47 protein-coding genes and 4 pseudogenes (2 of these 51 only partly in view) are annotated in these 57671 nt (G+C 33.6%); 44 read left to right on the forward strand and 7 right to left on the reverse strand.

What is annotated here, in order from left to right; all coding sequences use genetic code 11:
- From IPM51_11305 to IPM51_11335, 7 genes are all read left to right on the forward strand, one after another.
- Positions 1–565 carry the 3' portion of a hypothetical protein gene (locus tag IPM51_11305; GenBank protein ID MBK9284886.1) on the forward strand. 104 nt of this gene lie to the left of the window's left edge, so the window shows 565 of its 669 coding nt (coding positions 105–669); its start codon lies off the left edge, out of view; it ends in the stop codon at positions 563–565.
- Between the two features lie 115 nt (positions 566–680).
- Positions 681–6368: a hypothetical protein gene (locus IPM51_11310; GenBank protein MBK9284887.1), complete on the forward strand. Its 5688-nt coding sequence runs from the start codon at positions 681–683 to the stop codon at positions 6366–6368.
- A 54-nt stretch (positions 6369–6422) separates the two neighbouring features.
- The gene (gene pbpC / locus IPM51_11315) at positions 6423–8774 is read left to right on the forward strand and encodes a penicillin-binding protein 1C (protein MBK9284888.1); all 2352 of its coding nucleotides are present in this window, start codon (positions 6423–6425) and stop codon (positions 8772–8774) included.
- Positions 8775–8867: 93 nt separating this feature from the next.
- Positions 8868–11060: a T9SS type A sorting domain-containing protein gene (locus IPM51_11320; GenBank protein ID MBK9284889.1), complete on the forward strand. Its 2193-nt coding sequence runs from the start codon at positions 8868–8870 to the stop codon at positions 11058–11060.
- Positions 11061–11267: 207 nt separating this feature from the next.
- Positions 11268–13556, forward strand: a complete 2289-nt coding sequence (locus tag IPM51_11325) for a gliding motility-associated C-terminal domain-containing protein (protein MBK9284890.1) — start codon at positions 11268–11270, stop codon at positions 13554–13556.
- 186 nt (positions 13557–13742) lie between these two features.
- Positions 13743–15101 carry a redoxin domain-containing protein gene (locus IPM51_11330; GenBank protein ID MBK9284891.1) on the forward strand — a complete coding sequence of 453 codons (1359 nt, stop codon included), beginning with the start codon at positions 13743–13745 and terminating at the stop codon, positions 15099–15101.
- Between the two features lie 30 nt (positions 15102–15131).
- Positions 15132–15818, forward strand: a complete 687-nt coding sequence (locus tag IPM51_11335; GenBank protein MBK9284892.1) for an RNA pseudouridine synthase — start codon at positions 15132–15134, stop codon at positions 15816–15818.
- A 34-nt stretch (positions 15819–15852) separates the two neighbouring features.
- On the opposite strand, the gene IPM51_11340 is transcribed toward IPM51_11335, so the two are convergent.
- On the reverse strand, positions 15853–17931 hold the full coding sequence (locus IPM51_11340; GenBank protein ID MBK9284893.1) for an OmpA family protein: 2079 nt from the start codon (positions 17929–17931) through the stop codon (positions 15853–15855).
- Positions 17932–18083: 152 nt separating this feature from the next.
- Here IPM51_11340 and hemW point away from each other — a divergent pair.
- Positions 18084–19218 (forward strand): annotated as a pseudogene (gene hemW, locus IPM51_11345) (radical SAM family heme chaperone HemW).
- On the opposite strand, the gene hemL reads toward hemW, so the two are convergent.
- Positions 19207–20490 (reverse strand): glutamate-1-semialdehyde 2,1-aminomutase, encoded by a 1284-nt coding sequence (gene hemL / locus IPM51_11350; protein MBK9284894.1) that lies wholly within the window; start codon positions 20488–20490, stop codon positions 19207–19209. The pseudogene hemW and the gene hemL overlap by 12 nt on opposite strands.
- A gap of 78 nt (positions 20491–20568) precedes the next feature.
- Between hemL and IPM51_11355 the strand changes: the two genes are divergently transcribed.
- From IPM51_11355 to IPM51_11375, 5 genes are read left to right on the forward strand one after another with little or no spacing between them, the layout of a single operon-like run.
- The gene (locus IPM51_11355) at positions 20569–21765 is read left to right on the forward strand and encodes a phosphoglycerate kinase (GenBank protein ID MBK9284895.1); all 1197 of its coding nucleotides are present in this window, start codon (positions 20569–20571) and stop codon (positions 21763–21765) included.
- 2 nt (positions 21766–21767) lie between these two features.
- Entirely contained in the window at positions 21768–21965 is a 198-nt protein-coding gene (locus IPM51_11360; protein ID MBK9284896.1) for a hypothetical protein, read from the forward strand.
- Between the two features lie 23 nt (positions 21966–21988).
- Positions 21989–22732, forward strand: a complete 744-nt coding sequence (locus IPM51_11365) for a CPBP family intramembrane metalloprotease (GenBank protein ID MBK9284897.1) — start codon at positions 21989–21991, stop codon at positions 22730–22732.
- 3 nt (positions 22733–22735) lie between these two features.
- A complete protein-coding gene (locus IPM51_11370; protein ID MBK9284898.1) occupies positions 22736–23554 on the forward strand; it encodes an SDR family oxidoreductase in 819 nt (272 codons plus the stop codon).
- Between the two features lie 5 nt (positions 23555–23559).
- Complete coding sequence (locus IPM51_11375; protein MBK9284899.1) at positions 23560–24264, forward strand: hypothetical protein; 705 nt, start codon at positions 23560–23562, stop codon at positions 24262–24264.
- Positions 24265–24272: 8 nt separating this feature from the next.
- Here IPM51_11375 and IPM51_11380 read toward each other — a convergent pair whose 3' ends face one another.
- Positions 24273–25637, reverse strand: coding sequence for a 1-acyl-sn-glycerol-3-phosphate acyltransferase (locus IPM51_11380; protein MBK9284900.1), 1365 nt, complete (start codon positions 25635–25637; stop codon positions 24273–24275).
- Positions 25638–25734: 97 nt separating this feature from the next.
- Here IPM51_11380 and IPM51_11385 point away from each other — a divergent pair, with 97 nt between their 5' ends.
- Together IPM51_11385 and IPM51_11390 are read left to right on the forward strand one after the other, a co-directional pair.
- Complete coding sequence (locus IPM51_11385) at positions 25735–26217, forward strand: 2-C-methyl-D-erythritol 2,4-cyclodiphosphate synthase (protein ID MBK9284901.1); 483 nt, start codon at positions 25735–25737, stop codon at positions 26215–26217.
- 77 nt (positions 26218–26294) lie between these two features.
- Positions 26295–27701 carry a T9SS type A sorting domain-containing protein gene (locus IPM51_11390; protein ID MBK9284902.1) on the forward strand — a complete coding sequence of 469 codons (1407 nt, stop codon included), beginning with the start codon at positions 26295–26297 and terminating at the stop codon, positions 27699–27701.
- Position 27702: 1 nt separating this feature from the next.
- Here IPM51_11390 and IPM51_11395 read toward each other — a convergent pair whose 3' ends face one another.
- A complete protein-coding gene (locus tag IPM51_11395) occupies positions 27703–28650 on the reverse strand; it encodes a threonylcarbamoyl-AMP synthase (GenBank protein MBK9284903.1) in 948 nt (315 codons plus the stop codon).
- Here IPM51_11395 and hpt point away from each other — a divergent pair, their 5' ends adjacent.
- From hpt to IPM51_11410, 3 genes and pseudogenes are all read left to right on the forward strand, one after another.
- Entirely contained in the window at positions 28651–29223 is a 573-nt protein-coding gene (gene hpt, locus IPM51_11400; GenBank protein MBK9284904.1) for a hypoxanthine phosphoribosyltransferase, read from the forward strand.
- Positions 29224–29244: 21 nt separating this feature from the next.
- Positions 29245–29805 (forward strand): annotated as a pseudogene (locus tag IPM51_11405) (adenylate kinase).
- Positions 29806–30294: 489 nt separating this feature from the next.
- Positions 30295–31008, forward strand: a complete 714-nt coding sequence (locus IPM51_11410; protein MBK9284905.1) for a DNA alkylation repair protein — start codon at positions 30295–30297, stop codon at positions 31006–31008.
- Positions 31009–31013: 5 nt separating this feature from the next.
- Here IPM51_11410 and IPM51_11415 read toward each other — a convergent pair whose 3' ends face one another.
- The gene (locus IPM51_11415; protein MBK9284906.1) at positions 31014–32387 is read right to left on the reverse strand and encodes a GIY-YIG nuclease family protein; all 1374 of its coding nucleotides are present in this window, start codon (positions 32385–32387) and stop codon (positions 31014–31016) included.
- A 12-nt stretch (positions 32388–32399) separates the two neighbouring features.
- On the opposite strand from IPM51_11415, the gene IPM51_11420 reads away from it, so the two are divergent.
- Complete coding sequence (locus tag IPM51_11420) at positions 32400–33962, forward strand: tetratricopeptide repeat protein (protein ID MBK9284907.1); 1563 nt, start codon at positions 32400–32402, stop codon at positions 33960–33962.
- A 1039-nt stretch (positions 33963–35001) separates the two neighbouring features.
- Here IPM51_11420 and IPM51_11425 read toward each other — a convergent pair.
- Both IPM51_11425 and IPM51_11430 read right to left on the reverse strand, forming a co-directional pair.
- Entirely contained in the window at positions 35002–35427 is a 426-nt protein-coding gene (locus IPM51_11425) for a hypothetical protein (protein ID MBK9284908.1), read from the reverse strand.
- Between the two features lie 57 nt (positions 35428–35484).
- The gene (locus tag IPM51_11430; protein MBK9284909.1) at positions 35485–36927 is read right to left on the reverse strand and encodes a tetratricopeptide repeat protein; all 1443 of its coding nucleotides are present in this window, start codon (positions 36925–36927) and stop codon (positions 35485–35487) included.
- Positions 36928–37517: 590 nt separating this feature from the next.
- Here IPM51_11430 and IPM51_11435 point away from each other — a divergent pair.
- The 25 genes and pseudogenes from IPM51_11435 to IPM51_11555 all read left to right on the forward strand — a co-directional run.
- The gene (locus IPM51_11435; GenBank protein ID MBK9284910.1) at positions 37518–37829 is read left to right on the forward strand and encodes a hypothetical protein; all 312 of its coding nucleotides are present in this window, start codon (positions 37518–37520) and stop codon (positions 37827–37829) included.
- An 8-nt stretch (positions 37830–37837) separates the two neighbouring features.
- Positions 37838–38404, forward strand: coding sequence for a nucleotidyl transferase AbiEii/AbiGii toxin family protein (locus IPM51_11440; protein ID MBK9284911.1), 567 nt, complete (start codon positions 37838–37840; stop codon positions 38402–38404).
- Between the two features lie 26 nt (positions 38405–38430).
- Positions 38431–39034, forward strand: a pseudogene (gene hisH, locus IPM51_11445) (imidazole glycerol phosphate synthase subunit HisH).
- 2 nt (positions 39035–39036) lie between these two features.
- On the forward strand, positions 39037–39255 hold the full coding sequence (locus IPM51_11450; protein MBK9284912.1) for a hypothetical protein: 219 nt from the start codon (positions 39037–39039) through the stop codon (positions 39253–39255).
- A pseudogene (locus IPM51_11455) lies at positions 39230–40458 on the forward strand (class I SAM-dependent methyltransferase). The gene IPM51_11450 and the pseudogene IPM51_11455 overlap by 26 nt, the downstream one beginning before the upstream one ends.
- Before the next feature lie 32 nt (positions 40459–40490).
- Complete coding sequence (locus tag IPM51_11460; GenBank protein MBK9284913.1) at positions 40491–41366, forward strand: GDP-mannose 4,6-dehydratase; 876 nt, start codon at positions 40491–40493, stop codon at positions 41364–41366.
- An 11-nt stretch (positions 41367–41377) separates the two neighbouring features.
- Positions 41378–41521, forward strand: a complete 144-nt coding sequence (locus IPM51_11465) for a hypothetical protein (protein ID MBK9284914.1) — start codon at positions 41378–41380, stop codon at positions 41519–41521.
- Positions 41505–41885 (forward strand): hypothetical protein, encoded by a 381-nt coding sequence (locus tag IPM51_11470; GenBank protein ID MBK9284915.1) that lies wholly within the window; start codon positions 41505–41507, stop codon positions 41883–41885. The genes IPM51_11465 and IPM51_11470 overlap by 17 nt, the downstream gene beginning before the upstream one ends.
- Positions 41886–41917: 32 nt before the next feature.
- Positions 41918–42268, forward strand: a complete 351-nt coding sequence (hisH, locus tag IPM51_11475) for an imidazole glycerol phosphate synthase subunit HisH (GenBank protein ID MBK9284916.1) — start codon at positions 41918–41920, stop codon at positions 42266–42268.
- Positions 42269–42270: 2 nt separating this feature from the next.
- Entirely contained in the window at positions 42271–43026 is a 756-nt protein-coding gene (gene hisF, locus IPM51_11480; protein MBK9284917.1) for an imidazole glycerol phosphate synthase subunit HisF, read from the forward strand.
- An 86-nt stretch (positions 43027–43112) separates the two neighbouring features.
- Positions 43113–44453 carry an oligosaccharide flippase family protein gene (locus IPM51_11485; protein ID MBK9284918.1) on the forward strand — a complete coding sequence of 447 codons (1341 nt, stop codon included), beginning with the start codon at positions 43113–43115 and terminating at the stop codon, positions 44451–44453.
- The gene (locus IPM51_11490; GenBank protein MBK9284919.1) at positions 44428–45384 is read left to right on the forward strand and encodes an NAD(P)-dependent oxidoreductase; all 957 of its coding nucleotides are present in this window, start codon (positions 44428–44430) and stop codon (positions 45382–45384) included. The genes IPM51_11485 and IPM51_11490 overlap by 26 nt, the downstream gene beginning before the upstream one ends.
- The gene (locus IPM51_11495) at positions 45368–46297 is read left to right on the forward strand and encodes an NAD(P)-dependent oxidoreductase (protein ID MBK9284920.1); all 930 of its coding nucleotides are present in this window, start codon (positions 45368–45370) and stop codon (positions 46295–46297) included. The genes IPM51_11490 and IPM51_11495 overlap by 17 nt, the downstream gene beginning before the upstream one ends.
- Positions 46294–47334 carry an alkene reductase gene (locus IPM51_11500; GenBank protein ID MBK9284921.1) on the forward strand — a complete coding sequence of 347 codons (1041 nt, stop codon included), beginning with the start codon at positions 46294–46296 and terminating at the stop codon, positions 47332–47334. The genes IPM51_11495 and IPM51_11500 overlap by 4 nt, the downstream gene beginning before the upstream one ends.
- 1 nt (position 47335) lies before the next feature.
- Entirely contained in the window at positions 47336–48346 is a 1011-nt protein-coding gene (locus tag IPM51_11505; protein MBK9284922.1) for a glycosyltransferase family 2 protein, read from the forward strand.
- Positions 48339–49064, forward strand: coding sequence for an FkbM family methyltransferase (locus IPM51_11510; GenBank protein MBK9284923.1), 726 nt, complete (start codon positions 48339–48341; stop codon positions 49062–49064). The genes IPM51_11505 and IPM51_11510 overlap by 8 nt, the downstream gene beginning before the upstream one ends.
- Positions 49061–50350 carry an O-antigen ligase family protein gene (locus IPM51_11515; GenBank protein ID MBK9284924.1) on the forward strand — a complete coding sequence of 430 codons (1290 nt, stop codon included), beginning with the start codon at positions 49061–49063 and terminating at the stop codon, positions 50348–50350. Before IPM51_11510 ends, IPM51_11515 begins: the two co-directional genes overlap by 4 nt.
- On the forward strand, positions 50340–51137 hold the full coding sequence (locus IPM51_11520; protein ID MBK9284925.1) for a methyltransferase domain-containing protein: 798 nt from the start codon (positions 50340–50342) through the stop codon (positions 51135–51137). Before IPM51_11515 ends, IPM51_11520 begins: the two co-directional genes overlap by 11 nt.
- Positions 51138–52010, forward strand: a complete 873-nt coding sequence (locus IPM51_11525) for a glycosyltransferase family 2 protein (GenBank protein ID MBK9284926.1) — start codon at positions 51138–51140, stop codon at positions 52008–52010.
- A gap of 4 nt (positions 52011–52014) precedes the next feature.
- Positions 52015–53862, forward strand: a complete 1848-nt coding sequence (gene asnB, locus IPM51_11530) for an asparagine synthase (glutamine-hydrolyzing) (GenBank protein MBK9284927.1) — start codon at positions 52015–52017, stop codon at positions 53860–53862.
- 8 nt (positions 53863–53870) lie between these two features.
- The gene (locus tag IPM51_11535; GenBank protein ID MBK9284928.1) at positions 53871–54758 is read left to right on the forward strand and encodes a glycosyltransferase family 2 protein; all 888 of its coding nucleotides are present in this window, start codon (positions 53871–53873) and stop codon (positions 54756–54758) included.
- The gene (locus IPM51_11540; protein ID MBK9284929.1) at positions 54748–55893 is read left to right on the forward strand and encodes a glycosyltransferase; all 1146 of its coding nucleotides are present in this window, start codon (positions 54748–54750) and stop codon (positions 55891–55893) included. Before IPM51_11535 ends, IPM51_11540 begins: the two co-directional genes overlap by 11 nt.
- Complete coding sequence (locus IPM51_11545; GenBank protein ID MBK9284930.1) at positions 55865–56890, forward strand: glycosyltransferase family 2 protein; 1026 nt, start codon at positions 55865–55867, stop codon at positions 56888–56890. Before IPM51_11540 ends, IPM51_11545 begins: the two co-directional genes overlap by 29 nt.
- 3 nt (positions 56891–56893) lie before the next feature.
- Positions 56894–57631 carry an FkbM family methyltransferase gene (locus IPM51_11550; GenBank protein MBK9284931.1) on the forward strand — a complete coding sequence of 246 codons (738 nt, stop codon included), beginning with the start codon at positions 56894–56896 and terminating at the stop codon, positions 57629–57631.
- 1 nt (position 57632) lies between these two features.
- On the forward strand, positions 57633–57671 hold the beginning of the coding sequence (locus tag IPM51_11555; GenBank protein MBK9284932.1) for a WecB/TagA/CpsF family glycosyltransferase. It continues 714 nt past the right edge of the window; the window shows 39 of its 753 coding nt (coding positions 1–39); it begins with the start codon at positions 57633–57635; its stop codon lies off the right edge, out of view.

A 57671-nucleotide genomic window follows, 5' to 3' on the forward strand; every position in this document is an offset into this window, starting at 1 on the left:
CGGGTATACTTTAGCAGAAAATCAAAAATATAAAGAAGAAATACTTCAACATCATCAATTAGACGTAAACAATAAAGCCTCAATTATTTTACAAGAAATTGAACGCTCCAGACAAAATTCAAGAAACATATTGAGTACCATAATTACTGAAAATGGCCCAAACTCTATTGAGGCTAAATCCTATTTTGATCAATTTTTAGAATTAGAAAATAAAAATCTGGAAGTAGTCTGTCAATTAATTGATCAACATGGCTGGTTAGGCCCCGACAGAATTGGGGCGCAAAATAATTACACTTTATTTACTACTATCCAGAATTCTGATTTAACAACGCAAAACAAATACTTAAGCATCATGGAAGATGCAGTTAAAAAGGGGAATTTAAACGCTGAACTTTATGCTATTTTAGTAGATAGAAAGTCCATTATTGAACATGGAGTACAAATATTCGGAACACTCTCATCCGTTGATTTGATTAATAAAGCACGTACTATTTCTACTGTAGTCGATAAAATAAATATAAATCAGCGCAGGGTTGAAATCGGGCTCTCACCCATTGAAATATAAAAAACCAAGAATTTAATTCACATTAAATTAATCCATCTGTTTTCTAAAAAATTGTGAAGAAAGTTTTCTTGCATTAAAACTTCAAAATGGTATATTTAATGTAAATTCTTTATCAATGATTTTACAAAAATTAAAATGGATGGCTGTTGGTGTGGCCATGACAGCAACAGGTGTTTTTATTTATAATAATCGAGATTCCATCAAAGAACTCACAGGCTCCAATAAAAATTCGGCACTGGTAAATAAAATAAATCCCGAGTTTGCGTCTTACATATCTGCATTCACAACCGGTTACATCTCTTCCGGTTCAACCATTAAAATAAAATTCGCTAATGAATTTGCCGGTAATACACAACTTAACAAGGCATTAGAAGAAATATACATATCCTTTAGCCCAAGCATTGATGGTGAAATATACTGGAAAGACGCGCAGACCTTGGAATTTAAACCAAAAGAAAGATTAGAGGCCGGACAATTATACAAGGCCACTTTCCATCTTGACAAAATCACAGAAGTAAAAGATGAACTCGAAGAATTCGAATTCAATTTTCAGGTTATCAAGCAATCCGTTCAATTTGATTGCGGCGAATTAAAATCCTATCACAGTAATGACTATAGTTATTACAGCTTAAGTGGTGCACTTTCTTCAGCCGATTTTATTGAACCCACTGAAGCAGAAAAAATAATTTCAGGAGTATTAAACAGTAAAAATGTAACCCTAAAATGGAGTCATAATGAAAAAGGAACCATACATAAATTTTTGATTGATAGTTTAGCAAGAAATTCCGGAAGTCAGAAACTGGAAATAAAATGCGATGCCTCTAATATTAATCTATCGGTAAAATCATCCAGCATATACCCTATCCCTTCAGAGTCCGAATTTAAATTATTAAATGCAAAAATTGCACAAGATAATGAGCAGTTTATTGTAGTCTGCTTCTCCAATCCATTGGATCAAAACCAAAGCATGGAAGGTTTAATCACCTTAACTAAACCGGATAATCGTCAGCAATTAAATAGTTACGATAACGAAAACAATCAAAACGATTTAAAGTATATTATTTCCAACAATCAGGTTTTAATTTACCCAAACAATATTAAATCCGGTTCGTATCTATTAACGATCGGTGAATCCATTCGCGATTCAAAAGGAAATCGATTAGGTGAAGAATCTAAACACAATATAGTTTTCAGTGAGGTGAAACCGGCCATCCGTTTTGTGGGTGAAGGCAATATTTTACCTTCTTCCAATGGATTATCCATGCCGTTTGAAACCGTTAATTTACGAGCAGTAGATGTAAAAGTGATTCGCATTTATGAAAATAATGTACTTCAGTTTTTACAAAATAATGATTTAGATGGAAATGGACAATTGGCCCAAGTCGGAAAAAAAGTTGTTGAAAAAAGAATAAACTTGGGCATCACAAATCCCGGCGAATTTGGAACCTGGAAAAAATTCTCCTTGAACCTGGAAGATTTAATTAAAGCAGAACCCGGAGCGATTTACAAAGTATATCTAAGTATGCAAAAAGCTTATTCCACTTACCCTTGCCTGGGCAATAGCGATCATGAGCGATTTGAAATGGAAGAAATAAAAGAACCCAAAGAAGAGGAAGTTTCTTTTTATGGATATTATTATGACGAAGGTTATTCTGATTATTATGGTGAGTATGGAGATGGTGAATATGAAGATTACAATTGGAGAGATAGAGATAACCCTTGTAAAGCCTACTATTACAAACAATACGAAAGAACAATTTCAAAAAGCATATTAGCAACCGATATTGGTTTAACATTCAAAAAAGGAAATGACGGATCTTTTTTGGCGGTAACAAATAATATTGTAACTACAGATCCTATAGCCGATGTTAATGTGCAGTTATTCGACTACCAACAACAATTAATAACCGAAGGAAAAACCAATAAAGACGGCCAAGTTTATCTAAATCCACCCAACAAACCTTATTTTGTTATAGCATCTAAAGATAAAGAACGTTCTTATTTGCGGCTGGATGATGGCACTACGCTTGCATTGAGTATGTATGAAGTGGGCGGTGAATCAATTCGCAAGGGAATTAAAGGATTTATTTATGGAGAAAGAGGAGTTTGGCGACCAGGTGATAGTCTTTTTCTAAGTTTTATATTGGAAGATAAACTGCAAAACATTCCTGATAATCATCCTGTAGTTTTTGAATTAACCAACCCACAAGGGCAAATTTACAAACGATTAATCAGCAGTAAGCCGGTTAATGGCTTCTATAATTTTTCTACTGTAACAGATAAAAATGTACCAACCGGAAACTGGAGTGCTACGGTAAAAGTAGGTTCTGTGAGTTTTTATAAAAATTTACGGATTGAAACCATCATGCCTAATCGACTGAAAATTGAAGTGAATATGGGCGACAATAAACTTATACTCGGAACAAAACCGGTAAAATTAAATTTACATACGCAATGGTTAACAGGCGCTATTGCCAGAGGTCTGGCTACAAATATCACTGCCAATTTTAATTCAATACATACCAAATTCCACAATTTTAAAGATTACCATTTTGATGATAATACCAAAAGATTTGAAGCACAAAACATCAATATCTTTGATGGAAATGTAAATGACAATGGTGATTTAAGTACAAATTTAAATGTAGATATAAATGATAATGCACCGGGAATGCTTCGCGCATCATTTACTACACGTGTGTTTGAAACCGGTGGTGCATTTAGTATTGATCGCTTCAGTATCGATTACTCTCCATACAATTATTATTGCGGAATAAAACTTCCGGAAGGCGAAAAAAATAGCGGAATACTTTATACCGGCAAAGATCACGTTATCGAAATAGCAAGCGTTGATCATAAAGGAAACCAGGTTAACAGAAATAATTTAAAGTTTGAAATGTACAAACTAGAATGGCGTTGGTGGTGGGATCAATACCGCTCCGATGCGGCTTCTTATGTGAATGATGAATATCACAAACCGGTACACTCCGAAGTAGTTTCAACCTCAAACGGAAAAGCCAAAGTGAAAATAAATTTAGATGAAACTAAATGGGGAAGATATTTAATTCGCGTTACAGATACAGAAGGTGGACATGTAAGTTCAATAATCACGTATTTCGATTGGGCTAATTGGATGGAAAGAGATGGCGGCTCGTCTAACAAAATTGTTGCAAACATGCTAAAATTCACAACGGATAAATCTTCCTATAAAACCGGAGAAGAAGTTTCGGTGAGTATTCCTTCTCCACAACAGGGCCGGGCTTTAGTTACGATTGAAAGTGGCAGCAGGGTTTTAGAAGCACATTGGTTACAAACTGAAAAAGGAAGTACGGTTTTTAAATTTAATGTAACGCCCGAAATGGCTCCTAACGTTTATGTACATGTTTCATTACTTCAACCTCATCAAAGAGAAAATGATTTACCTATAAGATTATATGGAGTAGTTCCAATTAATATTGATAATCCGGAAACACATTTACGTCCCGTAATCAAAATGGCTGCAACGCTTGTTCCGGAAAAAACAGCCGAAATTGAAATACAAGAAGAAAACGGACACGAAATGGCATTCACACTGGCCATGGTAGATGAAGGATTGTTGGATATTACCAGATTTAAAACCCCCGATCCTTGGAATAACTTTTATTCTAAAGAAGCACTAGGCGTAAAAACCTGGGATTTATATGATAAAGTGATTGGCGCATTTGGTACCGAACTCGAACGTGTATTAAGTGTTGGAGGTGACGGAAACGAATCCGGTAATGATGATGGCGCCAAGGCTAATCGATTTAAACCCATGGTAAGATTCTTTGGTCCTTTTCATTTGAAAAAAGGAGATAAAAAGAAAATAACTTTTCAAATGCCTTCCTATGTTGGCTCTGTTCGCACCATGGTCATTGCAGGAAATAATGGCGCGTATGGCATGGCGGAAAAAACCACACCGGTAAAAGCACCGCTTATGATTTTAGGAACATTACCACGAGTTTTAAGCATAACAGAAGAAGTTAAATTACCGGTTAGTATTTTTGGAGGTGAAAAAAATGTAGGAAGCACAACCGTAAAAATTGAGAGCAATGATTTACTGCAAGTTGTAGGAGGAAATTCCAAAACCATCAACGTAAAAGCCAATGATGAGCAAATTGTTGTTTATAATTTGAAAGTAAAAAGTAAACCCGGTATCGGAAAAGTAAAAATTACAGCTACCGGTGGCGGCCATACGGCTACGTATGAAATTGAGTTGGATGTGAGAAATCCAAATCCATATCAAACATCAACAAAGGATTTTTTTGTTGATGCAGGTAAAGAATTAAAGGAAAATTATTCAGCTTCCGGTGTAGCAGGAAGTAATTCCGGCGTAATAGAATTATCCACTATTCCACCCATCAACCTCGACGATAGATTACATTATTTGATTACCTATCCGCATGGTTGTGTTGAACAAACTACCTCTCAAAGTTTTGCTCAATTATATTTAACAGATATATTAAACTTATCCCCTGAAAGAAAAACAGAAATTGATGCAAATATTAAAAAGGGAATTGCTGAACTACACAAGTTTCAAATAGCAGATGGAGGAATGAGTTATTGGCAAGGCATGAATGAATCTAATGATTGGGGCACCACCTACGCCGGCCACTTTTTAATACTTGCTGAAAAGAAAGGATATTCATTACCAAATGGACTCAAGAAAAAATGGACGGACTATCAAAATAAAAAAGCACTCAATTTTCAGCTGAATAAAAATTCGACCTACAATAATGATTTCAATCAAGCTTACCGCCTTTTCGTTTTAGCATTAGCCGGACAACCATCCAAAAGTGCGATGAACAGATTAAGAGAATATTCATTACTCACCCAGCAAGCTCGCTGGATGTTGGCCGCATCGTATGCAACAATTGGTCAACTGGATGAAGCAGAAAAATTAATTGCAAATGAAACAACCGCTGTTAACCCATACAGAATAAATTATTATACTTATGGATCATCTGAACGCGACGAAGCTATGATACTGCAAGTACTTTGCTTAATGAATAAAAAAACACAAGCATTTACTCAGCTTAAAAAAATATCCGCTTCATTGTCTTCAAAAAGTTGGATGAGCACCCAATCTACAGCGTACGGTTTAGTAGCAGTTGCCGAGTTCATTAAAAAATACGGAGACGCTTCAGCAATGCAAGTGGAAGTTGAACTAAATGGTAAAGAGGTAAAAATTAAAGGGAATTCAGCCATCACCCAAATACCAATTGATTTCAAATCAAGTGAAAAAGGACAATTTAATATCGAAAATAAAGGTAAAGGTTTATTGTATGTTCGTTTGGTTCAAAGAGGTAAACCTGCTATAGGTACAGAAGCTGAAGGGAATGAAAACATCAGTTTAAATGTTATTTATAAAGACATTAATGGCTCCCCGATAAGTGTAAGTGAAATTCCACAGGGAAAAGATCTTATTATGGAAGTGAATGTTAGAAATTTAGGGCTTGTTGGCGAAATTCAGAATCTGGCTCTTTCAACTTATATACCATCAGGATGGGAAATACACAATAGCAGAATGGACGAAGGTGCTGTGAGTAATTACAACTTCACTTATCAGGACATCAAAGACGACAGAGTTTTAACTTATTTTGATTTAAGAACAACGGAAAGTAAAATATTTCAAATCCGATTAAATGCCGCCTATGAAGGGAAATATTATTTACCGGCCGTAAATGTAGAGGCCATGTATGATAATAGTGTGTACGCCCGAAATAAAGGAGAATGGACACAAGTGGTAAAAAGGATGAAGAATGAAGACGTTGCCGGAAAATAATTTACTGCACTACTTTTATTTATGCCATTGGAAAGAATAAAGTCTGAGAGCAGATTGTCAAAATATTTCCTGAATCATAAAATAAAATTAGCCTTCACAGCTATATTGCTTATTATTTATTGGGCCTGGTTACCCAAACAACTGATAAAACAGCCTATAAGCACGGTTTTATTGGATCAAAAGGGTGAATTATTATCTGCAAAAATTGCAACCGACGAACAATGGAGATTTCCAACCAGCGATAGCATTCCGTTCAAGTTTAAACATTGTATTTTACAATTTGAAGACGAATATTTTTACACGCATCCGGGGATAAATCCTGTTTCTATTTTTAAATCTTTAAAGAGAAATGCCGGCGCCGGAAAAATTAAAAGTGGTGGAAGTACCATTACCATGCAATTGGCGAGAATAATCAGAGGGAATCAATCTCGAACTTATCTTCAAAAATGCATAGAAATACTGCTTGCTATTCGTATTGAACTTTCGTACAAAAAAAATTCAATATTAAATTTATATTGCAGTAACGCGCCCTTTGGCAGTAACGTTATAGGATTGGAAGCAGCTTCCTGGCGTTATTTTGGAAGAAGTTCGGACAAACTCAGTTGGGCAGAAGCAGCGCTGCTGGCGGTTTTACCAAATGCCCCTTCATTAATTTATCCCGGTAAAAATCATAAACGTTTAATGGAAAAGCGAAATCGTTTATTAAAAAAATTATTGAATAAAAAAATTATTGACAGCAATACATATTCCCTGGCTTTGCTGGAAGAGTTACCGGAAAAACCTGAACCCCTTCCGCAATTGGCTCCTCATTTATTAAGCAGACTTATAGAAGAAAATGGCGAAGGAAAGATTTACCGAAGCACTTTGATAAAAAATATTCAAATCCGAGCCAATGAAATACTTAATAAACACATGAGCGTGTTAAGCGCCAATCAAATTCACAACGCTGCTTTATTAATCAGCGAAACACATTCCGGGAAAATAATTGCGTATATCGGCAATGCCTATTCATCAACTAATGCGCATGAAAATTATGTAGATATTATTAATCGACCCAGAAGTACAGGCAGTATTCTCAAACCTTTTTTATACGCATTTTTACTTAATGACAATTTGCTGCTCCCAAATGCACTTATAGAGGATGTCCCAATACAAATCGGCTCATACGGGCCCAAAAATTTTGATTTAAAATACGATGGTTTAGTGCCTGCAGGTAAAGCCATATCCAGATCATTAAATGTTCCCGCAGTGAATATGCTGAAGTTATATGGTACGGCTAAATTTCATCAACGGTTAAAACAATTGGGTTTTACTTCCTTTACAAAACCAACTGCTCATTACGGACTGTCTATTATTTTAGGAGGAGGAGAAGCCAGTTTATGGGAAATTTCTTCTGCTTATGCTTCTATGGGCAGATCATTATTGAATTATTCAAATTCAAAAAGCACTTATCAATCCAACAATTACAAACCTTTAACTGCAGTAAATCATATAGAAAACAAATCAAAAAATAAATTTCAAAAAAATGATTTGCTTAGCGCATCTTCTATTTGGTATACTTTTAATGCGATGACCGAACTGGTAAAACCACAGGATTATACCGGATGGATGCAATTTTCTTCCAAAACTAAAATTGCCTGGAAAACAGGAACAAGCTTTGGTTTCCGCGATGCCTGGGCTGTTGGTTTAAATCCAAAGTATACGGTTGCCGTTTGGGTTGGTAATGCGAGTGGAGAAGGCCGACCTGATTTAACTGGTACCGGTTGCGCAGCTCCCCTTCTCTTTGCTACCTTCAATATACTTCCAAAATCAAATTGGTTTACCGAACCTGTTAGTGATTTGGAGAAAATAAAAGTGTGCAAACAAAGCGGATTTAAAGCATCGAGTATTTGTCCGAACCCTGCCTATTCTTTTTTTCCTAAAGGTTCTTCCAAAACTGAAGCTTGTTCGTTTCACAAAACTATTTATTTAGATAAAACAGAAAGCTACCGTGTAAATGCTGATTGTTATGATGTAACTGAAATGATTGAAAAGCCTTGGTTTATTGCAAGCCCAATGCAGGAATATTTTTACAAACAGCACAATATTTACTATAAACCTCTACCGACTTTTTTACCGAACTGTAATCAAAATAATCAACAACAACTGGAAATTATTTATCCCAGAAATGAATTTAAAATATACATTCCCATTAACGAAAAAGGAGAACTAAGTCAGTGTATTTTTAAAGCTGCACATAAGGATCCGAAAGCAATTTTATATTGGTATTTGGATGGAAATTACATAGCTGCCACAGAAAAATTCCATCAAATAGCCACACAGCCCGTAAAAGGCAAACACACTTTGAGTATTACAGATAATTTAGGTGAAACAGCTACATGCAAATTTGAATTGCTAAAAAAATAAACCTTAATGGATTTAGATGAATTTTCAATTTTACATAAGCGGAAAATAGATTGGATGTATTTTACCTAATTTCGTTAAAATTTGAAAATTACTATGAGAAAAATTTACTTTTTACTGCTTTTATCTTTCGGAGTTCAAGTCTTGTCAGCTCAAAGTGTAACTGATGCTGCTGTTCCCCTTAATGCAGCGGTACAAGTTGCGCCTCCATCTATTACTTTAACTTGGTCTACCAATGCTACAACAACGCAGTATACTTTGTACCGAAAATTAAAAACCGATGTTTCATGGGGCTCTATTTTAGCCACATTAGCATCTTCGGTTACGCAATATGTAGATAATGCTGTTGCTGTTGGTACTTCATATGAATATAAAATCGTGAGAACAGGAACAAATTATACCGCCTACGGATTTATCAATTCAGGAATTCAAATTCCGGTAACAGAAAACAGAGGAATTATGATTTTGGTGGTGGATAGTACTTTTATAACATCTTTAGCACCTGAATTAAAAAGATTAGAAAATGATTTAGATGGAGATGGCTGGAGAGTGAAGCGCATTGATGTATTGCGTACCGGGAAAGTAACCAATGTAAAAAATAAAATATTAGGCGTATATAATCAAGATCAACCAAACACAAAAGCATTATTTATTTTCGGACACGTGCCTGTGCCTTATAGCGGAAACATGAATCCTGATGGACATCCAGACCATTTAGGAGCATGGCCAACTGATTCTTATTATGGAGAATTAAACGGAACCTGGACTGATGTTTCTGTAAACTCTACAACAGCTTCTCCGGCAAGAACACAAAACGTGCCGGGTGACGGAAAATTTGATCAAAGTATTTTACCAACATCTTTAGAATTAGAAGTGGGACGAGTAGATTTATACAACATGCCTACTTTTACTTTAACTGAGTTGCAATTAATGAAAAATTATTTAGATAAAGATCACGATTACCGCATGAAGAATTTTACGGTAGAAAAACGTGGAGTTGCAGATATAAATTTTGGATTTATGAATGGTGAAGCTTTTGGTGCAAGCGGATATAATAACATGGCTGCTTTAGTAGGAAGTACCAATGTAATAAACGCTGATTATTTTACAGCTATGACAGGCACAACAAGTTATCAATGGTCGTATGGATGCGGTGGTGGAAGTTTCTCCAGTTGTAGCGGAGTTGGCAACACAGCTAATTTTGCTGCGGCAAATTTACAAGGTGTATTTACGATGTTATTTGGCAGTTATTTTGGTGACTGGGATTCACAGAACAATTTTTTACGAGCTCCATTGGCACAAGGTAAAATGCTAATTAATTCGTGGTCAGGTCGACCTCATCATCAATATCACTGGATGGCACTAGGAGAAACCGCTGGATATTGCATGAAACAAACCATGAATTTACAAGCCGCACTTTACTATCCTAATTATTATGGAATTACTGCAAACTGGATTCATAATGGATTAATGGGAGATCCAAGTTTGCGGAATGATGTAATTGCTCCGGTTTCCAATGTGGTAGCTACTCGCATTGGAAATAACTGCAATATTTCGTGGTCTGCAAGTACAGAAACAAATATTATCGGATATAATATTTACATGAAAAATGACAGTAATGATGTTTACGTAAAATTGAATCCTTCCCCTCTTACAGGCTTAACTTATACTGACAATTGTTTGATGTACCAAGGCACTTATAAATACATGGTTAGAACTTTGAAACTGGAAAACACACCAAGCGGTACTTATTATAACTTAAGTCAAGGTATAGCAGATACAGCTTTAAACCCTGCATCACAAATTGTTTACGCCAATTTTTTACCTTCAGCCAACAGCAATACCGTAACTTTCATTAATCAAACGGCGAATGCATCTGTTTACTCCTGGACACTTGAGGCCGGAGCAACCAGTACAGTAAATACCCCGGTTTATTCTTATACAGCGAACGGAACTTACACCGTAAAATTAATTGCCTACAGCAATTGCGATTCGGATACTATTGAGAAAATCGTGAATATTACAGTAATTGGATTGGAAGACAGGATGAGCGAAAATAAAATAATTAAATTATATCCTAATCCGGCAAGCTCAAGTATTTTCGTAGAGTCACCGGATTGCCAAAAATGTAAGGTTGAATTAATTAGTTATGACGGACGCTTGATTTACGAATCCGAAACATTAAATAAATCTGAAAAAATATCACTTAATGGTGTTACCCCGGGCCTCTACCTCCTTAAAATAAGTGATCAAACAGGCAGTACAACAAAAAAATTAGTCATTGAATAAGCACTTTTTAAACAATAGAAAAGGGAGTTTGTTAACTCCCTTTTTTGTTAACAGCTTGGTCCTCCAATCCAATAAAAATTAACATTTATCAATTGCTAATAAGCATTCATCTAAAAATTTATTTACTTATTAAAAACTAATAACTACTGAGCTAAAAAATGAGGAGAATGATTACTTTTGTACTACACACAATAAGTAAACATTTTTATGTCAAAATTTAATTCGATTTTATTTGCACTGTTTTTTTTAATTGCATTTCAATTAAAAGCTCAGCCCCCTTGTGATTTTACCTTAACCCCACCAAACGGACCTTATTCCATTACCTGTACTAATACCATGGTGATTTTAAACGTTGCACCGGCTTCGCTCAGTTATACATGGACTAGTTTATCAGATCCACCACAGAACGGAACAACTGTTACATTTACCAACACCGGCAGCTATACTGTGTCTGCTTCCGGCACAGGATGTACATCCAATAGTCAAACCTTTGCTATCGTAATGAATACCATCGCGCCTACCACTACGGTAAGTCCGAATTCGCAAGCTATTACTTGTAATTCCACTTCAGCCGTAACTTTTAGCGGTACATGCAGCAACCCAACCATAAATATGCAACACGATTGGTTTAGTCCTATCAACCCTCCCCCATTCGGACCTCCTATTGCCACTTCTAATAACACACTCTCTATACTTTCAGGAGCTGTACCTCCGGGAGTATATACATTACAAACAACAAATTTGGTTACCGGATGTAAAACATCAAAAACTGTAACGGTAACTTCCCTATCTGCATTTCCTACTTTTGCCGTTGGTAGTACAACCGACTTTTCAATTGGTTGCGTGCCCTTAAACAGCACAACTATATCAATTATAAATGCACTTTCTACTCAAACTCCACCTGCTACTTGCAGTTATACATTTTTAGCACCAAGTTTTACCGGAGTGGTAACGCCAAGTGTAGTATTAGGAAATAATAATTCAACGGTTACAACTATTCCCGGAACATGGACCGTCATTGTTCAAGATAATTCTAATTTTTGTCGATCATACCTAAGCATTCCAATTCTGCAAAATACGGTTGCTCCTCATGTAGTAGCTAATATTCTAACTCAAACGCTAACATGTTATAATCCGACCTTACTTGCAACAGGTAGCTCAACCACACAATTCACTCAAGTAACATGGAATGTACCTTCTACTCCACCAACACTTTCTACTCCTACGGTTATTGTTGGTGATCCTGCAAATGGTCCAAATACCAGCACTACTTCATTAACCTACGCAAACTTTACAGTTGTAGCAACAAACACGAATAATGCTTGTCAATCGACTTCTGTCATGACCATTAATCAAAACTTTAAACCACCTATTTCAAGTCCAACAATTTCCATAGCTACCCCTACTGCAATTTATTGTAAAGTTTCTACGGCTCCGGTAATTTTAACAACTGGAAGCAGCACCACAACTTCTGGAGGCGGACCAAGCGCTTTCGTTGCGAATCCATGTTGGGATGGACCTTCGCCACAGACTACAATATGCGGTACATCTAACTACAGTTGTTATGTTCCTGGCGTGTATACCTTAAGCGTGATTGATAATTACAATGGCTGTCCGGGCTCAGGAACTGTTAATGTATTAGACCGAACACAGCCACCGGTTTTAACGAATCCCGTTTCAACAAGTACTTTAGATTGCGCTGCCAATCAAGCCACATTAAGTATGGCTATCACAGGAACCAATACAGGCGGAATGCGATATTTAATTACGAATTATCCAATAGGATCTTCATTTAGTCCAACAAATGCTATTACAATAACTTTAAATCCCGACTTAAGCGGAACTACATCGCCTAGCGTTGCAGTTTCCTTATTAGGAACTTATATTTTCGTAGCTACAAACACCTTAACGGGATGTAATGCAACGGGCACTGTTGTTGTTGGTGCAGGAGGATTAAATGCATCATTTGAAGCAAACCCATCAACAGGCTACGCACCTTTAACCGTTAATTTCTTTAATAATACCAGTAGTTCTTTTGGCACAACCAGTATCACAACGGTTTGGAGTTATGGTAATGGAAATGTAAAAACAGTTACAACAACCGCTCAAACCAGCGAAACCTATTTAGCACCGGGCTCATACACCGCTATGATAATTGCCACTAAGGGTTCTTGTGTGGATACCGCTTTTCAAGTTATTAAAGTAGATATTCCATCTAAAATGGAAGTTCCGAATGTATTCACTCCGAATGGAGATGGAAGTAATGATGTTTTCTTTTTGAAAGTGGCAAATTTAAAAGAAGTAACAGCTATTATTCATGATCGTTGGGGAAATAAAGTATATGAAACTACTAGCACAACCGGAAATATTGCCTGGGATGGTAAAAATTTTGCCGGCGCTGAATGTTCAAGTGGAGTTTACTTTTATACCATTAAAGCAACCGGCAAAGACGATAAAGAATATGAACAAAAGGGCAATGTGAGTTTGTTCAGATAAAATTCACTTAACATACTTTAAATCCCGTTACCGAAACGTATCGGGATTTTTATTGTATTTTTGAGTGTATACGAGAAACAATATTGTTACTTTTCTATTTTTTCGTATTATATATTAATGCAAGGCTATACGCGAATCATACTGCTGTTTTTACTACCTTTCTTTTGCAACTCGCAAAATATCTGGGTGCATGGAAAAGCTCACACCAGTTATGCAGGAAAATTAATTGAATTAATTTCAATTCAGGATTTTATTACAGGGGCGCGATTTAGAGAATCCCTTGACACTATCGATAAAGACGGTTCCTTTGACCTCCAAATGTATTCAAATCACACTCAACCCGTGTTTTTAATAATCAAAAATGTAAAAGCAAAGCTTTATGTTAGTCCGGATTTTGTGTATGAAGTGCGGATTCCCGAAACGGATGAAAGTGCCGATTTTAAAAACGATGCGGAATTAGAAATAAACTTAGGAGTTGTTGGAGCTGACAGCACAGAATTAAACGCTTTAATTTTTGATTTTCAAAACAAGTATAACGCGCAGTTTTTAACGGATAAAAAGCAATTTTTATCTCGCCCTGTCATTTTTCAGAAAGCTGACTCACTTCAGTTCATTTGCGAAAAAAGTTATAAAAATATTAAAAACAAGTACTTTCAATCTTTTTATAACTATTCCATCGCATCTTTAAACGCTTCTGTTTCCAGAGGAGAAAATTTTCTTATTTCCAAATATATTCTTAATAGCCCCATCCAATACCACCATGCTGAATACATGAGTTTTTTTAACGCCTGCTTTACTGGATATTTAAACAGTATAGCTTCTACCCGAAAAGGCGAAACACTTTATAACATAATTAATACTAAAGCCAGTTATGAATTGTTAGATGAATTTGTGAAACAAGAGAAATTTATGATTAATGATTCCTTGCGTGAATTAGTCATTTTAAAAAATCTTTGGGAATTATATTTCAATACTTCTTTTAACGCTCCGGCAATAAATAAAATTGTTTCCGAAATAAACCAGTCAACTAAAATTGAAAAGCACAGGCAAATTTCTGCCCATATGCTCAGTAATTTTAATCAGTTACAAAACGGCTCGCCAGCTCCTTTCTTTAGCGCCAGAGATAAAAAAGGCAATATGGCTGACTTAAACGAGATCAAAGGCAAATGGATTTATTTAAATTTTTTCTCAACAAAAAAAACAGAAAGTACTAAAGAACTTTATAAAATCGCTGCCCTAAAAAAGAAATTGGGTGACAAAATTATTTTTGTAAGTGTTTGTGTTGACGATAGTTTATCAACATACACATCCTTCATGAAAAACAATGCAAAACTGGATTGGAATATCTGGTATTACCAAGATAAAAGATTACAAAAAAACGCCAAAGAGTTATACCATTTAGTAGGTCATGAGGCCTATTACCTAATAAATAATGCAGGCTACTTAGCACAATCGCCTGCTCTTTCTCCCAGTGAAGGAATAGAGTACAAATTAAATTCGATTTTCAAACCCGTAAAAAAAAATATTAAAACCGGTATAAGATAAGTGAAAAAAGAATCTCCATTTTCAAGTTCAATACAAGATCGAATTGTTTACGAAGACAATCATATTTTGGTTATAAATAAACTACCTTCTGAAATTGTACAAGGGGATAAAACCGGTGATGTCCCACTCACTGAAAAAGTAAAGGAATTTATTAAAGTACGAGATCACAAACCGGGTAATGTTTTTTGCGGTTTGACACACAGACTAGACCGACCCGTTAGTGGCTTGATTATTTTTGCTAAAACCAGTAAAGCCCTCTCTCGTTTTAATGAGATTTTTAGAAATAAGGATATTAAGAAAAAATATTTAGCTGTTACAGCCAACAAACCGCCACTGCAAAGTGATAAACTCATCCATTGGTTAAAGAAAAACGAAAAATCAAATACAAGTATCGTTTACAGTAAAGAAACAACAGACGGTTTAAGAGCTGAATTGGATTATGAACACTTACATTCCTCCGATCATTACCATTTATTACTCATTTCGCTTCACACAGGAAGACATCACCAGATTAGGGCTCAGTTAGCCTCATTAAACTGTCCTATTAAAGGAGATGTGAAATATGGCGCTAAAAGAGGAAATGATGGAGGATTTATTCATCTGCATAGCTATGAATTAACTTTTATGCACCCCATTAAAAAAGAACCGATTCACCTAACTTGTTTACCGGCCTTTTCTGATCCGGTTTGGGATTTTTTTCATCAAAAAATGATATAAAAAAAATCCCCCTTTGCAGGGGGATTTTTAAATCTTATTCTTCATCCTCTTCTTCATCATCCGGATCTTTCGGCTTGGTATTACCTGTTCCGCCTTTTCCATCAGACTTGGTAGCATTAGGATCAACGAAATCAAAACTTAATACTTTAAATGTTGTACGACGATTCTTTTGGTGTAATGCTTCTTTTTCCTCCTTAGTTTTTGCCTTAGCAATTACCGCATCGGAAATTAATGGTTGAGTCATACCTAAACCTTTAAATGTTAAACGTGCTGCAGGAATTTCTTTTTCATTTACTAAATAATCCACACAAGACTTAGCACGAGCTGTAGATAAAGTCATGTTAGCGGCAGCCTTACCACGAGTATCGGTGTGTGAATTTAATTCAACAATAATACCAGGGTTGTCTTTTAAGATATTATATAAATAGTTTAATGAATCTTTAGAGTTAGGCAATAATTCAGCGCTTCCTAAAGCATACTGAATTTCAGGCATTCTTAAATTTGGAACAACCGGCTTTACAGCAAAATCGGCAACAAAATCTTTTGATTTATCTAAACCAACAGTGGTTACAACACGCTTATCTTGATTAGATAAGTATCCATCACGTCCAAACGTAGAAGACTTTGCCCCTTTTCCGGTTTCTGTTGAAACAGTATAAGTCGTTTTCTCTTTTAATTTAGTAAGGCTGTAAGCACCATCTTTTGCAGTGGTGAATTCATTAATACTACCGTCTGAACCAACAATTTTAACTTTAACACCTTCAACCGGCTCACCTTTTCCTTTTCCTAATTGATCACCTTCGCAAAGTACCATACCTCTTAAATTAAAGTTAATTGGAGGTAAGTTGAAGCTGTAGATATCATCATTTCCTTTTCCTCCTTCACGGTTACTGGTAAAGAATCCACGATTCTTTTTCCCTTCAAATACTATACTGTGATCATCATACGATGAATTGATTGGGTATTTTAAATTCTCAACCGGCTTAGTGAATTTTCCATCAGGTGATACGTCTGCCGAGAAAATATCTAATCCTCCCATTCCAGGATGATAATCAGAAGAAAAATATAATTTTTTTCCATCTGTAGAAATAGTTGGGAATGCTTCATTTCCGGAAGTATTAACTAGCGGACCAGCATTTACAGGTTGTCCCCAAATATTTTTCTTTTGATCAAAAGTACAGCTCCAAATATCTAAACCACCATATCCACCGCTCATGCTAGAAGCAAAATATAAATGTTTTGCATCAGATGATAAGGTAGGATGACGGAAAGAAACTGTATCAATACTAAAAGGTAAACGAACAGCTTCACCCCAAGTACTTCCTTGTTTTTTAGCCATGTAAATACCACACTTGTTTTGCTTTCCTTTGTCCTCAGGACAACGTGTAAAGAAAATCATATCTCCTTTTTTGCTTACCCAACCTTGTCCTTCGTTCACCGGAGAACTTACTGCAGGAGGTAATAATACAGGAGTTGACCATTTTCCGTTTTTATCAACTTTAGATTCATAAATATCTGAATGATTAACACCGGTTATATTATCAGCACCGCTGCCTAACGAACCTTCTCTATTAGATGTGAAAATAATAGTTTTGTATTTTTTATCACTATATGATGGAGAATAATCTCTGTCTTTTGTATTTATTAAAGACATGTTTTCAACTTTATATCGTAAAGGATTGTCTTTCCATTGTTGAGCTAATTCACACGATTTTATACCTAGGTCCGCTTTTTTAGCATCTCCACCTTTTGCTTTGTAGTTTTTGTATTCAGTCATGGCTTCAGCATATTTAAACTGAACTTTTAACACTTCTGCTAAACGGTAATAAACCGATGGATCATCAATGTTTGTTGCAATGGCTTTTTGAAAATAGGTTTCTGCACCTTTATAATCGTTAATTTCTTGGCTAGCAATTCCGGTTCTGTACAAAACAAGAGCTTTCTTGTCCTTTGGAACAGATTGATATACCTGCTTATATAAAGTAACAGCGCTAAAATACTGATGCGCTTCAAAAGCTGCGTCTGCTTTTTTTAAGGCTTTTTGTGAAAATGCCGAAGTTGTTAGAACACAAGTAGCTGCGGCTATTAAAGTAAGGCGAGTGAAGTTTTTCATACTTTAGGTTAAAGTTAATAAGGTGCTAATATAGCTATTTTTTAAATGAAAGTTAAAAAAAAACAAAATTTTGTATGAAATGAGTAATATTGAAGTATTCACAGGACTTGTTCCTGATTTAAAATAAAATACTGATAATCAATAATTTAAATTTGAATTCGATTTATATACATATTCCCTATTGCAAACAAAAATGTACTTATTGCGATTTCCATTTCAGCGTTCAACTCAAAAATAAAAGTCGCTTAGTGGATGCCATTTGTAAAGAAATTAATCAAAGAAGTTCAGATTTAAATAATAACAACATTCATAGTATTTACTTTGGCGGGGGTACACCAAGTTTATTGAATCAGGCAGAACTGGATCAAATTTTTAATGCAATAAATCAAACTTTTAAAATTGACGCTGCATCGGAAATAACTTTAGAAGCAAATCCAGACGATATCCACAAAAAAAACCTAAGTATTTGGGAAAAATCAGGTATAAACAGATTGAGTATCGGACTGCAATCTTTCAACGATGAAGAACTCAAATGGATGAACAGAACCCACCAAGCAAACCAGGGCATTGCCTCTGTATTATTGGCGCAGGATTCGGGTTTTACTAATTTAACCATTGATTTAATTTACGGTAGCAAATTTCAAGACCTGTTGAGTTGGGAAAAAACATTACAAAAAGCTATTCAACTGAATACACCACATATTTCAGCTTATCATTTAACTATTGAAGAAAAAACAGCACTTGGTATTAATTTTAAGAAAAAAATTGAACCGGCAGTTTCAGATGAATTGGGAGAATCACAGTTTTTAATGCTATCCGACATTTTAAGTAAAAATGGATTCAAACATTATGAAATTTCCAATTTTGCCAAAAACGGTTTTGAAGCTGTACACAATTCCAATTACTGGAAAAGAAATTCTTACTTAGGCTTTGGTCCTTCTGCTCATTCTTATAACGGCAAACAAAGACAATGGAATATTTCAAATAATGAAATCTATATTCAAAAAATAGAATCGGGTGAACAATTTTTTTGAAACGGAGGAATTAAGTACAAATAATCTTTACAATGAATACATCATGACCGGATTGCGTTCACATTTCGGTTGTAATTTAAATGAAATTGAAAACTTATTTGGTGAGTCTTTTAAAACTCATTTTTCTAAATCAATTATACCCTATTCAAATTATTTCATTGTAACAAACAAGCAATATCAATTAAATTTACAAGGCTGGCTTATTGCTGATAAAATTGCTTCTGAATTATTTCTAGTTGATTCAATTCAATAATTTCAAGGCTTTTTCAAATGCTAATATTGTTTTATCTAAATCTTCTTGTGAATGCGCGCTACTTACAAATCCAACTTCATATCCGCTAGGTCCCAAATAAATCCCTTCATTCAATAATCCGTGATATAAAAGTTTGAAATAATTCATACTCAACGGATCAATATCATTGGCGTTTTGAATTTCGTTTTTATCTGTAAATGCAATCCAAAAAATGGAACCCAAATTAAATATTTTAAACAATTTAAAGCTATTTACTTTGCGTATACCTTCCACCAAATAATTGGTTTTATCTTCTAAATTTTTATAAAAATCTTTTTCTAAACACAGTTGAAGTTGTGCTATTCCGGCACGCATGGCCACGGGGTTCCCGCTTAAGGTTCCCGCTTGATAAACCGGACCCAAAGGGGAAACATGATCCATTATTTCGGCCGAGGAAGCATAAGCTCCTACCGGAAAACCACCGCCAATAATTTTTCCGTAAGTAATAATATCGGGTTTTATTCCATAATAACCGGCAGCTCCGGTAAATCCTAATCTAAATCCGCTTATCACTTCATCAAAAAATAAAAGTGTGTTATTTTTTGTACAAATCTCCCTTAAAAAATTTAAGAACTCCTTATCCTGTAATAATAAACCATTATTCGCGGGTACCGGCTCAATAATTACACAAGCAATTTGATTTTTAAATGTTGTAAAAGCCTCTTCCACCGCTGTTTTATTGTGCAATTGAACACTTATGGTTTCATTCGCAAAACTTTCAGGCACGCCGGCACTGCTACTATTTCCAAAAGTTACCAATCCGCTTCCGGCCTTTACCAATAATGAATCAGCATGTCCGTGATAACATCCTTCAAATTTTAAAATTTTATTTCTTTTGGTAAATCCTCTTGCTAATCGAATAGCACTCATAACTGCTTCGGTTCCGCTACTTACAAATCTTATTTTTTCAATAAAAGGATTATTGTCTAAAATTAAATTGGCCAGTTCATTTTCTAACTTTGTTGGTGCACCAAATGAAGTTCCCATGTTCATGGTTTCCTGCACCGCAATTAATATTTTAGGATTGGCGTGACCGGATATTAAGGGCCCCCAACTACAACAATAATCAATAAACTCATTACCATCTGCATCCCAAATATGTGAACCTTTTCCCCGATCTATAAACAAGGGGTCGCCGCCTACACTCCTAAACGCCCGTACGGGAGAATTAACTCCACCCGGAAAATATTGTAAAGCTTTTTTAAATAATTTACCTGACTCTTCTCTTTTCATAAGTTTTCAAAATTACAAAACAGATTTGTGATTTGAATTAGCCCTGTTTATAAAACAAAATCTTATTTTTGCGCTCTTATGCGTACAGTTGATAAAATTTCTTTGGCGAACAAACGGGCTCTTGTTCGTGTTGACTTTAATGTTCCCTTAGATGAAAATTTTAAGGTTACTGACAATACCCGTATTAAAGCCGCAATTCCTACCTTAAAAAAAATTCTGAACGAGGGAGGAAGTATTGTATTAATGAGTCATTTAGGAAGACCAAAAGAAGGACCTGCTCATAAATATTCATTAGCACATATTGTGAATGAAGTATGTCAACAATTAGGGAGCGAAGTAAAATTTACAAACGATTGCATTAGCGAAGAATCATTTCGATTATCGAATAATTTAAAACCCGGCGAAGTATTATTACTTGAGAATTTGCGTTTTTACAAAGAAGAAGAAAAAGGCAATGAGACGTTTGCCGAAAAATTGAGCAAACACGGTGATGTTTATGTGAATGATGCATTTGGTACTGCGCATCGCGCACATGCCTCAACTGCGGTAATTGCAAAATATTTTAAAACGGAAGCCAAATGTTTTGGATTTGTAATGGCAGGCGAAATTGCCAGTATTAACAAAGTAATGAATCAGTCTGAAAAACCATTTACCGCAATTATTGGTGGAGCCAAGGTGAGTGATAAAATATTAATTATTGAGCAACTAATGAATAAAGCCAACAATATTATTATTGGCGGAGGTATGGCCTTTACATTTGTAAAAGCATTGGGCGGACAAATTGGCAAATCTTTGTGTGAAGAAGACAGACTTGAAACAGCGAAAGAGATTTTGGATAAAGCTAAAAAATTAGGTGTTCAAATTTTCATACCGGTTGATGCCGTGATTGCGGATCAATTTTCGAATGATGCTAATCACAAAAGTTGTTCCATTGATTCTATTCCGGAAGGATGGATGGGACTTGACATTGGAGAAGAAAGTATTAAAACGTTTGGTGAAATAATAAAAAACTCAAAAACGATATTGTGGAATGGGCCCATGGGTGTTTTTGAAATGAGTCACTTTGAAAAAGGAACAAAACAAATTGCTTTTGATATTGTAGAAGCCACAAAAAAAGGAGCATTTTCATTAATTGGCGGAGGCGATAGTGTTGCAGCGATTAATAAATATCATTTATCCGATCAGGTAAGTTACGTGAGTACCGGCGGAGGTGCATTATTAGAATATATTGAACAGGGCTCCTTACCCGGCGTTGATGCCATAGAAAAAAATTAAAGATGAATAAAATTTTAATCCTCTTGTTAAGCCTATATTTAGGGGCGTGCAAAAAAAATCACGTGTGTCAATGCACAAATAGCAATAACACGTATGTGGCCGGAATTATTGAAAACAGTACAAAAGCCAGTGCCAAAAAAAGTTGTAAGGATTTAAATACTGATAACACCACTTGTTCAATTACCGATTCTTATAAATAAAAATCAATTAATACAACATATCCATGTTTACGAAACTTGATGTAGATTTAGAATGGAAAGAGAATGATTTAGTTTCGTTCTTACCCATTATACTTTCACTTTGTTGTTTTGTATTGTATTGGTTTACCGCCGCTTCTTCGCACATAAAAAACAAATTTTACAACAAATATTCATTTGATGATGCGGCACGTAAACATATATTTTTCACAAAATACTTCGGCTTTATTTCCATGGGAATTATTCCCTTAGTGATCTGTATGCTGTTTTTACCCAAATCCAATTTTTCGGATTACGGTTTAACTTTTATTCCCGAAACAAGTCTTTATAGTCTGATTTGGACATTGGGTTTAGGCATTGTAGTTGTTCCTATTGCTTTTTTAAGTGCCAAAAAAGAAAAAAATTTAGTGAACTATCCGCAAATCCGAAGTAAAACCTGGACAAAAAAAACAATTTTCATTACCATTTTAGGTTGGTCGCTTTACCTTTTCGGTTATGAATTATTATTTAGAGGAACTCTGTTATTTCCTTTAGTGGATGCTCTTGGCGTTTGGCCCGCCATTGCTGTAAATATAGGAATGTATTCAGCTACGCATATTCCTAAAGGACTTGATGAAACACTTGGCGCAATTCCATTGGGATTAGTGCTTTGCCTATTAACATTATACTCCGGTACAATCTGGATTGCCTTTTTTGTACATTTATTTATGGCCATCACCAATTGTCTTACTGCTTTTAAATATCACCCGGATATAAAATATCAAGCTTAAACAATGGGCATTAAAAAAACAGAAGGGAAAGTTGTTATTATCACCGGTTCAAGCAGAGGTATTGGCAAAGCCATCGCTATAGCCTGCGCTAAGAAGGGAATGAAGGTTGTTTTAAATGGTAGAAATCAGGAAAGGTTAAACGAAACCGAAAAGGAAATCCGAATAATAACCAATGATGTACTCAGTTTGTGTTTGGATGTTTCAGACATGAAGCAAGCCGCTCAACTTATTGATAAAACTATAGAACGGTTTAAACAAATTGATATTTTAGTTAATAATGTTGGTATTTCTAGTCGAGGCGAAGTTGCCGACATGAATCCGGAAGTTTTTAAAACAGTTTTTGAAAGTAATGTTTACGGAACAGTTTATCCTACCATACCTGCCATTCCTTATCTTCGCCAAACTAAAGGTAGTTTGATTTTCATTTCGAGTTTAGCCGGTATTCGCGGTATTCCTTATATGTCGGCTTATTGTTCTTCCAAAATGGCGTTAAGAGCCATCGCTGAAACTATTCGTTTAGAAGAAGCAAAAAATAATATCCACGTAGGTTTAATATTTGTAGGCATAACGGATATAGAACATAATAAAGAAGCAATAGGCGCCGACGGTTCTAAGGTAATTTTGCAATCCCGTAAAAATAAAAATGTTCAATCACCGGAATATGTTGCGAATATAGTATTGAAAAATATTTCAAGCAGAAAATTTATTTCCGTATTAACCGGAATAGGTAAACTCAATTCATTTCTCCAACCCCGCTTTCCGCTCCTCGTCGAAAAACTAATTCTGAAAAACATTAAAAAGTTTGACGAAGGCATTAAATAAATGATATGCTGATAGGTAGCGATTTTGAAAAAATAAAAATAGAAGTCTTTGATTTAATTTTATTGGAACCCAATGCCATGCTTGGTGATTTAATTTTATTTTGCTGTGCTATTTATTTTGCCTTTCAAATAAAAAAAACAAATGAACATTCGCCCTTTTTTAAAAACTGGTACTGGTTTTTCATTTCTTTTGGCATTGGTTTTTTAGCCGGAGGCATCAGTCATCTTTTTTATTACTATTTAGGAGTTAACGGTAAATATATTCCCTGGTATTTAGGATTACTCAATTCATATTTTATTGAAATGGCCATGATATCCATTTTTCCTATTCAGCATAAAATTCCGCTTTTTAATAAACTCATTCAAACAAAACTCCTTCTATCTTGTATCGTGGCCACCTACATTTATGCAAATTTCGATTTAAATCTGGATCAAAAAATTGGTTTGCTTGTTCCTACACTTAATTCTGTTATAGGGCTTTTAATAAGTTTAGGAGTATTAGGGTTTTATTATAGCCAAAAAATTCATTCCGGTTTTCTCTTTTTCACAATCAGCATTTTCATTCTCATCCCAACTGCTTTTTTGCAAAACTTAAAAATCAATTTACACCCTTGGTTTGATCGAAATGATGCCAGTCATGTTTTACTTCTCATTGGCTTGTTTATGTATTATAAAGGTGTAATCAGCTATCACAAACACCTGCATCAATAGCGTAAACGCTAAACAGAACGTTTAAAGTTTATTTTTTTAAAGTACATTTCCTTAGCTTGTTCCAATTCCGAAATAATTTCACTTCGTTGCTGTATTAATCCGGTAATTAAATTGGTTTTGCGATAAAACATGGATAAAATATCCCAACTCTTTTTAATATTAGTTAACCGTTGATAATAGTAAAAAGAAAATAATCCGGTTACCGGTAATGTAACCAAATAAATAATACTCATCATCCAGTTTTCAAATATTAAATAAAAAATATAAAAATAAACACTATAGAAAATCAGGAACATAAATGTACCCAAAGAAAGCGCCAAGGAACCATAAAATTCAGCCCGACTACTCATTTTTTTTCCAATGATATTGGGGATTCTAAATGGAATATAATGATGCAAAAATCCATAGAGAAAAACCGGGAATCCAAAAATCGTATAAAGAAAAGATGTTAAGGTTTTGGTCCACACATTTTGCTGTTCAACATGGCGTATATTTTCATCTTTCAATTTTAAACGTTCCAAATCATCCAGGTAAGTATTAATCTTATTTTGAACAGACTGCACACGTTCCGAATCAGATTGCAAATAATCATGTACACAATCGCTAATCATTTTACTGGTATTAAAATCCCAGTTCGTTTGTTGATGCGGATAGCCGTTATCGGCAAATAATTTGGCTTTATAAATTAATTCAATACTCGCCACCAGTTTATCTACCGCTTCGTCTTCAATATGAACAACTGCTTTTTCTAAATTCACCCGAATATCTTCAGTAAGTTTTCGGGCAGCTTTAAAGGAATCTTCCCGGTATAAGGTTTCGTAATCTTTTATTACAATTGGTTTTTCTATTTTCACAAACAAAACGCTTTGAAATTTGTGGGGATTGGAAAAATTCAATCCAATACTCACAATCTTCAAATTCAGATTAAAATTATTTTGCGCCTCTGCACCAAAACAAATTCTGGCAGCTCCCGATTGTATTTTTTTTATTTTTCGTTCGGTTAATGAAATTCCTTCCGGAAAAATCAGTATTACACCACCCTTTTCAAAATGTTGGATACAAAATTTAAAACTATCTTTATTTTTATGTGTTTCCTGCGGTGCTTCATGCGCTCGGTAAATAGGTATCATGTGTAGTTTACTGAAAAGCCATTTAATAAATCCATTTTGAAAATAAACACTGCGCGCTAAAAAATAAACCGGACGCTTAGTTAGGGATGCAATCACAATAGGATCCATAAATGCACTGGGATGATTGGCCGTTAAAAGTACGGGCCCGGTTTCCGGAATATTTTCCAAGCCTTCAATTTTATACGATCTAAAATATAAACGATTGGCTATTTTAAAAAGTACTTTTAAGCACCTGAACAACATAACACGAATTTAACCTAATCTTTGAATTATAAAAAATCAATATAGTACAAGATTCTGAATTACTATTATTTCTTAACTTTGATACTTATTGTTTGTTATGATGAATTTTAGAATAGGTTTCGGTTATGATGTTCACCCACTCGGAAAAGACAGAGAATTATGGCTCGGGGGCATAAAACTTGAATTTGAATTGGGCTGCGTGGGTCATAGTGATGCCGATGTATTGCTACATGCCATTTGTGATGCTTTACTGGGCGCCGCTAACTTACGCGATATAGGATTTCATTTTCCAAATACCGACCCCAAATACAAAGGTGCCGACAGCAAACTGCTATTGAAAGAAGTAAATGCTTTACTCAAAAAAAATAATTATAATATCGGAAATATTGATGCAACCCTAAGTTTAGAAGCCCCAAAAATAAATCCGCATATCGCAGCAATGCAAAAAGTAATCGCTGCTACTTTAGAAATTGAAGCAGATCAAATATCCATCAAAGCCACCACCAACGAAAAACTGGGATATGTGGGCAAAGGCGAAGGCGTAAATGCCTATGCGGTTGCACTCATTTATAAGGCTTAACCTTAAACTAACCTATACTTCATTTTAATTCGCCGAATCTTGCGTATTCACATTCATTTTTTCTTTACTTTTAAAGGATGAGAATTTTTTTACTTTTTTTCGCAGTGGCTTTTTTTTCTACAAAGGCTCAAACTTATAATTACTATTTTGGCAATATACACTCGCATACCGGATTTTCAGATGGAAGTCAGGATTCCCTGGTTTCAGGAATAAGCACACCCGCCGGAGCTTACACTTTTGCGAAAGCCTCACAGAATTTTGATTTCTTAGGTATTTCAGAACACAATCACTATTCCAATAACAATAACCCCGGTTTTCAAATTCAAAGCTGGCCACTTGGAATTTCTCAAGCAAACGCTGCCAATGATGATGGAAATTTTGTTTGCCTCTTTGGTATGGAATGGGGAGTGTCCAGCAATTATCACGGACATGTTTTAATTTATAATTTCCCGCAATTAATCGGATGGGAAGCAAACAACTACGATGTATATAACTCCAAAGATGATTACGATGGCTTATTTCGGAAAATAAAAAATCAACCCGGTGCCTTTTGTACTTTGGCACATCCGGGTGGCAGCGATTTTACTACAGATGGCACTTCTTCTACTTCTTTACTCTATGGGGCATACAATGCCACCTACGACTCTGCCATTGTTGCGGTTCCGCTACGTAACGGTTTGTACAATACCGCCACTACCGATTATACCGCTTATCCGGCCAGTAATTTTTTGTGGTATTACAAAGGCATACTCTCCAAAGGATACCACTTAGGTATTAATTATGATCATGATAATCACAATACCACCTTCGGAAGAAACAATGCCGGGCGTATGGTGGTTTTAATGCCATCATTAACCAAAGCTAATTTCTTTGAAGCAATTCATGCCATGCGCTTTTATGCCAGTGATGATTGGAACGCCCAAGTAGAATTTAAAATGAATAACAATTGGATGGGCTCGATACTTAGCGGAACAATCAATCCAAGTTTTACCGTAATTCATAATGATGGTGATTCAGAATTAGCCGACTCCATTAAAATTTGGAGAGGAATTAGCAATAACGCGGCTCCGGCACAAGTTGTGAGTATCACCAAAGCCAATAACACATCCAATTATACCGATAATACCATGTTAAACGGTTATGAGTATTTTTATTTTGCTGAAATAAAACAAACCGACGGGCAATGGATTATTACTTCACCGATATGGTACACCAACACCTTGCCTGCAGGGATTAAAGAAAATGACTTACAAATTCATTTTAATTTCTTCCCGAATCCGGCTTCTAAAATGCTTAGCATTTCTGTAAGTGATTGTAAAAACTATAAAATCAGCGTACTGGATTTGTTAGGGAAAGAATTAATTTCAGAATTTTTTAACGACAAAGATTATCAGTTAAATATTGAAAGTTTAGCGGCCGGAACTTATTTACTGAAGATAGAATCAGAAAACAGGCAGCTCACCAAAAAATTAATGGTGGAATAAACTAAACGGCTGCTCGTTTTAATCGATCATTAATGGCTTTGCCCAAATTTTCGTCGGGAACTAGTTGCGCAATTACAATTTCGGCCTCACTATTATCCGCCTGACGTAACATGTCGAATAAATTTTTAGCGGCTTCCAACACATCTGCTTTTTCGGAAAGGTTAAAGTTGAAATCAGATTTTAAATTAGTTTTTCCAAATAAAAGCAGCGCAATTTTTTTATTGCTGTGTTGCTGCATTAATTTTTCGGCATCTCCAAAATACAAGGGTTTCTTAGGTGCGTAATGACTTTTTAATTGTCCCGGCGCTTTAGGATCAGAAGATTCAATTAAACTTAGCGTGACATCGCCAATTGCATTTTTTATTTCCTCAACACTTAATCCTCCTAACCGATAAATTAAAATCTTTCCATCCTCAACACCCACAATGGTAGACTCTAAACCTACCCTACAGGCTCCACCATCTAAAATATAAGCCACCCGATCAGCTAATTGATCTTGCACATGCTGAGCGGTAGTTGGACTGATATATCCAAATGGATTTGCGCTGGGTGCAGCTAATGGAAATTCTAATTTATTTAATAAGTCTAATGCTAATTCGTGATTAGGAACCCTAAGCGCTACCCTACTCAATCCCGAAGTAACGATATCGGGAATGATTTCTTTTTTTTGAAGCAATAGAGTTAAAGGTCCCGGCCAAAATTTATCAGCTAATTTTTTTAATCGATCATCTTCCCACTCAGCATATAAATCAATCTGCTCTGCATTTTTTATATGCACTATTAAGGGATCAAAATGCGGACGATTTTTAGCCGTGAAAATAGAAAATACAGCTTTTTCATTCAGCGCATTAGCCGCCAAACCATACACCGTTTCGGAGGGTATGGCTACTAAATCCCCTTCTTTTAAGAATTTAGCTGCTAAATCTATATTTTTTCCAATTTGTTCGATATGCAAATATCGGAAAAAAGCTATATTTGTTATCCTGTGTCTCAAATCATTCGCATAAAAGATAAGGAGTTTAAACCTTATATTTCAACCAGCAACATTTCTTTAGCCGTTGCAGCTGTTGCCGAACAAATAAACCAAGAATTAAAAAACGAAGATGTTGTATTTTTAGCCGTATTGAACGGCAGTTTCATGTTTGCATCCGATTTAATGAAACAAATACAATTGCCATGTACCATTTCTTTCATTAAACTAGCCAGCTATCACGGCACAAGCAGCAGCGGAACAGTAAATGAATTAGTTGGACTTACCGAAGATTTAACCGATAAAACCGTTGTGATTATTGAGGATATTGTGGATACAGGAAACACATTGGAAAAACTGACTCTGATTTTAAATCAAAAAAAAGTAAAACAAATTAAAGTAGCCACCTTATTATTTAAACCCGATGCCTACAAAAAAAATTATCCGGTACATTACGCCGGCATGAAAATAAAAAATGAGTTTGTGGTTGGATATGGATTGGACTATGATGGATTTGGAAGAAATTTAAAAGAAATATATGTAATTGTTTAAAGTAAAGTGAATATGGAAAAAATGCTTAATCTTGTTTTGTTTGGCCCTCCCGGAGCCGGTAAAGGAACGCAATCAGAAAATCTAATTGCAAAGTATAATTTGGTACACCTAAGTACCGGCGATATTTTAAGAAGTGAAATTGCAAGAGGTACAGATTTAGGATTAAAAGCCAAAGGCATTATGGACAGAGGTGAATTAGTGAGTGATGAAATTGTAATTGGTATGATTGACTCCAAATTAGACGCCAATCCAAATGCGAAGGGTTTTATTTTTGATGGATTTCCAAGAACCACAGCACAAGCAGTTGCTTTGGATGATTTATTGCAAAAAAAGGGTACCGGTATAAGCGCCATGATTGCACTTGAAGTAAATGATGAGGAATTAACCGCAAGACTTTTAAAAAGAGGATTAGAGAGTGGCAGACCCGATGATGCCAACGAATCTATTATTAGAAGAAGAATTCAGGAGTACAATAACAAAACGCTTCCACTAAAAAATTATTACAGCGAACAAGGCAAATTCCACAGCATTCACGGTATTGGAACTATTGATGAAATATTTAATTCCATAGTAGAGCGAATAGCTTTTATTAATGTTGAAATGGAATTAACTGCATTGGAAACAGATATTGAACATTTGGATTTAACAATTCAGGATTTTGAAGTAGCACAGGATATTGCGCCTGAATTATTATTGGAAATTGATGCCATAAAGAGAGCAGAAGCAGAAGAAATACAGGAGGCCAAAGCATTAAAACGCCAATCTGTTAAAGAAAAAAATGTGCCGGTAAAAGAAAAAATTAAAAAGAGTGCTCCAAAAACCAAAGCTAATAAAAAGGTGATTACAAAAAAGGCCACTAAAAAGCCTGCAAAAAAGGTTAAGAAGACGGTGAAAAAAGTAGCGAAGAAAATAGTGAAAAAAGCCGTTAAAAAACCAATTAAGAAAATAATTAAAAAAAGCACACCAAAAAAGCAGCTTAAAAAAGTTGCACCAAAAAAAGTAAAAAAAGTGCTTAAGAAAAAAAAGCGTTAATAAAATAGTTTGAACCCGGTTTATCCGGGTTTTTTTAATATGAATAATTCAGAAACACTCAATATTCTCAGAGAGGAATTAACTAAAAATGCAAGTGAAACCGTTCGCGAATCGGCAAAGCGCTTTTTTAAGGAAGATGTGAAACATTACGGTTTAAGAAACGGCGATGTGAATAAAATAGCCTCCAAATATTTTAAGGAAATAAAAACTTGTCCAAAAAAAGATATTTATAATTTATGTGAGGAATTGTGGAAGTCGGGTTATATGGAAGAAGCTTTAATGGCCTGTGCTTGGTCGTTTGGAATACGAAAAAAAATGGAAGAGCAAGATCTTGCATTATTTGAAAAGTGGATTGATAAATACGTGAGCAATTGGGCTACTTGTGATACGTTTTGTTGTAAAGCGGTGGGCACTTATTTTTTGATGTATCCTCATCAAATTGGAATATTGAAGAAATGGAGTAAAAGCAAAAACAGATGGATGAGAAGAGCAGCAGCAGTTTCGTTAATCCTAGCCGCCAGAAAAGGAATTTATATAAAAGAAAGTTTAGCCATTGCCGAATTACTGTTAACGGATGAAGATGACATGGTGCAAAAAGGTTACGGTTGGTTACTTAAAAACCAATCGGAGACGCATACACAAATAGTTTTTGATTTTGTCATGAAACACAAATCCAAAATGCCACGCACAGCTTTACGTTATGCCATTGAAAAAATGCCGGCGAATAAGAAGAAGATGGCTATGCTGAAATAAAAAAATTATTCAATATTTAATAATTTATACTTCTTATTATTCCGCATCCAACCTTTTACCAAAACATCACAATCGGGGTAATACTTTTTAGACTCAGCTACCTGCATAAAATCTTCCGGACTACTCAACTGATGACTTTGATCAAAATAACCATAGCCTTTGTACTTACCATTTTCTATCAAAATTAAGGATCTTTCTTCCGGCACTCTACCCCTATCAATTAATACAAAATTATTTTGGTGATAGGCATTTGCTTCAATTATTTTTTTTGCCCTGTCATTATAGTCTTCAGCAGATTCTTGCTCCGCGCAAATACCATTGCAGGATTTTATTTGATGATTAAAACACACCGCTTCGGCTCCGGTTAACCCGCAATACCGCAAACATAAAGTATATTCTTCTATCATTCGGTCCAATTTCTCACGCGCTGAAGAGTAGGAAACAAAATTCATCAACACCTGCTCTACTTCTTCCGTTTCGCTGATTCTGAAATTCAGAATCCCCTTTTCATCGTAAAAATATTCTATGCCATGTGAAAAATCATCTGATTTGCGGGCTCTGTTGTATTTAGGCTTGTGTTTTTTTATTTCTTCCGACTCCAGCAATAAAGCAATTAACTCACTTCCCGTTAACACAAAATCTACGTTATACAAATCATTCAACATTTGTTTGCCTTTCTTTTCTTTGGAATTAAAATGACTTTGAGCCCTTTGATACATATTCAAACTTTTACCGATGTAAATAATTTGCTGTTCTTTATTCAAAAAATAATATACACCGCAGGTTTCCGGTAATTTTTTAAGAATGTAACTTTTAATGTTATCAATTCGGCGTGTCATAATTTCCGTTACGCCTTTATTTTTATACTGCGGATGATCAGCTTTTAATCGTAATAATAAATCAAATAATTGCCCAGTAGCCACTGCGTCACCCTCTGCCCTATGTCGGTCAAAAATTTCTATCCCTAACGCTGCGCATAAATGACCCAAACTATACGAAATTTTTCCGGGAATTAATTTACGACTCAAGCGTACGGTACAAAGTGTTTCTCTCCGGTATTGATAACCTAAAGATTCAAATTCAGATTTTATGAAACTATAATCGAATCCAACATTGTGGGCCACAAACACGCAACCTTCGGTCATCTCCACAATTTTCTTAGCCACTTCGTGAAAACGAGGTGCGTCGGCTACCATTTCATTGGTAATATTAGTGAGTTTGGTAAAATAAGGACTGATATAACATTCGGGATTTATCAGTGTAGTAAATTTATCGATCACTTGTAAACCATCATGCTTCAAAATACAAATTTCGGTAATTCTTCCTCGTTGAAATTCAAATTTACTTCCGCAGGTTTCAATATCTATAATTGCAAACACCCTTAAAATTAATTGATTTTAGTTTACCCTGTTGCTATGAATTGTAGTTATTCCTTTAATCCGAAAAAATTAACTAATTTCGATTCTTCAATGAAGGGGAAAATATTTATCAGCATTCTATTATTTGGATTTACCTACCAAACGCTCTCACAGGATAAGGTAGTTGATTCATTAAAAAATAAAAGAAATGAATTAAAAGTTAAACCCGCCAGTTTTGAAAGAGATACCACTTTAGCGCAACTTGATCTGTTATTGGCCAAATCGATGAGAAAGTATGACTTAGATGAGGCTTCAAAATTCGGATTAACGGCTTTTCAGCAATATGCGAAATTATATAACTATAAAAATTTAGCGTACAGCACACATCAGTTGGCCATCATTTACCGAACAAAAGGTGAATACGATAAATCAAAAGTTTTTGCGGAGGCCATGCTTACATTTAGTGAACTAATTGGTGACACCTTACTAATCTCTGAAGCTTATGGAACAATAGCTAACGTGCATGTGCGATTAGGTAATGAAGCAGAAGGACTGAATTATCATTTCAAAGCTTTAAAATTAAGAGAAATATTAAAACATGAAGCTGCATTAATTTCTACATATAATAATATTGGTTTTATTTATTTAGGAAGAAATGAACAAGAAAAAGCAAATGAGTATTTGTTTAAATGTCTGAAAATTAAAAGAAAAAATGGCGATAGTTTAGGTGTGGCAGAATTGTATAGTAATATTGCTTCCGGATACGATCAAGCCAGAGATTTTAAAACCGCATATCTATATCATAGCAAAGCCCTTGAAATATTAAAAGAAGCGAATGAACCCAATTTATTAGCCAATGAATATAATAATATTGGCGGACATTATTATTATCAAAACAAAATTGATTCCATGCTTTCAAATCAAAAAAGAGCCTTGACTTATTATTTAAAATTAAATCATTTATCGGGTATTTCCGGAAGTTATATCAATATCGGTTCAACTTATCTGGAAATGAAAAAATATAAAGAAGCAGAAGAATACCTGCTAAAATCGCTGAATATTTACAAAAGCACCCACAATGCAGTAGGTATGGTTGACATGTTGGATCGATTAAGAGAATTATTTGAAGCTAAAAAAGAATTTGACGTGGCTTTAAAATACAACAAATTATATCACAGCATGAAAGATTCTATTGGTGCAATAAGTAACAGCAGGGAAATGGGTGAAATTGAAGAAAGGTTTAAAAATGAAAAATTAAAGGCGCAAAGAGAAATTGAATTTAAAAAAGAAAAAGAGAATCAGGAAGCACAGGCAGCGGCTAAAAACAAACAAAAAAATATTATCCTGGCATTTGTTTTAATTATTCTTGTGGTGATGGCTGCTTTTTCGCGTGTTTTATATAATCGTTTTAAAATTACTAAACAACAAAATGTACTTATAGAAAAACAAAAACAAGAAGTACAGGTACAAAAAGAAATTATTGAGGCTAAACAAAAAGATATATTGGATAGTATAGCTTACGCCAGCCGAATACAGCGTTCACTTTTGCCTAATGAGAAACTTTTGAGCAAGTATCTGAATAAGAATAAAGGTTAATGATTATTATTTGGGTTTCATCGGGCACATCGAATGTATATGCTCTACTCGTCCTGATTTTGTAATTATTAATTATGTGGCTTCTCCGCCACGGCGAACCAAAAAAGGTTGATAATGATTATTGTCGCCCTCAAGGGAATTCTGTTAAGAATTTTGATATAAATTTTTCTTCGTGTAATTTTAGATTTTATTTAAGCATTAAATCATTTAGCAAAACTAAAATTACGGAGCCACGTCAGCGTCGAATATGTATTAACTCAAATCGACGCCTTCGTGGCGACAATAAAAAATTTATTTCAAAATTTAAGAATTCCCTTGAAGGCTTGATTTCTTTTGTTTCTTTTCTTTATCAAGAAAGAAAAGAAATAGTAAATATTGAGTTTTTAATTTTGCCTTGTTATTATTTACGGCAGCGGAGGTCTCAGATTCAATACCCAATATTAATATTAAACTTTAGATTCTTCTACGTTCTTTTTTCTTGATAAATCCGCCGCGGCGGAGAACCAAACCCGCCTGACAGGCAGTCAGGAAATCAAGGCTGCAAATAATTTCCTTGAGGCCGAAACCAGTATCTTCAACTATTACTAAAATTTACCAAGAAGGCTAAAAACGCTATATTAAAAATTCTAATTGTCATCCTGATCCACCTGAGGCGGAGAAGGTTCTGTACTCAAATTAAATTTAAACTATAGATTTCTCTATTCTTATTTGCGATTCGCGTCAGCAATAGGTGCGGATGAGCTTAAGCGCAGATGTAATGCGCTGCGAAATCCGTCACCGGTCCGAAGGAATTGCCTTCGCGAATCGCGATTCTTTTTGTTACTTTTTCTATTAAAGAAAAAGTAAATAAAAAAATAAAATCAGTAAATACGAACTAGTTTTATTAAATCTTTTGAAGAGATAAACAGTGATTTGCGCTAAGCAACCTGTTGATTAGACAGCAAAAAAGTGAAGCACAAATCAGCGTTGGTTTTCCTTTTGCTTCTATCTCAAAACAGGCTAAAGAAAAAATTTATGAACTAATTAGACTAAAGAAATACTAAAACCCAAACAACAAGGTATCTATTGAAAATAAATGCCATTCAACCGGAACGCACAATAAGAAAATTAAAAGAATTAAACGTGGAAAAACATGTTTCATGTCCCACAATGCGGTGTGTAATCCAAATCCAATAGATGCAACAATTAAACTGGCACCCAATAAAAATAAACAGGGAATAGTAAAAAGTCCGAAAATAAGTAAAAACCCACAAATGAAAACCGTTAGTGCATTAAACCAGGTACCGGCTACAATAAAAAAATCGGGAATACCTTTGCCGTATAAAGGTTGACGAATCGCATCAACGGCTTGCTTCATTCCAATTTTTATAACGGCATCATACCCTTGAAAGAAAAATAACAAGCCTAAAAATACCCGGGCGGTTAGTACAGCGAATTCGCTGTGATATTGATAAAAAAACTCCATTTTACAATAGCGAATTTATACAATCATAAGCACACTTGCAATGCGCAATATCATTTATTATCCATTCTTTTTGAGTTTTATTAGATTTTTTTGAATCAATACATCATTGGGCATCATGGCTTTTTGTATACGTTTGGCATAAATAATGCTATCGGTTATATCTTTGTTTTTTTCTTCGATAATTTTTTTCTGGAGCTCTGTTTCTTTGTTTTTTACTTCAATAGCCATTTTTTGTTTGCGCGTTGTTTTTAAAGATCGAAAAATGAAAATTGCAAATAAACCCAGAATGAATAAAATCCCGCTCACCAAAGCAAGAATCATTTTTTGCTTTTTATGTTCTGCAACGTAAACCGCGTCTTTGAGGTCTTGTTCCGCTTTATTTGCCATTTCCTTTTTCTGAAACTCATAATTCAATTCTATTCGGGTCAAATCTTTCCGTTTGTTTTCGTTGTAAATTGAATCTTCTAATATTTTATAAAGTCGGTGATTTAAAAACGCCCCTTTGAAGTTTCCTTGTAAAGAATCTAAAAAACTCAGGCTTTTATGTACATTGCTTTGCTGTTCTAAATTACCACCGCTTTTTGCAAAACTTAAACATTTGGCCAAATGGTTTTGCGCGTCCTTATATTTTTTTTGTTTCAATTCAATATTTCCCATATTAAAATAAGCCAATCCTAAAGCCATTTGATAATTGTTTTTTTCGGCAATGGCTATGCTTTTAAAATGGTAATCCATGGCCTTATCGAGTTCACCCAGATTTTCATAACAGGCGCCAAGGGTGGTTAGCATAAGGGCCTGATGCTCCATATCTGACATTTTATCAAATAAGCTTAAAGCTTGCTCTACGTATTCGATGGCCGTTGTAAATTCTTTCATTGCATGATAAGCTGAGCCCAAATTACCGTATTGCAATGCCAATCCTCTCTCATCATTCAGTTTAAGGCATATATCCACTACTCGTTTATAGGTTTCAATGGCCTTATTATAATCTTTATTGTATTGATGTATAATTGCAATATTGCCCAATTGGTAAACACTGCCCGCTTGATCCTGAATGGAATCATAAATAAATAATGCTTTATTACAAAGTTCCAAGGCCTTCGGAAAATTACTCTGTGAAATGTATACGGCACCTAAACTTCCCAGCACTTTGGCTACCCCAGACTTATCATTCATTTGATTTTTTAATGCTAAACTGGCATTCCAATGCTCAATGGTTTTAAAAAAATTTCCATTTTGATAATCGGCATATCCCAATTGAAAAAACGCGTTTGACAGGCCTCGCTTATAATTTAATTTTTCAGCGAGAAGTTTTGATTTTAAGATATAGTGCATGGCCGAATCCCGTTCAACAAAAAAATATTTAGACGCAAGTACATGATATTGATTAACCAAATTACTATCCGCTTTTTGCTTTTGTATTACGGCTTTTAAAGAATCTATTTCATGAGGTTGAGCAAAAAAGGAAGATGAAAGCAAAAGAAAAAAAATTACCCGCATGTGCATAGTTACAAATTACAATAATAAATTGGCAAGAAAGAAAAGACATTGGGAAAATTGATGTAAATCAGACAAAAAAAGAACGACAATTTTGTTACAAACGGTGTTAATAAGCTGTTGAAAACCCTTGATTTTAGCAATTATTTTAGTTATCTTCGCAGGGTAAAATGAACGCCATGAAAACGGATTATTTTGAGTCCGGAAAAAAACACAAAGGTCTGAATTACAGAACTTTAATTTACTTTAAAGACTTCATTCTATTTAATAACTTACTTTTTGCTCCGTCCGGAGCCTGATTTTTAATTGGTTTTTACTGTTATTTCCCTGAAAAAGAAACAGATACGCAGACCTTGATGGGACTGAGGATAGCGAAGCTATACAATGGGAAGAAAAAATTCAAAAAAACTAATTGAACCAAGCATTTAAACAACTATCGAGCCACCATCAAGGTGCATTTAAAAATTTGAAATGATCACCCTCATCAATTACGGCTTAGGCAATTTAAGATCGGTAGAAAAAATATTTTTACGCGTGGTGAATAAAATCTACAAATACTCCATACACAATTCTTTAGATTTGAATTTAGGGTAATGTCAAATAAAAAGCAAAATAAATTAAGTGATTTATCGCCGCATTTGTTCTGGGATTACGACATAAATTCACTTTCAGCGGACAAATCAGAACATGTTATTATTGAACGAGTATTGGATTATGGCTTAATCAACGATTGGAAATGGCTGTTATCCTATTATGGGAAACAAAAAATAATTGATACAGCTTTGCAACTTAATAACCTCAGTTTGTTGAGTGCTATATTTCTCTCAACCATATTTGAAATTGAAAAAGAAAAATTTGCGTGTTACAAAAACAAACGGTCAGCACACAATTATTTGAATTACTAAAAAATCTAATGAAGATTCCGGGCTTTGAGGAACTTTATTTGGTTGGTGGAACATCTCTTGCCTTACAATTGGGTCACCGCATTTCGGTTGATATAGACTTGTTCGGAAAAACAGAATTATCAGAATTTGAATTAAATGATGTAATCCAAAACTTGGGTTCAGTTACCCTCCTCAATAAAAGTAAAAATATTAAAATTTATACCATTAACGGAATAAAAGTTGATATAGTAAACTATCCGTATAAATGGATTGACACAACTTTGAATATTGAAGGCATTCGATTAGCCGGTAAAAAAGATATTGCTGCCATGAAATTGAATGCCATTGCCGGTAGAGGGAGTAAAAAAGATTTTGCTGACCTTTACTTTTTACTGAATGAATTTACTTTAGCAGAAATGATTAAATTTTATAAAGAAAAATATCCGGAAGCATCCGAATTTTTAGTTCTTAAAAGCCTCACTTGGTTTGATGATGCCGACCTTGAACCTGAAATCAACTGGATTATCAAACAAAACTGGACTGATATAAAACAAAGCATTATTAAAACTACTAGTGAATATTTAAATCACTTGTGATCTATTTCTTCAACCATACTTTATAAATGATCACCCTCATCAATTACGGCTTAGGCAATTTAAGATCGGTAGAAAAAATATTTTTACGCCTGAACCAAGAGGTATGCATTACATCCGACATTGATAAAATTGCACAAGCCGAAAAACTCATCCTGCCCGGCGTTGGACATTTTGCCAAGGGCATGGAAAAATTAAAGGAATTGAATTTAATTGAAACATTAAACCAAAAAGTTTTACAAGATAAAACGCCTATACTCGGTATTTGCTTGGGTATGCAACTCATGACCAAACATAGCGAAGAAGGAAATATTAACGGACTGGGATGGATAGATGCGCAAACCAAAAAATTTGATTTGCAAAAACCTTTCAAAGTTCCGCACATGGGTTGGAATAATGTAACGCACAAAAAAAATTCTGTTTTAGCGAAGGAACTTAATAACGAAGCTTCTTTTTATTTTGTGCATTCTTACTACGTAAGTTGTAATGTAACACAGGATATTTTGTTTGAAACACAATACGGACACGATTTTGTTTCCGGATTTCAAAGAAAAATATTTACGGGGTGCAGTTTCATCCTGAAAAAGTCACAGAGCCGGTTTACAACTCATGCAAAATTTTATTGCCGCTTAAACATGTTTCGTCCACGCGTTATACCCGTATTATTATTAAAAGGACAGGGTTTGGTAAAAACCGTGCAATTTAAAAAACCAAATTACATTGGCGACCCCATTAACGCCGTTAAAATATTTAATGATAAGGAATGTGATGAATTAATTTTTTTAGACATCACCGCATCTAAAGAAAACAGAAGCATAGATTTAAAAAATGTATACAGAAATAAAACAATGTAGAATTTCCGAAAGTAAAAACTTGATTAAAGTCTTGTCGTTAGGAGAACAATACCTCACTGGGGTTTTTCCTAAAACTAAGGAAGAAACAATTACTAAGGGACCATTAGAACTTGTTTGGTGTCCTGATAGTGGTCTGCTTCAAATGAAGCAAACATATAGTTTAGATGAGATGTATGGCGATAATTATGGTTATAGATCAGGTCTAAATTCATCAATGGTAAAACATTTGACACATAAGGTAAATACATTAGAAAAGATGGTTAAGTTAAGTGAAAGTGACTTAGTTATAGACATAGGTAGTAACGATGCAACAACACTTAAGGCTTATTCTGGCAAACATCTAAAAGTAGGAATTGATCCAACCGGATTAAAATTCAAAGAATATTATAAAGATAACATAAAACTAATACCTACTTTTTTTCTGCAGAATCCTTTCAAAAGGAATATCCAAATAAGAAAGCTAAAATTATCACTTCAATAGCAATGTTCTATGATCTAGAGGATCCAATGAATTTTATTGAAAACATTGCAGATTGTTTGACAGATGATGGAATTTGGCATTTTGAACAGAGCTACATGCCTTCTATGCTTCGAACAAACTCATACGATACGATATGTCACGAGCACTTAGAGTTTTATTCCTTTAAAGTTGTAAAGAATTTGGTTGAAAGATGTGGGTTACGTGTGGTAGATGTTCAAATGAATGCAATTAATGGTGGAAGTTTTTCTGTGACTGCTTGTAAAAAAAATGCCGAATTTAAATCTAATAACCCAATTATAAATTGGATGATCAAACAAGAGGATGATATGGGCTTAGATACACCTAAGCCATATAGAGATTTTGAAGAAAGGGTTTTTAAGCATCGTAAAAATCTCATAGAGTTAATTGACGCGTTAGTATCTGACGGAAAGAAAGTGTTTGGCTATGGCGCATCTACAAAGGGGAATGTACTTTTACAGTTTTGTAATTTCACACCAAAGCAAATACCTTATATTGCCGAAGTAAATAAGGATAAATTTGGAAGCTTTACACCAGGCACACATATTCCAATAATTTCTGAAACTGAAGCAAAAACAATGAAGCCCGATTATTTTTTAGTTCTTCCATGGCATTTTAAACATAATATACTTGAGAGAGAACAAGATTTTTTGGCAAATGGGGGTAAATTTATTTTTCCATTACCGGAAATTGAAATTGTATAGAAAATCGGGAAGTTTTTAAATTCTTAGGCGCTATGGAAAATGTAATAATTTTTGGAATTAATGGTCAAGACGGTTATTATTTAAAGACTTTGCTAAATTCAATGGATTTGAATGTAATCGGCGTCTCACGTAGCAAAGGTGATTGGGTTCAAGGAGATGTGTCTGATTATGGTTTTGTGGAAAATCTTATAAAACTCAATAAACCATCGTATGTTTTTCATTTAGCGGCTAACTCTACAACGCACCATGATGCGTTATGGCAAAACCACGCAGCAATTTCAACTGGCACATTGAATATTTTAGAAACAACTAGGTTATATTCTTTGAATACGAGAGTCTTTATTTCTGGAAGTGCTGTTCAATTTGAGAATAGCGGAGTTTCAATTAGTGAGAAAACACCATTTGCCCCCATAAATCCATACGCGGTTAGCAGAATCCATTCAGTAATGGCGGCAAGATATTATAAAAACACTTTCGGTCTTAAAGCATATGTTGGATATTTTTTTAATCATGACAGTCCTTTAAGGACTGAAAGGCATGTAAATCAAAAGATTGCATTAGCGGTTCAGCGAATAGCCAAAGGAAGTGATGAGAAAATTGAGTTAGGGGACATTAGCGTAAAAAAGGAATTTAATTTTGCGGGTGACATGATGGACGCTATATGGCTATTAGTCAACCAAACAAAGGTGTATGAGGCGGTAATTGGATCAGGCGTATCTTATAGCATAGAGGATTGGTTAGATTGTTGTTTTGGACTGATGAAAAAGGATTGGAAAAATTTTGTAGTTCTGAAAGAGTCGTTTAAGGCTGAGTATAAAAATCTTATAAGCGACCCTTCACTTATTAAAGAGTTAGGTTGGAAACCGAAAGTTGATATAAGTAAACTAGCTGAATTAATGATTAAATAAAATTAGTAAATATGGCAGAAACTTTAGGAATGCTTTGTGATAAGCTAACAATTTTAAAACTTAAACAATACCACACAGAATCGGAAGAACGGTTAAAAAGTTTAGGTACGCAGGCTAAACAATTGCAAGAAGAAATTGATGAATTTGTTTTTTAACGCGACGCATGGAAATATTCCTTTGGAGCGACTTGTGTTTGCGTCAAATAAGATCTATAAGAAAGAAGGCAACAGTGTAGCCGAGATTAAAGGTAATATTGGGGATGTGATATCACAATTAGCAGAGATAAATTGTAAGCTATGGCATGAAGTTGAAAAGGGGTATGATATCGAGAATGTTCCTACTAATGAAAAAAATACCATTGTCAAAAAATTAGCCGTTACCAAAAACGTGAACGAATTATATGCACATGTGTTTGGTTTGAATTATGGATTGGAATGCATCGGTCTCCGTTACTTCAAGGGCATGGAAAATCCTAAAGGATTGAACTTATTGAAACATTACCAAAAGTTTTACAGATAAAACGCCATTCAATTTGCTTGGGTATGCAACTCATGACCAAACATAGCGAAGAAGGAAATATTAACGGACTGGGATGGATAGATGCGCAAACCAAAAAATTTGATTTGCAAAAACCTTTCAAAGTTCCGCACATGGGTTGGAATAATGTAACGCACAAAAAAGATTCTGTTTTAGCGAAGGAACTTAATAACGAAGCTTCTTTTTATTTTGTGCATTCTTACTACGTAAGTTGTAATGTAACACAGGATATTTTGTTTGAAACACAATACGGACACGATTTTGTTTCCGGATTTCAAAAAGAAAATATTTACGGGGTGCAGTTTCATCCTGAAAAAAGTCACAGAGCCGGTTTACAACTCATGCAAAATTTTATTGCCGCTTAAACATGTTTCGTCCACGCGTTATACCCGTATTATTATTAAAAGGACAGGGTTTGGTAAAAACCGTGCAATTTAAAAAACCAAATTATATAGGTGATCCGATTAACGCCGTTAAAATATTTAATGATAAGGAATGTGATGAATTAATTTTTTTAGACATCACCGCATCTAAAGAAAACAGAAGCATAGATTTAAAAACAGTAAAAGATATTGCCGACGAAGCTTATATGCCCTTTGCCGTTGGAGGTGGAATAAAAGATGTGAAAACAGCCAAAGCATTAATTAACGCCGGAGCCGAAAAAGTAATTATCAATTCGGCCTTTGCTACCAATCCGGATTTAATTTCAGAAATAGCCAATGAACTAGGCAACCAAAGTGTAGTGGTATCTATCGACGTAAATAAAAACTGGCTGGGCAAAACTTTTGCTTACACCCATAGCGGGACAAAAAAAGTAAATACCGATATTTTAGCCTTGGCTCAATTAGCCGCTGAAAAAGGCGCCGGTGAAATCATGATCAACAGCATTGCCAATGATGGCCTAATGACCGGTTATGATTTAGAATTAATTAAACACATATCCGAGCACGTTAGTATACCGGTTATAGCCTGCGGAGGCGCCGGTAAATTAGATGATTTAAAAGCCGCACATCAGGCGGGAGCCCATGCCCTGGCCGCCGGCTCCATGTTTGTTTATCAAGGACCACATAAAGCGGTGTTGATTAATTATTTGGAGAACGCAAAAGAAATAGACATGTTTTAAAGTGATTGCGAATAAAAATATTTTATGAGAACTAAGACAAAAGAGCTTTTTAGCCAAGGGCATTTATTAATTAAAAATCGAATTAATTGAATAAATCATTGTCCTTAAAACTTTCCAAACGAACCTCAAAGGCCTTCTTAAACATACTTGGTTTATTTGGTTTGAAAGGAATTAATGTATTAATCAGCTTTCTTCTAGTGCCAATAACTTTAGGGTATTTAGACCCCGTACGATACGGATTATGGATAACATTAAGTGGAATTTTTAATTGGTTTAGCTTATTTGATATAGGACTTGGAAATGGTTTAAGATTTAAACTTGCAGAATCATTGGCTAATGAAAATAAAACACAAGCAAAAATATACATTAGTACTACTTATGCTGCTCTATCCATAATATTTGGAATATTATTTATTTTATTCACCATTGCAAATCAATACATCGAATGGCACTCAATACTCAATACCTCCATAAGTATGGAGGAAGAATTAAAAATGCTTGCTCAATTTGTATTTCTTTTTTTCTGTATAAGATTTGTAACGCAGCTCATTTCTGTAATCGCCTTAGCTAATCAAGAGCCTGCATTTGCGCAATTCTTAGATGTAATTGGAAGGATTATAGCAGTATTCGGAATTTATTTACTTACAAAATATAAAAAAGAAAGTTTACTTTATATGGGTATTATTTTAACAGCATTACCTGTACTTACAACTTTAATTGCAAGTTTCATTTCATTTAAAAGTAAATATAAAAATATTCAACCGGGTTTTAAGTTTATACGATTTATAGAAATTAAAAAAATCCTAAACCTCGGTATTAAATATTTTATAATTCAAATTGCGGCTATCATATTTTATCAAACCAATAATCTAATTATTACACAAATCGTTGGGCCTGAAGCTGTAACCGACTACAGTATAGCTTTTCAATTGTTTAGCATAATAACAATTATTTTCTTAACTATTCTTACACCGTATTGGAGTGCTTTTACAGATGCTTTCACTCGAAATGATTTTGACTGGATTAAAAAAGTGATGAGAAATTTGAAATTAATTTGGGGAATTATGTTACTATTAACTGTTATACTATATTTTGCCTCAGATTTTATAATAAAAATTTGGATTGGAAAAGAAGTTAACATTAACAAAGAACTTTATTTAACAATGGCCATTTACATTATTGTAAATGCATTGAATGCTATTTATAGTTATTTTTTAAATGGTGTTGGCCGTTTAAACTTACAATTGTATTCATCTGTAATTTTTGCAATAGTACATATTCCACTTGCACTTTACTTTGGTAAGCAATTTGGCGTTAACGGTATTATGTTTTCAACAATATTTTTTGCATTAATTCAAATAATTATATTTCATATACAATATAATATGATTATTACTAAAGTTGATAAAGGCATTTGGTCAAAATAATTTCACACTTAATAAAATACCATTGCAAACAAAAAAAATAAAAACAATTTTAATAACAGGCATTAACGGTTTTTTAGGCAGCCACATTGCTGAAACCTTGAGTGATAAATATCAAATTATTGGGCTAATAAGGAGCAAATCTAATTTGCATAAGATAAATTCATTTAAGGAGAAATTGATACTTTATAACGTTGACGAAATAGCCTTAGAAATTCCTTTTCTGGAAAATGAAATAGATTTGATTATCCATACGGCTACATCATATTCATCTGATGACACTATTTCAATTCTGGATTCAAATCTAATTTTTCCTCTAAAATTATTACGTCTAGCATTAAAAAATAAAGTTAGCGTATTCATCAATACTGATACGTTTTATACATTAGATTATGGGGTAATGCAGGATTATGTAATTTCAAAAAAACAATTCTTACAATGGGCTAAATATTACAGCGAAAAGATTAAAATAGTTAATCTTATTATTGGCATTATCTTTGGCCCCAATGACCATAATGGTAAATTTACCCCTTCAATAATAAAACGACTTTTAAGAAATGAAAATGAACTGGACTTAAGCCCTGGTGAACAAAAAAGGAATTTTCTTTTTATTAGAGAGGCGGCGGAGATTTATGAAATTATCGTTGAAAAAACAAATGAAATTCCTTATGGATTTAATAGTTTTAACATTGGAACAGGGGTATCAACAAGTATAAAAGATTATATTGACTTAATACACAAATTAACAAACTCAACTACCAAACTAAATTATGGTAAATTAGAATATAGACAGAATGAAATTATGAATCCTGATTTTCAAATAAATGAAATTAATTCCTTAGGCTGGAGGTCAACCATAAGTCTTGAACAAGCATTGAGAATAACTATTGAACACTTAAAGGGAAAAGAGTATGAACATGAATCAAATAACTGAACTTTTACTTCCCTTAAAAGGTAAAAGTATTCTCATTACTGGAAGCGGTGGTATGTTAGGTATAGCTTTTCAAGAAATGATTCATAAATACTGCGTTGATACTACAGTTTTTGCTTACAAGAAATCACAATTAGACGTTACATGTAGGAAATCCGTTTTATCTTGTGAAAAATTAAAACCGGATTCAATTATTCATTGTGCTGCAATAGTAAACGCAGATTACTGTGAAGTTGAACAAGATTTTGCAAAAAAAGTCATTGTTGGGGGGACACAAAATATTATTGAACTGGCTAATAAATGTAATTCAAAAATAATTTATCCTCAATCTTTCCTGATTTTTGACGGTAAAGTTACGCCAATTAATGAAGATACTAAACCAAACCCACTTTCTGCATATGGTAGATTTAAATTGGAAGCTGAAATACTGATAAGAGAGCAAGTAAATGATTCTATTGTAATTAGAATGGCAGGGTTTTTCGGGGGCCGAAAAGTTGATAAGAATTTTGTCGGGAAAATTATTCCGGAAATTTCAAAATACATCAAAGAAGGTAAAAGTACGATTTCAATTGGAGACAGAATTTGGCAACCAACATTTACAAATGATTTAGCGTTAAATTCGCTAGTGTTACTTGCTCAAAATAAAAATGGAGTCTATGGAATGGCTTCACATGGAAAAGCATCGTTTTACGAACTAACAAGTATAATAATTAATAAACTCGAAATTGAAGATAAAATAAAATTGACTTTTACAAAAACAGAAAGTCTTGGCCTAAATGAAAAAGCAATTCGACCTGACATTGCAATCATTAGCAATGAACGTCTTATAAATGAAAATATGGAATTTCAACGCTGTTGGAAGGAGGCCTTAACGGAATATATTAATGACCCTTATTTTAAAAACTTATTTGTATGAATACAATATTAGACAACTATCATTCTCCTTTTCTTGGACAATTAAAAAACAGAATAGTAATGTCAGCAATGACAAGAGGATTTGCCAGCGAAAAACACTTATGCACTCATGATATTTTGGAGTATTATGAACGACGTGCCAAAGATGGAATTGGCTTAATAATAACTGAAGGAATTATTATTCATCCATCAGCAGACGGTTACAATCGAGTCCCCCATTTATATACGAATGAACAAGCTAAAGAATGGAAAAAAGTAACAGATGCTGTGCACAACCATAACACGAAAATTTTCGCACAACTATGGCATTGTGGTAGAATTTCACACTCAGATTTCACAAATGGAGAAACCATAGTAAGCTCTACCAACAAACCAGCAGAAGGAATAAATAGACAAAACAATAAACCATTCGGTACACCAAGAGCACTTAAAACGGATGAGATTCCAATGATTTACGATATGTTTATGAATTCTGCAGATAAAGCATTTGACGCAGGTTTTGATGGAGTTGAAATTCATATGGGACATGGATATTTAATTGATCAATTTCTAGATTCAAGAATTAATGATAGAAATGATAAATATGGAGGAAGTATTGAAAACAGATGTCGTATTGCTCTTGAATTAACAGAACAGCTTCTAAAGAAATTCGGGCCTAATAAAATATTATTAAGACTTTCGCCTTCAAGAATGATGGGTGGCTTATACGAATGGCCGGAACTTGATGATATGATTAACTATTTATTCTCAGAACTAGAAAAGTTAGGCCTAAGATTAATAGATATAAGTTGTGCCAATGCTGACTATCATCAAACATCCGGCAAATCAATAAGGAAAATTAGAAAGTTATGGAAACACACTATTATTGGAGGAGCATCTTTGAGTGTTGCATCTGCGAATTCAGAAATAAGAGACGGTTACTTAGATTTGGTGACTTGGGGGAGAGCGATTCTGGCAAATCCTGATTTTGTAACGAAATTAAAAGAATTAAAACCACTCCAGACAATGACTGATGAAATGAGAACAATATTATATTAATTTGAAACTCGAATACAATCTCCCTTTACTATCTATTGCAATTCCGACATGGAATCGGGCTAAAATTTTAAAATTGGCTTTAAACAATTTATTGCCACAAATTTTACCCTTTAAAGATAAGATACAATTTATCATCTCTGATAACGGCTCAACTGATGAAACAGCTCAAGTCATAGAAGAGAATAAAAGAAATTATTCAGAAATTAATTTTATTCATTTTAAACATCTCACGAATACAGGGTATTATGGTAATTTTACCAAATGTAGAGAATTAGCAAACGGAAAATATTTTTGGTTACTATCTGATAATGATTATGTTGTTGACGGTATAGTAAGAGAAGTTGTTAATAGGCTAATTAGTGACCATCCAACTTTCGTTTTTTTGTCTGATTGGGGTGAATACGTCAAAGAAGAAAAATTTAAATACATTCATTTTCACAAACCTATGTCAATTAACGAGGCGCTTGTGAAATACAATTACAAATTAACTTTAACGAGTGCAGTTATATTCCTAAATTTCAAACAGCATGATTCAAATTACTTAGAAGAATTTAGAGGGAATGCTTTTATTGGTTATATTTTTTTCATGACTAGTTTAATTAATAAAGGTAATGCAATTATTATTTACGGCAAAGGATTACTCACAAACTATGCCGATATTAGTTTCAATGTGTTCTACGCGTTTTCGGTAGAATTAAAAAAATGTTTAAAATATGCTGTTGGCAAAAAACTAATATCAAAAGCAATTGAGAATTCCGTGATTAACAATTCAATAAAAGATTTAACAGCAAATCATTACATAGCGTACAGGTTAAATGGAAAAATTTTTGGAGAAGGTGTAACTGATAAAGACCAAATTGAAAGCCTATTAAAACAAGGATTCGAAGAATATGAAAATTATAAAAAAGTGTTACAACCGTTATTTCGATTATCAAAGAATGGATTGAAAATAATTTATTATAAAAAGAAAATAATAAAAAAAATTACAAAAAGAATTATATCTAATGCGTAAATTATATACCATAAACAAATTGCTTAATCCCTTTGGTGTAGAGTTAAAAAAATACAATCTCAACAATAACGAATTATTGAGAAGGTCCAATTTTTTTAAAGAAAAAAAGATTGATTTAATCATTGATGTTGGCGCCAATGTTGGGTCTTTTGGAGACGAAGCAAGAAAAGGTGGTTACCGTGGGAAAATTTGTTCTTTTGAACCTATAAAAGTATTATATGAAAAATTAGAGAAAAAATCTTCTTTAGACTGTAATTGGGAATCCTTTAATTTTGCATTAGGTGATAATAAAAGAAATACAATTATTAATATTTCAAAAAACTTGCATAGTAATTCAATACTTGGAATGTTAGATTTGCACAAAAATACTCAACCCACATCTTCATATATAAATCAAGAAAACATTGAGGTGGAAATGCTTGATAATATTTTTGAGCGAATAAATAGAAATAATAGCAATATTTATTTAAAAATTGATACACAAGGTTATGAGTCCTTTGTTTTAGAGGGGGCCAAAAAATCCTTGAGTAAAATTAATTTTATACAACTAGAGATGTCGTTAAAGCCACTTTATGATGGACAATTATTATTTCACGATCTTTATTCCATGTTAATAAAAGAAGATTACAAATTATATAATGTTGAGCGTGGTTTTACAAATGAATCAAATGGGGAATTAATGCAATTAGATGGCATATTCGTTCGAGAAGAAAGTTGAACACAACATTAAATTATAGTAAAAATCAGCTAATAAATACAAGATTAGCAACGAAACTATCTAATAAAAATGAGAAAATTGGACTTTTTTTGGTTTTTATGTTACTTGCTGTATCCGGAATAGAATACTTTTATAGATCTCAATATTATATAATTGTCGCATTTATAATTTCCGGATTCTTTTTCATTAAAGCTAACCTAAAATTCGAATCTTCTCTCACTCTAATTATTGCAATTTTTTTAATAGTTGAATCGTTTCAATATGCAACTTTTGGAGGTTTTAATTTATGGACATTTTCAGGGTCTTATATTCGTCTTCTCCTCGCTTATTTTGTAGTTCAAATTACCGGCAAAAATTTCCCAAAACTATATGTAAAAGTCCTTTACTTTTTCTCCATAGTATCTCTTTTATTTTACTCTGTGTCTTTTTTGCCCGGGATGAGTGTGTTTTATAAAAACATACTTGGGAATTTGGTTCCGCCAATTTTCAAAGCGGAAGGAGACTTCTATTTACCAATCCCTAATATTGTGATATTTAACTTTGAAGATTCTTTATTTATAGATTCACGTAACCCCGGTCCATTTTGGGAGCCTGGAGCATTTGCAGTATTTTTAATTATTGCGTTACTTTTTAATCAAATTGAAGAAAAAAAATTATTAAAGAAAAAAAATATTGTTTTTACTATTTGTCTCATAACAACATTTTCAACAGCAGGCTATTTAGCATTTTTTATTTTCTTAATATTTTTGAACTATGACCTAATTAAGAGAAATGTTTTATATTCGTTTTTATTATTTGGCTTAATTACTTCTACGTTATTTTTATATGAACATATACCATTTTTAAAAGAAAAAATTGAAAATAATATAGATATAGCAGATGAATCAACTTCTTCTCGTTTTGGGAGTGCACAAGCTGATTTAGTTTACTTCAGTAAAAGTCCGTTTTTTGGTATGGGAAGAGCTGGTGCTAAAAACAACTTTAAAGATGATTTTACTCATGATGACCATCGTAATAATGGAATTTTCGTGCTACTAGCAAACTATGGCTTACCATTTACACTTTTCTACATTTTCTTTATTTATTTCACTTTTTTGAAAATTGGAAAGTTATGTGGTTTTTCTTCTGCTTATTCAATTTTTTCAATCTTAATTATTCTCATTCTTGCCTTTTCTCAAGCCCTCTTTCTAAAGCCAATTTTTAATGCCTTCTTATTTTTACCGGAAGTATTTAACAGATATTTGAATGCTAAGGCTAACATGCCAATAAAAATAAATGGGAATTAAAGAAATAATATTAAAATCATACAGACTCTTTAAAAAAACGTTTAAGAAAATTAAATCAATTGAGTATTTATTCTATTTAGGTAATAACTACTCTTGTCCTGTATGCGTTATCAAATTAAAAAAATTTAAAACTTATGGGGGTAGTTATTCAATTAAGGGGCAAAATATAGATCACACAACTCCTAATTATTCATGCCCAAAATGCGGAAGTGGAATACGTCATCGATTAATCATGGCATTTTTAAAGCAAAATCATGATAAATTGCTTTCAGGAAGAAGAAAAATTTTACATTTCGCACCAGAAAAATATATTACCAATTTTTTTAATCACTATAGCAATATTGAATATATTCAAGCTGATATTGATCCTACCAAATTTAAAAATGCAATTAAACAGGATATTACAAACATTACTTTGCCTTTAAATAGTATAGATGGGATAATATGTATACATGTATTAGAACACATTTATGAAGATTTAATAGCTATTCAACAATTAAATAAAGTTTTAAAGCCGGGAGGATGGTTGCTGTTGGTATTACCCATTTACGGGGATGTTACCTTTGAAATTCCAAATTTAACTGCTAAAGAACGTGAGGTACAATACGGAATTGATGAGCATATGCGATTGAACGGTTTAGACATTACCCGAAAATTAGAAGATGAAGGATTCGAAGTAACCGTAATTTCAACAGAAAATATTGTTGGTGATTATTTTGATAAAAAAATAAAAACACCACATTCTGAAAGCGATAAATATCTTTTTTATTGCACAAAAGTAAAATAGGTGATAAAAATTTCAGTCGTTATACCAACTTTTAATCGAAGAGAACACTTAAAACAACTTTTAATTCAACTTAATGAAATTTCCGGTCAAAATTATTGTTTAGAAATTATCGTTGTAGTTGACGGTTCTACTGATGGGACTCTTGAACTGCTTAAAAAAGAATTTGATTTTGTCCATATTGTTGAAGGTGATGGAAATTGGTGGTATACTAAAAGTATGAATGAGGGATTTAATTATTCTAAACGGTTTAACTCAAAGTACACACTATTATTAAATGATGATGTTATACTCGGTTTAAACTATATTGAAAATATTGTGAAAGCAGCTGAATCAAAAAATGATTCCATCGTCTCTTCCATCTGCTTCTCTCACGAAACTCCCCATTTGTTATTTGATGCCGGAGTGAAAGAAATAAAGTGGTGGCGATTTAAATTCATTAAGTATCTAAAGCAATTAGGCACGGCTAATCCAAAAGATTATACAGGACTTTATCCAACCTTGGCCATTACCGGAAGAGGGACATTAATTCCTACAAATTTACTTTTCACTCTTAATTTATATGATGAAGGCTTTAAACAATATGGCTCTGATATTGAATTAGGATTTAGGGCAAGTGCAAATAGCATAAAAATGTTTGTGAGTTGGGACGCACAAATATTCAGCATAGTAAATACCACCGGAAAAGGAGCTTCATTTATCAAATCATCATTTTTTGATTTTATTAAAAGTCAATTTAATCCATACAGCATGAATTATTTACCAGATTCATTTCGGATAGCCTGGCGTTATGGTATAAAATTACTTTTCCCTTTAACCTGCAGTATTATTTTGCTTGGAAATTTAAAGGCTTACTGCTTTAATAAAAAGTATTAAATAAATGTGTGGACTAAGCGGGTTTATTGTTTGTGATAATTCAACTATTTCTTTAGATGAATTGCAAATCATGAATAGAACAATGATTAACAGAGGCCCGGACGCGGAAGGTTACTATTATATGAATGGCAAACTTGGTTTGGCATCGAGAAGACTAAAAATTAAAGACCTTAGCGATGGAGCCAATATGCCATTATCCAATGAAGATAATTCTGTTCAAGTAGTTTTTAATGGGGCAATTTATAACTTCAATGAGTTACGGCAAATATTAATACGAGATGGACATCACTTTAAAACAAGCGGTGACACAGAAGTTATTGTTCATTCATATGAAAAGTGGGGTATTGATTGTTTTAGCAAATTTAATGGGATGTTTGCCATAGCAATTTGGGACAGTAAATTAGAAAAAATTATTTTAGCCCGAGATCGAGTTGGAATTAAACCCCTCTATTATTATTACAACAATGGTAATATGGCTTTTGCTTCTGAATTAAAACCCTTGTTAAAATTTCCACTATTTAGAAAAGAAATTAATGTGGAATCGGTTTACACTTACATTTCACTTCACAATATACCTGCCCCTAAAACAATCTTTACTAATACCTTTAAATTAGAACCCGGAACTATTTTAGAATACCACAAAGGGGCATTCAAAATAAGCAGCTATTGGGATTTACTAAATGTTAATATTCAAAACAAACAATTAAAGTCAACCCATGAATATTTAGATGAAATTGATAATTTATTAACTGAATCCGTACGGCAAATGCTAATTGCTGACGTTCCCGTTGGAACATTTCTTAGCGGAGGCATTGATTCTTCTCTTATTGTGTCTATTATGTCCAAAATTTCACCAACTAAGGTAAATTCTTTTACCATTGGGTTTGACGATAAAAAGGTGAACGAAGCGGCACATGCCAAAAGTATAGCTGAACATTTAGGTTTGAATCATCACACGCTTTATCTTGAACAAAAAGATATTAGTGATACCATCTCTACGGTTGCTGAACATTATGATGAACCATTTGGGGACCTCTCACTTTTACCTACATTGTTACTTGCGAAATTCGCTAAAAAAGATATTACGGTAGCGCTTTCCGGCGATGGTGCAGATGAATTTTTTGCCGGGTATCCCCGCTTTATTAAAATTGGGAAAATGTACAGTAAGGAAAAGTGGTTAAGTTTAAATTCAATCTCATTACTATCTAAAATGTCTGCGCGATTCTTGACCGGCAAGTACAAAAAGATGGCCCAGGTGTTCGAATCCAAAGTTCTGGAAAAATCTTATACCTATATGATGGGGCATATTTCGGAGTTTGATTTAAGAAAAATAAGTATTGACAAACTACTTGGTTATGCGAGTGAAGTATCTAAATACAAACAAAATAAAATGGATTCGCTTGATTATACCTATTATCTTCTATCCAAACTTTATTTACCCGAAACTGTACTTAATAAAACAGACCGAGCAACCATGGCTAGTTCTCTCGAAGCAAGGGTTCCCTTTTTAGATCATCGATTAATTGAATATGCAGGAACAATACCCGTTAATGAAAAAATAAAAAATGGTCAGAATAAATTCTTATTAAGACAATTACTCAATAGATATATCCCAAAGTATTTAACCGACCGACCCAAAAAAGGATTTGATGTACCAATGGACTGGAATCAAAAAGATTTAAAAGAACTTGCCTTACACTATTTTTCCAAAGAAAAGATTGATAAAGAAGGATATTTCGATTCAAAAGAAATTAAAAAATTGTTAGATGAACATTGGTCCGGCAAAATGAATCATGGTCATAGATTATGGGTCTTACTAAGTTTTGAACTTTGGAATGAAAAATATAATTAACTGAACTAGTGAAAAAAATTGTAGTACTAATACCAACTTATAATAGAAAAGAACAGTTGATTCAGCTTTTGAAACAACTATTGGTAAAAGGATACTATGGTCAATATACTTTTGAGATTGTGGTGGTAGTTGACGGTTCACAAGACGGAACTTTGGAAACTTTAGAAAAAGAATTTAAACAAATACACGTTGTTAAAGGTAATGGCAATTGGTGGTATACCAAAAGCATGAATGAAGGTTTCAAATACGCAGATAAATTAAATCCGCATTTTGTATTAACGCTAAATGATGATATTAAACTTGAATCCGATTACTTGCAAAAGATGATTAAAGCTATTCATCAATCCCCTTCAAATAGTATCATTGGTTCGGTTTCACTTACTGAAAATAATCCACACAAATTATTATTTTCAGGTATAAAAAAAATAAAATGGTGGAGGATGAAACTTGTGAGATACCATGAACTTTTCGAGCAAATTGATATAAAACAACAAGCTGGAATTTATAAATCAATAGCATTACCCGGACGTGGAACCTTGATACCTTTTTCAATTATAAAAGAACTTAAAATGTTCGATGCGCAATTTTTACAATATCACTCAGACTATGATTTTTGCCTAAGGGCTCGTAAAAAAGGATATTGTACCGTAATTTCATGGGAGGCTATAAATTATAGTTACGCTGCCCAAACCTCTGCTTCCACTTCTTACTTGAAAAGTTCTCTTAATTCATTTATAAAAAGCTTTTTTCAACGAAATTCCAGAATCTTTATTCTAGACCATATTCGTTTCATAAGTAGGCATGGTAACAAAATATTAATTCCCATTACATTCTTGATATTCATTTTAGCTTCCTTTAAAGCTCATTTTTTTAATAAAAAATTAAATGAAATTTAATTCTGTTTTTATTCACCAACAAATCATTCCAGAATATAGAATCCCCATTTTTAATGCAATTTTAGAAGGATGCAAACAATGTTACATCATTTATGGAAATTCTAAAAAAGGAAGTTCGCTTAAAAATGGTAAAATTCCATCTAATAAAAATTATATTAAAAAAACAAATTGGATACTCCCCGGTAAACGAAACTATTTTATCACAAGTTTTTATTTAATGCTAATTAAATTTAAACCTAAAATAATCATTACTCAATATAGTCCGGGCAATTTGAATATTTTTATTCTTTACTTACTCCGTCCAATCTTTAAATTTAAACTCATCGGCTGGTACCATGGTTGGAATAGGGAAAAGGGCTTTCGTCCTTCAGGATCCTTTGATGATAAACTTAGACACTTCATGCTTAAGAAGGCTGATGGCATTATTTTGTATTCCAATGAGGCCAAAGAAGTCCTAAAAAATTACAAAGAAGAAGAAAAAATATTTGTCGCTAATAACACGCTTGACACTAATCATTTTGAGAAATTAAGAACCAGCTTTGAATTAATCGGACGAGCAAGTCTTAAGAATGAGATAAATTTCACAAGCAGATATAACTTAATTTTTTCGGGTCGACTGGAAGAATCAAAAAAACCTATGCAAATGCTTGAAGTTTTTGCGATAATTTCAACAAAATGCCCAGACGTAATGTTACATATCATTGGAAGTGGACCATTAGAAACTCCAATGAAAGAATATGTAAAAAAAGAAAAATTAGAAAGAATAAAGTTTTATGGAAGTATTTATAACGATGAGATAACCGGCAAGATGATCTATTGTTCAGATATGATGATTATTCCCAGGTGGGTAGGTTTATCAATCATTCATTCATTTGCCTTTGAATGTCCGCTCCTAACATTTGAAAGTACTTATCACCCTCCTGAAATTTGTTATCTTAAAAATGAGATTAATGGCTTTATTTTAGGAAATCATAAAAGCGAAGAAATAGCAAATACCTTATACAATTACTTAATTGATTCTAACAAGCATGTTAATTTTAAAAAAGCGGCTTTAGAAGTTGTCAAAACAGAAGCAAAAGTTGATAATATGGTAAATGGAGTGTTAAATGCCATTAATTACTTCTCAGAAAAATAATATGATTGCTAACTCACCAAACATATTATTGAGCATTACTATTCCAACTTGGAATAGATCAAAAACACTAGAAAAATCATTATCAATTTTACTACCACAGGTATTGGAATTTAAGGATATTATTGAAATAATAATATCTGACAATCATTCATCAGATGACACAGCTAAAGTCATTAATTCTTCCATAGAAAAATACCAATCTATAAATTTTATCACGTATTTTCAAAAAGAAAATACGGGCTTTTTTGGAAATTTCAAAAAATGTAAAGAATTAGCAAACGGCCAATTTGTTTGGATACTTTCGGATGATGATTTTATTCAAGATGGGGTAATTCAAGAAATAATACAAATCCTTAAAATTGACCAAGCAGATTTAGGTATACTTTATTTAGATAATAATGAACGACAAGAAAAAGGCAAGTTTATTAAGAATAGAAGTATAAAAATCAATTCTCTCTTCAAGCAATACCATTACAACTTAACTTTAGCTTCATCGGTAATTTTTTATAATAAAAAAGATAACGACAATGTCATTTATAATGTGTTTAAAGGTTCCAATTTAATTGGTTATGCTTTATTGGTGGATGTTATTCGCTATAAAAAAAGTGGTACAGTACTAACAGGATATCTTATGCAATGCAGAATGGCAAGTATCTCCGGATATAACATTTTTGACGCATTTGTTTTTGATCTATCTAAAATTCTAAAATATATGCTGGAAATAGGATACGAAAAAGATGTTGTTAGTCATATCAACAATGCAGTATTAAAACACATTTTAGTAAAACGTTACTTCTTTCTGAAAGCGAAAGGAAAAATGGATTCAGGTTTACAAACTTATCCATTAAAAAAAGTAGAAAAAATACTCAAAGAACAATTTGGAGAATTGCCCGCTTACAAATTTAAAATTATTCCCATCAAATACACTCCGCAAATATTGATTAAAATTAGTTTTCCAATAATTGAAAAACTACGCAATTTAATCAGAAGTAAATAAATTATGTTTGTTAATAAATTATTCAAAAGCATCAAAAATCCTAAAAAAGCATTAAAGTTTATAAAATTTATGCTTGAACATAATTTCAGAAAAAAAAGAGGGACACTTTTAATAATCGGCCTAGAAAGCGATGGAATATTTAGTTTAATTTATAAGGGATACGAGAGATGTTATTGCTTTGAAGCCAACCCTGAAAGATTTAAAAAACTTGAAAAAAAATACTCAAAATATTCACATATAAAACTTTATAACGTGGCCGTTGCGCAGTATAATGGTGAAATCACCTTTAACATTAGCAATAATAATAATGGCGCATCCTCTTCTATTGGAAAATTTAAAGAAGAGTGGACGGAAAAATATCTTGATGAACCCATTAAAATGATTAAATCAATCACCGTCCCATGCATAAACCTTTATGATTTTTGTGTCAATAATAATGTCAGTTATATAGATGATTATATCAGTGATATACAAGGTATGGATCTCGAAGTGCTAAAAACAATGAAACCCATGCTTGATAAAAAACAAATAGGCACAATAATGTCGGAAGTAACTAAAGATGGGAAGGAAAACATATACGCTGATTTACCATCTAATGCCTTAAGTGATTTCAATTTATTATTATCCCCTAATTACAAACTAGTATCTCAAGGATGGGGAGTATTAAAAGATGGTGAATTTGAAAAAATTCCCGAAGATGCCTGGGAAATGGATTGTAAATGGAAGGTTCAAGTAAATTAATATGAAAGGAAAGGTCCTCTTTTTAAACGTTGGCTTTAAC

Source organism: Sphingobacteriaceae bacterium, assembly GCA_016715905.1.
GTDB lineage: Bacteria > Bacteroidota > Bacteroidia > B-17B0 > Aurantibacillaceae > Aurantibacillus.

Bases quoted from the DNA above. Each gene is read 5' to 3' on its own strand.
- IPM51_11380 (MBK9284900.1), bottom strand. From the start codon at position 25,637: ATGTTGTTCAGGTGCTTAAAAGTACTTTTTAAAATAGCCAATCGTTTA.
- hisH (MBK9284916.1), top strand. From the start codon at position 41,918: ATGACCAAACATAGCGAAGAAGGAAATATTAACGGACTGGGATGGATA.
- IPM51_11385 (MBK9284901.1), top strand. From the start codon at position 25,735: ATGATGAATTTTAGAATAGGTTTCGGTTATGATGTTCACCCACTCGGA.
- IPM51_11325 (MBK9284890.1), top strand. From the start codon at position 11,268: ATGTCAAAATTTAATTCGATTTTATTTGCACTGTTTTTTTTAATTGCA.
- IPM51_11500 (MBK9284921.1), top strand. From the start codon at position 46,294: ATGAATACAATATTAGACAACTATCATTCTCCTTTTCTTGGACAATTA.
- hemL (MBK9284894.1), bottom strand. From the start codon at position 20,490: ATGAAAAGAGAAGAGTCAGGTAAATTATTTAAAAAAGCTTTACAATAT.
- IPM51_11365 (MBK9284897.1), top strand. From the start codon at position 21,989: ATGTTTACGAAACTTGATGTAGATTTAGAATGGAAAGAGAATGATTTA.
- asnB (MBK9284927.1), top strand. From the start codon at position 52,015: ATGTGTGGACTAAGCGGGTTTATTGTTTGTGATAATTCAACTATTTCT.
- IPM51_11540 (MBK9284929.1), top strand. From the start codon at position 54,748: ATGAAATTTAATTCTGTTTTTATTCACCAACAAATCATTCCAGAATAT.
- IPM51_11430 (MBK9284909.1), bottom strand. From the start codon at position 36,927: ATGCGGGTAATTTTTTTTCTTTTGCTTTCATCTTCCTTTTTTGCTCAA.
- IPM51_11550 (MBK9284931.1), top strand. From the start codon at position 56,894: ATGTTTGTTAATAAATTATTCAAAAGCATCAAAAATCCTAAAAAAGCA.
- IPM51_11450 (MBK9284912.1), top strand. From the start codon at position 39,037: ATGTTTCGTCCACGCGTTATACCCGTATTATTATTAAAAGGACAGGGT.
- IPM51_11440 (MBK9284911.1), top strand. From the start codon at position 37,838: ATGAAGATTCCGGGCTTTGAGGAACTTTATTTGGTTGGTGGAACATCT.
- IPM51_11370 (MBK9284898.1), top strand. From the start codon at position 22,736: ATGGGCATTAAAAAAACAGAAGGGAAAGTTGTTATTATCACCGGTTCA.
- IPM51_11520 (MBK9284925.1), top strand. From the start codon at position 50,340: ATGGGAATTAAAGAAATAATATTAAAATCATACAGACTCTTTAAAAAA.
- IPM51_11510 (MBK9284923.1), top strand. From the start codon at position 48,339: ATGCGTAAATTATATACCATAAACAAATTGCTTAATCCCTTTGGTGTA.
- IPM51_11360 (MBK9284896.1), top strand. From the start codon at position 21,768: ATGAATAAAATTTTAATCCTCTTGTTAAGCCTATATTTAGGGGCGTGC.
- hisF (MBK9284917.1), top strand. From the start codon at position 42,271: ATGTTTCGTCCACGCGTTATACCCGTATTATTATTAAAAGGACAGGGT.
- IPM51_11465 (MBK9284914.1), top strand. From the start codon at position 41,378: ATGGCAGAAACTTTAGGAATGCTTTGTGATAAGCTAACAATTTTAAAA.
- IPM51_11410 (MBK9284905.1), top strand. From the start codon at position 30,295: ATGAATAATTCAGAAACACTCAATATTCTCAGAGAGGAATTAACTAAA.
- IPM51_11355 (MBK9284895.1), top strand. From the start codon at position 20,569: ATGCGTACAGTTGATAAAATTTCTTTGGCGAACAAACGGGCTCTTGTT.
- IPM51_11460 (MBK9284913.1), top strand. From the start codon at position 40,491: ATGGAAAATGTAATAATTTTTGGAATTAATGGTCAAGACGGTTATTAT.
- hpt (MBK9284904.1), top strand. From the start codon at position 28,651: ATGCAAATATCGGAAAAAAGCTATATTTGTTATCCTGTGTCTCAAATC.
- IPM51_11310 (MBK9284887.1), top strand. From the start codon at position 681: ATGATTTTACAAAAATTAAAATGGATGGCTGTTGGTGTGGCCATGACA.
- IPM51_11375 (MBK9284899.1), top strand. From the start codon at position 23,560: ATGCTGATAGGTAGCGATTTTGAAAAAATAAAAATAGAAGTCTTTGAT.
- IPM51_11470 (MBK9284915.1), top strand. From the start codon at position 41,505: ATGAATTTGTTTTTTAACGCGACGCATGGAAATATTCCTTTGGAGCGA.
- IPM51_11435 (MBK9284910.1), top strand. From the start codon at position 37,518: ATGTCAAATAAAAAGCAAAATAAATTAAGTGATTTATCGCCGCATTTG.
- IPM51_11425 (MBK9284908.1), bottom strand. From the start codon at position 35,427: ATGGAGTTTTTTTATCAATATCACAGCGAATTCGCTGTACTAACCGCC.
- IPM51_11545 (MBK9284930.1), top strand. From the start codon at position 55,865: ATGCCATTAATTACTTCTCAGAAAAATAATATGATTGCTAACTCACCA.
- IPM51_11340 (MBK9284893.1), bottom strand. From the start codon at position 17,931: ATGAAAAACTTCACTCGCCTTACTTTAATAGCCGCAGCTACTTGTGTT.
- IPM51_11495 (MBK9284920.1), top strand. From the start codon at position 45,368: ATGAATCAAATAACTGAACTTTTACTTCCCTTAAAAGGTAAAAGTATT.
- IPM51_11390 (MBK9284902.1), top strand. From the start codon at position 26,295: ATGAGAATTTTTTTACTTTTTTTCGCAGTGGCTTTTTTTTCTACAAAG.
- IPM51_11320 (MBK9284889.1), top strand. From the start codon at position 8,868: ATGAGAAAAATTTACTTTTTACTGCTTTTATCTTTCGGAGTTCAAGTC.